The organism is Kitasatospora sp. NPDC048239 (genome assembly GCF_043202015.1).
Lineage (GTDB): Bacteria > Actinomycetota > Actinomycetes > Streptomycetales > Streptomycetaceae > Kitasatospora.
Genome location: NZ_JBICZP010000002.1, coordinates 769,353 through 825,982, shown reverse-complemented (window position 1 = coordinate 825,982; position 56,630 = coordinate 769,353). Strand labels below are relative to the sequence as shown.

The 56,630-nt window shown below is 72.4% G+C and carries 52 protein-coding genes and 1 pseudogene (2 of these 53 cut by a window edge); 7 read left to right on the top strand and 46 right to left on the bottom strand.

Translation table 11 applies throughout. The features are described from left to right. The 3 genes from ACGFZP_RS07705 to ACGFZP_RS07695 form a co-directional block, all read left to right on the top strand. Nucleotides 1-685, top strand: the 3' portion of a protein-coding gene (locus ACGFZP_RS07705; protein ID WP_387950314.1) for an aspartate aminotransferase family protein. 710 nt of this gene lie to the left of the window's left edge; only the last 685 of its 1,395 coding nucleotides appear in the window; its start codon lies off the left edge, out of view; it ends in the stop codon at nt 683-685. A gap of 221 nt (nt 686-906) precedes the next feature. Next, a complete protein-coding gene (locus ACGFZP_RS07700; RefSeq protein ID WP_392929591.1) occupies nt 907-1,683 on the top strand; it encodes an ABC transporter ATP-binding protein in 777 nt (258 codons plus the stop codon). Nucleotides 1,684-1,693: 10 nt separating this feature from the next. Then, entirely contained in the window at nt 1,694-2,845 is a 1,152-nt protein-coding gene (locus tag ACGFZP_RS07695) for a hypothetical protein (protein ID WP_392929589.1), read from the top strand. 141 nt (nt 2,846-2,986) lie between these two features. On the opposite strand, the gene rlmN is transcribed toward ACGFZP_RS07695, so the two are convergent. The 7 genes from rlmN to rpsB form a co-directional block, all read right to left on the bottom strand. Next, nucleotides 2,987-4,087 carry a 23S rRNA (adenine(2503)-C(2))-methyltransferase RlmN gene (rlmN, locus tag ACGFZP_RS07690; protein ID WP_392929587.1) on the bottom strand — a complete coding sequence of 367 codons (1,101 nt, stop codon included), beginning with the start codon at nt 4,085-4,087 and terminating at the stop codon, nt 2,987-2,989. A gap of 125 nt (nt 4,088-4,212) precedes the next feature. Beyond that, nucleotides 4,213-4,491: a hypothetical protein gene (locus ACGFZP_RS07685; RefSeq protein ID WP_392929586.1), complete on the bottom strand. Its 279-nt coding sequence runs from the start codon at nt 4,489-4,491 to the stop codon at nt 4,213-4,215. Between the two features lie 159 nt (nt 4,492-4,650). After that, complete coding sequence (locus ACGFZP_RS07680; protein ID WP_392929693.1) at nt 4,651-5,982, bottom strand: phosphatidate cytidylyltransferase; 1,332 nt, start codon at nt 5,980-5,982, stop codon at nt 4,651-4,653. Nucleotides 5,983-6,149: 167 nt separating this feature from the next. Continuing rightward, entirely contained in the window at nt 6,150-6,707 is a 558-nt protein-coding gene (gene frr, locus ACGFZP_RS07675; protein ID WP_148642762.1) for a ribosome recycling factor, read from the bottom strand. A gap of 98 nt (nt 6,708-6,805) precedes the next feature. Then, a complete protein-coding gene (pyrH, locus tag ACGFZP_RS07670) occupies nt 6,806-7,570 on the bottom strand; it encodes a UMP kinase (protein WP_392929584.1) in 765 nt (254 codons plus the stop codon). A gap of 263 nt (nt 7,571-7,833) precedes the next feature. Next, entirely contained in the window at nt 7,834-8,673 is an 840-nt protein-coding gene (gene tsf, locus ACGFZP_RS07665) for a translation elongation factor Ts (protein ID WP_392929582.1), read from the bottom strand. A gap of 129 nt (nt 8,674-8,802) precedes the next feature. Continuing rightward, nucleotides 8,803-9,714, bottom strand: coding sequence for a 30S ribosomal protein S2 (gene rpsB, locus ACGFZP_RS07660; RefSeq protein ID WP_392929580.1), 912 nt, complete (start codon nt 9,712-9,714; stop codon nt 8,803-8,805). A gap of 639 nt (nt 9,715-10,353) precedes the next feature. Here rpsB and ACGFZP_RS07655 point away from each other — a divergent pair. Next, a complete protein-coding gene (locus ACGFZP_RS07655) occupies nt 10,354-11,058 on the top strand; it encodes a M23 family metallopeptidase (protein ID WP_392929578.1) in 705 nt (234 codons plus the stop codon). 13 nt (nt 11,059-11,071) lie between these two features. On the opposite strand, the gene ACGFZP_RS07650 is transcribed toward ACGFZP_RS07655, so the two are convergent. The 18 genes and pseudogenes from ACGFZP_RS07650 to proS all read right to left on the bottom strand — a co-directional run bounded on the left by ACGFZP_RS07650 (nt 11,072) and on the right by proS (nt 28,090). Beyond that, complete coding sequence (locus tag ACGFZP_RS07650; RefSeq protein ID WP_392929691.1) at nt 11,072-11,644, bottom strand: TetR/AcrR family transcriptional regulator; 573 nt, start codon at nt 11,642-11,644, stop codon at nt 11,072-11,074. Between the two features lie 140 nt (nt 11,645-11,784). Then, nucleotides 11,785-12,618: pseudogene (whiG, locus tag ACGFZP_RS07645) on the bottom strand (RNA polymerase sigma factor WhiG); the annotation flags it as partial. Nucleotides 12,619-13,350: 732 nt separating this feature from the next. After that, nucleotides 13,351-14,535, bottom strand: coding sequence for a DNA-processing protein DprA (dprA, locus tag ACGFZP_RS07640; protein WP_392929689.1), 1,185 nt, complete (start codon nt 14,533-14,535; stop codon nt 13,351-13,353). An 86-nt stretch (nt 14,536-14,621) separates the two neighbouring features. Beyond that, the gene (locus ACGFZP_RS07635) at nt 14,622-16,334 is read right to left on the bottom strand and encodes a YifB family Mg chelatase-like AAA ATPase (protein WP_392929576.1); all 1,713 of its coding nucleotides are present in this window, start codon (nt 16,332-16,334) and stop codon (nt 14,622-14,624) included. 1 nt (nt 16,335) lies between these two features. Continuing rightward, nucleotides 16,336-16,944, bottom strand: coding sequence for a YraN family protein (locus ACGFZP_RS07630; RefSeq protein WP_392929574.1), 609 nt, complete (start codon nt 16,942-16,944; stop codon nt 16,336-16,338). Nucleotides 16,945-17,112: 168 nt separating this feature from the next. Continuing rightward, a complete protein-coding gene (locus ACGFZP_RS07625) occupies nt 17,113-17,439 on the bottom strand; it encodes a DUF2469 domain-containing protein (RefSeq protein ID WP_148642766.1) in 327 nt (108 codons plus the stop codon). 55 nt (nt 17,440-17,494) lie between these two features. Beyond that, complete coding sequence (locus ACGFZP_RS07620) at nt 17,495-17,968, bottom strand: NUDIX hydrolase (RefSeq protein ID WP_392929572.1); 474 nt, start codon at nt 17,966-17,968, stop codon at nt 17,495-17,497. A 118-nt stretch (nt 17,969-18,086) separates the two neighbouring features. Further along, the gene (lepB, locus tag ACGFZP_RS07615) at nt 18,087-18,842 is read right to left on the bottom strand and encodes a signal peptidase I (protein WP_392929570.1); all 756 of its coding nucleotides are present in this window, start codon (nt 18,840-18,842) and stop codon (nt 18,087-18,089) included. A 145-nt stretch (nt 18,843-18,987) separates the two neighbouring features. Then, a complete protein-coding gene (gene lepB / locus ACGFZP_RS07610) occupies nt 18,988-19,992 on the bottom strand; it encodes a signal peptidase I (protein WP_392929568.1) in 1,005 nt (334 codons plus the stop codon). Nucleotides 19,993-20,241: 249 nt separating this feature from the next. Then, on the bottom strand, nt 20,242-21,012 hold the full coding sequence (gene lepB / locus ACGFZP_RS07605) for a signal peptidase I (protein ID WP_392929567.1): 771 nt from the start codon (nt 21,010-21,012) through the stop codon (nt 20,242-20,244). Between the two features lie 223 nt (nt 21,013-21,235). Then, entirely contained in the window at nt 21,236-22,237 is a 1,002-nt protein-coding gene (gene lepB / locus ACGFZP_RS07600) for a signal peptidase I (RefSeq protein WP_392929564.1), read from the bottom strand. A gap of 77 nt (nt 22,238-22,314) precedes the next feature. Further along, entirely contained in the window at nt 22,315-22,665 is a 351-nt protein-coding gene (gene rplS / locus ACGFZP_RS07595) for a 50S ribosomal protein L19 (RefSeq protein ID WP_030243502.1), read from the bottom strand. A gap of 154 nt (nt 22,666-22,819) precedes the next feature. Beyond that, on the bottom strand, nt 22,820-23,638 hold the full coding sequence (gene trmD, locus ACGFZP_RS07590; protein WP_392929562.1) for a tRNA (guanosine(37)-N1)-methyltransferase TrmD: 819 nt from the start codon (nt 23,636-23,638) through the stop codon (nt 22,820-22,822). 101 nt (nt 23,639-23,739) lie between these two features. After that, entirely contained in the window at nt 23,740-24,360 is a 621-nt protein-coding gene (gene rimM, locus ACGFZP_RS07585) for a ribosome maturation factor RimM (protein WP_392929560.1), read from the bottom strand. A 180-nt stretch (nt 24,361-24,540) separates the two neighbouring features. Further along, nucleotides 24,541-24,780 carry an RNA-binding protein gene (locus ACGFZP_RS07580; RefSeq protein WP_030306741.1) on the bottom strand — a complete coding sequence of 80 codons (240 nt, stop codon included), beginning with the start codon at nt 24,778-24,780 and terminating at the stop codon, nt 24,541-24,543. A gap of 2 nt (nt 24,781-24,782) precedes the next feature. Further along, complete coding sequence (gene rpsP / locus ACGFZP_RS07575; protein WP_392929556.1) at nt 24,783-25,211, bottom strand: 30S ribosomal protein S16; 429 nt, start codon at nt 25,209-25,211, stop codon at nt 24,783-24,785. Between the two features lie 537 nt (nt 25,212-25,748). After that, the gene (locus tag ACGFZP_RS07570) at nt 25,749-26,327 is read right to left on the bottom strand and encodes a hypothetical protein (protein ID WP_387950280.1); all 579 of its coding nucleotides are present in this window, start codon (nt 26,325-26,327) and stop codon (nt 25,749-25,751) included. Between the two features lie 350 nt (nt 26,328-26,677). Continuing rightward, entirely contained in the window at nt 26,678-28,090 is a 1,413-nt protein-coding gene (proS, locus tag ACGFZP_RS07565) for a proline--tRNA ligase (RefSeq protein WP_392929554.1), read from the bottom strand. A 760-nt stretch (nt 28,091-28,850) separates the two neighbouring features. Between proS and ACGFZP_RS07560 the strand changes: the two genes are divergently transcribed. After that, nucleotides 28,851-29,555, top strand: coding sequence for a class I SAM-dependent methyltransferase (locus ACGFZP_RS07560; protein ID WP_392929552.1), 705 nt, complete (start codon nt 28,851-28,853; stop codon nt 29,553-29,555). Nucleotides 29,556-29,739: 184 nt separating this feature from the next. On the opposite strand, the gene ftsH is transcribed toward ACGFZP_RS07560, so the two are convergent. The 7 genes from ftsH to ACGFZP_RS07525 form a co-directional block, all read right to left on the bottom strand. Beyond that, nucleotides 29,740-31,659 (bottom strand): ATP-dependent zinc metalloprotease FtsH, encoded by a 1,920-nt coding sequence (ftsH, locus tag ACGFZP_RS07555; RefSeq protein ID WP_392929550.1) that lies wholly within the window; start codon nt 31,657-31,659, stop codon nt 29,740-29,742. A gap of 73 nt (nt 31,660-31,732) precedes the next feature. After that, nucleotides 31,733-32,275: a GNAT family N-acetyltransferase gene (locus ACGFZP_RS07550; protein WP_392929548.1), complete on the bottom strand. Its 543-nt coding sequence runs from the start codon at nt 32,273-32,275 to the stop codon at nt 31,733-31,735. Between the two features lie 211 nt (nt 32,276-32,486). Then, nucleotides 32,487-34,052 carry a signal recognition particle protein gene (gene ffh, locus ACGFZP_RS07545; protein ID WP_392929688.1) on the bottom strand — a complete coding sequence of 522 codons (1,566 nt, stop codon included), beginning with the start codon at nt 34,050-34,052 and terminating at the stop codon, nt 32,487-32,489. Between the two features lie 109 nt (nt 34,053-34,161). After that, entirely contained in the window at nt 34,162-36,699 is a 2,538-nt protein-coding gene (locus ACGFZP_RS07540) for a [protein-PII] uridylyltransferase (RefSeq protein WP_392929546.1), read from the bottom strand. Between the two features lie 112 nt (nt 36,700-36,811). Then, nucleotides 36,812-37,150 (bottom strand): P-II family nitrogen regulator, encoded by a 339-nt coding sequence (locus ACGFZP_RS07535; protein ID WP_392929544.1) that lies wholly within the window; start codon nt 37,148-37,150, stop codon nt 36,812-36,814. Then, entirely contained in the window at nt 37,150-38,523 is a 1,374-nt protein-coding gene (locus ACGFZP_RS07530; RefSeq protein ID WP_392929542.1) for an ammonium transporter, read from the bottom strand. Before ACGFZP_RS07530 ends, ACGFZP_RS07535 begins: the two co-directional genes overlap by 1 nt. Before the next feature lie 352 nt (nt 38,524-38,875). Continuing rightward, complete coding sequence (locus ACGFZP_RS07525) at nt 38,876-40,330, bottom strand: hypothetical protein (RefSeq protein WP_392929540.1); 1,455 nt, start codon at nt 40,328-40,330, stop codon at nt 38,876-38,878. Between the two features lie 610 nt (nt 40,331-40,940). Between ACGFZP_RS07525 and ACGFZP_RS07520 the strand changes: the two genes are divergently transcribed. Continuing rightward, entirely contained in the window at nt 40,941-41,612 is a 672-nt protein-coding gene (locus tag ACGFZP_RS07520) for a bifunctional DNA primase/polymerase (protein WP_392929537.1), read from the top strand. Nucleotides 41,613-41,749: 137 nt separating this feature from the next. Here the strand turns inward: ACGFZP_RS07520 and ftsY are convergent, their stop codons facing one another. From ftsY to ACGFZP_RS07490, 6 genes are all read right to left on the bottom strand, one after another. After that, on the bottom strand, nt 41,750-42,949 hold the full coding sequence (gene ftsY, locus ACGFZP_RS07515; RefSeq protein WP_392929535.1) for a signal recognition particle-docking protein FtsY: 1,200 nt from the start codon (nt 42,947-42,949) through the stop codon (nt 41,750-41,752). Nucleotides 42,950-43,052: 103 nt separating this feature from the next. Further along, nucleotides 43,053-46,664, bottom strand: coding sequence for a chromosome segregation protein SMC (gene smc / locus ACGFZP_RS07510; RefSeq protein ID WP_392929533.1), 3,612 nt, complete (start codon nt 46,662-46,664; stop codon nt 43,053-43,055). A gap of 206 nt (nt 46,665-46,870) precedes the next feature. Then, nucleotides 46,871-47,074, bottom strand: coding sequence for a hypothetical protein (locus ACGFZP_RS07505; protein WP_392929531.1), 204 nt, complete (start codon nt 47,072-47,074; stop codon nt 46,871-46,873). Between the two features lie 421 nt (nt 47,075-47,495). Continuing rightward, nucleotides 47,496-47,795, bottom strand: coding sequence for an acylphosphatase (locus ACGFZP_RS07500; RefSeq protein ID WP_392929529.1), 300 nt, complete (start codon nt 47,793-47,795; stop codon nt 47,496-47,498). A 64-nt stretch (nt 47,796-47,859) separates the two neighbouring features. After that, a complete protein-coding gene (locus ACGFZP_RS07495) occupies nt 47,860-48,348 on the bottom strand; it encodes a winged helix-turn-helix transcriptional regulator (protein ID WP_392929526.1) in 489 nt (162 codons plus the stop codon). Nucleotides 48,349-48,489: 141 nt separating this feature from the next. Next, nucleotides 48,490-49,872: a hypothetical protein gene (locus ACGFZP_RS07490; protein ID WP_392929524.1), complete on the bottom strand. Its 1,383-nt coding sequence runs from the start codon at nt 49,870-49,872 to the stop codon at nt 48,490-48,492. Nucleotides 49,873-50,186: 314 nt separating this feature from the next. Between ACGFZP_RS07490 and ACGFZP_RS07485 the strand changes: the two genes are divergently transcribed. Next, nucleotides 50,187-51,104 (top strand): hypothetical protein, encoded by a 918-nt coding sequence (locus ACGFZP_RS07485; RefSeq protein ID WP_392929522.1) that lies wholly within the window; start codon nt 50,187-50,189, stop codon nt 51,102-51,104. A gap of 7 nt (nt 51,105-51,111) precedes the next feature. Here the strand turns inward: ACGFZP_RS07485 and mutM are convergent, their stop codons facing one another. The 8 genes from mutM to ACGFZP_RS07445 form a co-directional block, all read right to left on the bottom strand. Next, the gene (mutM, locus tag ACGFZP_RS07480) at nt 51,112-52,005 is read right to left on the bottom strand and encodes a bifunctional DNA-formamidopyrimidine glycosylase/DNA-(apurinic or apyrimidinic site) lyase (protein WP_392929521.1); all 894 of its coding nucleotides are present in this window, start codon (nt 52,003-52,005) and stop codon (nt 51,112-51,114) included. Nucleotides 52,006-52,056: 51 nt separating this feature from the next. Then, nucleotides 52,057-52,833 carry a ribonuclease III gene (rnc, locus tag ACGFZP_RS07475; protein WP_392929519.1) on the bottom strand — a complete coding sequence of 259 codons (777 nt, stop codon included), beginning with the start codon at nt 52,831-52,833 and terminating at the stop codon, nt 52,057-52,059. A 19-nt stretch (nt 52,834-52,852) separates the two neighbouring features. Then, nucleotides 52,853-53,026 carry a 50S ribosomal protein L32 gene (rpmF, locus tag ACGFZP_RS07470; RefSeq protein ID WP_188303282.1) on the bottom strand — a complete coding sequence of 58 codons (174 nt, stop codon included), beginning with the start codon at nt 53,024-53,026 and terminating at the stop codon, nt 52,853-52,855. Nucleotides 53,027-53,028: 2 nt separating this feature from the next. Further along, nucleotides 53,029-53,673 carry a YceD family protein gene (locus tag ACGFZP_RS07465; RefSeq protein ID WP_392929517.1) on the bottom strand — a complete coding sequence of 215 codons (645 nt, stop codon included), beginning with the start codon at nt 53,671-53,673 and terminating at the stop codon, nt 53,029-53,031. A 161-nt stretch (nt 53,674-53,834) separates the two neighbouring features. Further along, the gene (locus ACGFZP_RS07460; protein ID WP_392929515.1) at nt 53,835-55,013 is read right to left on the bottom strand and encodes a cell division initiation protein; all 1,179 of its coding nucleotides are present in this window, start codon (nt 55,011-55,013) and stop codon (nt 53,835-53,837) included. Between the two features lie 185 nt (nt 55,014-55,198). Then, nucleotides 55,199-55,687 (bottom strand): pantetheine-phosphate adenylyltransferase, encoded by a 489-nt coding sequence (gene coaD / locus ACGFZP_RS07455; RefSeq protein ID WP_392929514.1) that lies wholly within the window; start codon nt 55,685-55,687, stop codon nt 55,199-55,201. Nucleotides 55,688-55,736: 49 nt separating this feature from the next. Continuing rightward, on the bottom strand, nt 55,737-56,321 hold the full coding sequence (gene rsmD / locus ACGFZP_RS07450) for a 16S rRNA (guanine(966)-N(2))-methyltransferase RsmD (protein WP_392929512.1): 585 nt from the start codon (nt 56,319-56,321) through the stop codon (nt 55,737-55,739). A gap of 125 nt (nt 56,322-56,446) precedes the next feature. Next, nucleotides 56,447-56,630: the end of a hypothetical protein gene (locus tag ACGFZP_RS07445; RefSeq protein WP_392929511.1), read on the bottom strand. The gene runs 344 nt beyond the window's last position; only the last 184 of its 528 coding nucleotides appear in the window; its start codon lies off the right edge, out of view; its stop codon occupies nt 56,447-56,449.

Here is a 56,630-nt window from a genome sequence, read left to right as displayed (position 1 = left end):
CGGCGGCTGCTTCCCGCCGCCGCCCGGGTACTTCCAGCGCCTGCGCGAGATCTGCGACCGCCACGACGTGCTGCTGGTCTCGGACGAGGTCATCTGCGCCTTCGGCCGCCTGGGCACCATGTTCGGCGCCGACAAGTTCGGCTACCAGCCCGACATGATCACCTGCGCCAAGGGCATGACCTCGGGCTACTCCCCGATCGGCGCCACGATCATCTCGGACCGCCTCGCCGAGCCGTTCTACAAGGGTGACAACACCTTCCTGCACGGCTACACCTTCGGCGGCCACCCGGTCTCCTCCGCGGTGGCGCTGGCCAACCTCGACATCTTCGAGCGCGAGGGCCTGAACCAGCACGTGCTGGACAACGAGGCGAACTTCCTCGGCACCCTGGACAAGCTCCGCGACCTGCCGATCGTCGGCGACGTCCGCGGCAACGGGTACTTCTACGGCATCGAGCTCGTGAAGGACAAGGTCACCAAGGAGTCGTTCAACGACGACGAGGTCGAGCGCGTGCTCTACGGCTTCCTGTCGAAGGCGCTCTTCGACAACGGCCTGTACTGCCGCGCCGACGACCGTGGCGACCCGGTCATCCAGCTGGCCCCGCCGCTGATCTCCGACCAGTCGACCTTCGACGAGATCGAGCAGATCCTGCGGACCAGCCTCACCGACGCGTGGGCGAAGATCTGACCACCTGATCCTTCTTCCCCACCCTCCGCCTAAGGGCGGTCCCGCCTCCCGCGGGACCGCCCTTAGGCGTTTTTCCGCTGATCTCCCCGATCCTGGCGATCAAACACGCCTGATTACGGGTGATTTGCCCTTGATGGACCAGTGCGCCGCAACCGCGCCTCGTCCCGATCGTTCTAATCTGACGACTGTCATATCCCTGCGGCCACCCAGGATGGAACCTCATGTCAGCGGCCCCGCCTGACAACGACGTGCTGTGGGCCCGGGGGATCGTCAAGTCCCATCACGGCACCCCCGCCCTGCGCGGCATCTCGCTCGGCGTCCGGGAGGGCGAGGTACTGGCCGTCACCGGCCCGCGCGGCTCCGGCAAGAGCACCCTGCTCGGCTGCCTCTCCGCCCACCTCCCGGTCGACGAGGGGGAGGTCTGGTTCAACAGCGCCCCGGTGCACACCCTGGGCCGCTCGGGCCGCGAGCGACTGCGCCGCGACCGCTTCGGCTTCGTCGGCTCCGAACCGCACCTGGTGCCCGAGCTGACCGCCCGGGAGAACGTCGCCCTCCCCCTGCTGCTGGCCGGCGCCGGCAGCAAGGCCGCGTACACCGCCGCCGACGAGTGGCTGGACCGCCTCGACGTCGGCGAGATCGCCAAGCAGCGGCCCGAGCGGCTCGTCCAGAGCCAGCGGCAGCGGATCGCCGTCGCCCGCGCGCTCGCCCCGCTGCCGCCGGTCGTCTTCGCCGACGACCCCACCGCGCCGCTGCACCGCGAGGCCGCCGACCAGGTCCTGCGGATACTGACCAGCGCGGCGCGCTCGCACCAGCTCACCCTCGTCCTCGCGACCCACGACCCCGAGCTCGTCCGGTTCGCCGACCGCTCCGTCGCCCTCCTCGACGGACGGCTCACCGCCCCCGCCGCCCCCGTCCCACGCGGCCTCCCCGGCGGCGCCGGGGCCGCCGGCACGCCGGGAGCGGTCGGAGCGTCCGCCGTGTCGGCCCGGCGCCGCTGAAAGAGTCGACGTGTTCTATCTCCGTCTGGCCCGGGGCTACCGGGCACTCGACCTCGGCCGCTGGCTGCTCACCGCCCTCGCCGGGGCGGTGGTCGCGGGTTTCCTGCTGCGCGCGCTCGGCCGGGCGATGAGCGACCCGATCGGCCCCGGCGACGCCCTGGTCCGGCTGCTCTGGTGCCTGCCGCCGCTGGCCGCCGTCGCCTGGTTCGCCGCCGTCGCCGCCCGCGCCGTCCCCGCCCAGCGGCCCGAACGGATCACCGGTCTGACCGCCGCCGGGGCCGGGGCCGCCCGGATCCGCGCCCTGATCGCCGGGGAGATCGCGCTCGCCTGCACCCTCGGCAGCGCGCTGACCCTGCTGGTCTTCCTGGTGCTGCGCAACGACATCGCCGGGCCCGAGCTCGCCCCCGACCTCGGTATGGGCGTCCCGCTGCCCGCCGCCGCACCCGTCACGCTGCTCGCCCTGGTGCCCCTGACCGCCGGATTCGCCGCGGCTAGCGCGGTACCGCTCGCCGAGGCCCTGCCCGGCGGCCGCCGCCCGGTACCGACCGGCTTCAGCCCGCTGCGCATCGCGCTGCCGGTCGGCCTGGCCGTCACCGGCCTCGCCCTGGAACTGATCGCGCTGCGGCCCGGCTCCGCCGCCGACGGCCGACCGATCCGCCTTCCGGCCGGCCTCGGCAGTACCAGCACCGCCGCGCTCGGCGGCTGGGCCGCGTGCGCGCTCGGCCTCGTGCTGCTCACCGGGCCGCTGCTGTCCTGGACCGGGCGGCTGCTCGCGCTCGGCCGCCCGACCCCGCTGCGGCTGCTGGCCGGGCGCGGGCTGACCGCACAGGCCCGCCGGCTCGGACCGCCGCTGGCCGTCCTCACCCTGGCCCTCGCGATGGTGCTCACGACCATCCGCTACTGGATCGGCACCCCCGGCAGCGCCGACGCGCTGCCCGCGATCGAGGCCTGCCTGGTGCTGGGCTGCACGGCGGCGGCCGTGGTGGCGCGGCTGGCCGAGGTCCGCACCGCCCGTCGGGATGTCACCGACGCGCTGCTGCGGCTCGGCGCCGCGCCCCGGCTGCTGTTCGGCGCCGTCGCGCTGCGGACCCTGGCCGCCGGCACCGTTCTGCTGGTCACCGGCGGGCTGACCGCCGTTCTGGCGGCCGCCGGGCTGGCCTGAGCCCGGACCTTCGGTCCGACCCAGGCTCCAGCCCGGCTCCAGCCCGGCTCCCGGTGGCCGCCCGCGTGCGCGGCCCTGCTTGCTCAGGCCGGCTCTGCCCGGCCCCGCCTGCTCGGCCCCGCCTGCGCTGGGACCGCCTGCTCAGCCCGCCGCTGCCAGCTGACCGCAGGCGCCGTCGATCTCCTGGCCGCGGGTGTCGCGGACGGTGGTCGGCACACCGTGCGACTGCAGCCGGCGGACGAACTCGCGCTCGTCCTCGGGCCGCGAGGCCGTCCACTTGGACCCCGGGGTCGGGTTCAGCGGGATCAGGTTGACGTGCACCCGGTGGTTCTTGATCAGTCGGCCGAGCAGGTCCGCCCGCCACGCCTGGTCGTTGATGTCCTTGATCAGCGCGTACTCGATGGAGATCCGGCGGCCGGACTTCTCCGCGTAGTTCCACGCCGCGTCCAGCACCTCGGCGACCTTCCACCGGGTGTTGACCGGCACCAGCTCGTCGCGCAGCTCGTCGTCCGGGGCGTGCAGCGACAGCGCGAGGCGGCAGCTCAGACCCTCGTCGGCGAGCCGGTTCATGGCCGGGACCAGGCCGACGGTGGACACGGTGATACCGCGCTGGGAGAGGCCGAAGCCGTCCGGCGCCGGGTCGGTGAGGCGGCGGATCGAGGCCAGCACCCGGTTGTAGTTCGCCAGCGGCTCGCCCATGCCCATGAAGACCACGTTGGAGAGCCGCGCCTCGCCGCCCGGGATCTCACCGGCCTTGAGCGCGCGCATCCCGGCGGCGATCTGCTCCACGATCTCGGCCGTGGAGAGGTTGCGGGTCAGACCGGCCTGGCCGGTGGCGCAGAACGGGCAGTTCATACCGCACCCGGCCTGCGAGCTGATGCACATCGTGACCCGGTCCGGGTAGCGCATCAGCACCGACTCGACGAGCGTGCCGTCGAACAGCTTCCACAGCGTCTTGCGGGTGGTGTCGTCGTCGCACGAGACGTGCCGCACCACCGACATCAGGTCGGGCAGCAGGCTCTCGGTGAGCTTCTCCCGGCTGGCGGCGGGGATGTCCGACCAGCTCGCCGGGTCGTTCGACATCCGGCCGAAGTAGTGGTTGGAGAGCTGCTTCGCGCGGAACGGCTGCTCGCCCAGCTCGGCGACGGCCTCCTTGCGCTCGGCGGGGCTCAGGTCGGCGAGGTGTCGCGGGGGCTTGGAGCCGCGCGGCGCGACAAAGGTGAGTTCTCCGGGCTTAGGCATGGTCTGACCAGTGTCGCAGACCGACGGAGCGAACCCGTCTCCCGTGGCCCGGGGGCGACCGTCACCCCTGGGTATCGGCTGTCATCGTCTGCCGTCCTCGGACGGCCCGTCGGCGGCCCCGTCGCTCACCCGGCTCCGCGGCTCTCCGGCGGCTCCCCGTCGCCCCCCGCGGCGGCGATGAGCCGGTTCCGTGCCTGCTCAAGGCGACCGGCGTAGTCCGGCATGAAGAGCTCGGGCAGCTCCTTCTCCAGCGGACCGGAGATCGAGTGCACGGCGGACCACACCGCCTCGTCCGGCACGATGGCGGCCAACTGGTCGGACCTGATCATCACTTCAAACAGCCAGTCGGACAGTACGAACGCCTGATCGCGGGTGAGGCTGATGGTCACCGGGTCCTCGTTCACCTCGGCACCGTACCGCGCGGAGGCGACGTGATTTCGGCACGGAGCGGAACACCGTCGACCACCTGGCCAACAGACTGGAGGCCGACGAGGCGTCGCCACCCGGTTCGACAGGACCCCGGGAAGCCGCCTCGCCGGCCTCCACGGCCCGCTGGTGAACCTTTAGCTGCCCACGAAGGCGGCCAGCAGCAGCCAGACCACCGGAGCGGTCGGCAGGAGCGAGTCCAGCCGGTCCATGATGCCGCCGTGGCCGGGCAGCAGGGTGCCCATGTCCTTGATGCCCAGGTCGCGCTTGATCATCGACTCCCCCAGGTCGCCCAGGGTCGCGGTGACCGCCGCGCAGCCGCCCAGGATCAGGCCCTGCCACCAGCTGCCGTCGTCGATGATCAGCTCCATCAGCAGCGCGCCCGCCAGCATCGACAGGCCGATGCCGCCGGCCAGGCCCTCGCGGGTCTTGCCCGGGCTGATCGTCGGGGCCAGCTTGTTCTTGCCGAACTTGTAACCCACCGCGTAGGCGCCGGTGTCGCTGCAGACCGTGACGATCAGGAAGAGCACGATGCGCTGGGGGCCGTCGTCGGCCGCCAGCATCATCGCCACGAAGGTGGCCAGGAAGGGGACGTAGAAGGCGGTGAAGATGCCCGCCGTTATGTCCCGCAGGTAGTTCTCCGGCGGCTGGGCCATCCGCCAGACCATCACCGCCAACCCGGTCAGCGCCAGGGAGGCCGCCGCCCACTGGACCCCCGCCCAGTAGCCGGTGGAGATCATCGCGATACTGCCCGCGACCAGCGGGATCAGCGGTGCGTTGATCTCCTTGCGCTCGGTCAGCCGGCTGGACAGCTCCCAGACGCCGACCACCACGGCCGCCATCACCACGACCAGGAACAGCGCCTTCACCACGAACAGGGAGGCGATGATCACCGCGCCGAGGCCGACGCCCACGCCTATCGCGGCTTGGAGGTTACGGCCACCGCGCTGCTTGCGCGGCTGCGGTTCGGGCTCGGCCACGGGTGTCTCCTGCCCTGGGTGGGACGACGGCACAAGGTGGGGCTGCCCGGCCGCCGGGTGGCTCGGCGGCGGCCCGGGGTAGGCCGGGGCACCGGGGAGCCCCGGTGCCTGCGGGTACGGCCGGCCGACCGGAGCCTGCGCCGGGCCGGCGTTCTCGGTGACCGCACGGAGCACGACCGTCTCGGCCGCACCCGGCACCGCCGTCTCGGGCTGCTCGTCCCGGAACAGCGGGCCGCTCAGCCGGCCGGCCTCCCGGCCCGACTGCTCCTCGGCCGGACCGGGGCCCGGCTGCGCTGTCCGCCCCGGGGACCGCCTCGGGGTCGGCTCCGGCCCGGGGCCGGTCGTCGGTACGGGAGGCATGACCTGAGTCTCCTCCGCGTCACCGCCCCAGTACACCGGAGGCTGCTGCGAGTGACCCGTTCGGTGTCCCTGGTCACCCGCAGCGGCCGGTCCGGCCGGGTACGGCGGGAACTGCTGGGTGTGCTGCATGCCGTTCGCGTCCGGCTGCGGCTGGTGGGCCTGCTGCGGGTGCGGCTGCTGCAGCGGTTGCCCCGGCCGGTACGGCCGGTGGTGCGGGTGCTGCTGATCGTGCTGGTTCTGCTGGTGCTGCGGGTCGGATGGGCCCCAGTAGCCAGGGGCGTCAGGGGCGTCGTTCATCAGACTTCGAGCAGCTCGGCTTCCTTGTGCTTCAGCAGCTCGTCGACGCCGGCCACGTACTTGGCCGTGGTGTCGTCGAGCTCCTTCTCCGCGCGGCGGCCCTCGTCCTCGCCGATCTCGCCGTCCTTGACCAGCTTGTCGATGGCGTCCTTGGCCTTGCGGCGGACCGAGCGGATGGAGACCTTGGCGTCCTCGCCCTTGCCGCGGGCGACCTTGATGTACTCGCGGCGACGCTCCTCGGTGAGCTCGGGGAGCACCACCCGGATGATGGAACCGTCGTTGCTCGGGTTGACGCCCAGGTCGGAGTCGCGGATCGCCTGCTCGATGGCCTTCAGAGCGGTCTTGTCGAACGGCGCGACGACCGCCATCCGAGGCTCCGGCACGGAGAAGGACGCCAGCTGGTTGATCGGCGTCACGGCGCCGTAGTACTCGGCCACGATCTTGGCGAACATCGCCGGGTGCGCACGGCCGGTCCGGATGGCGGCGAAGTCGTTCTTGGCGACCTCGACAGCCTTCTCCATCTTCTCCTCGGCCTCGAGGAGGGTCTCTTCGATCACTGTGTACTCCCTGTCCGGTTCATCTGCGGTTGTCCCGACCGGTGTCGGCGTCAAACCCGGTCGCGGTGTCGACGCCGTCCGGTACGGCTGATTGCTGCTCAGGCCCGGACAGAATCCTGGCTGATGAGTGTGCCGATCTTCTCACTCTTCACCGCACGCGCGATATTGCCCTCCGCCAGCAGCTCGAAGACCAGCATCGGGAGGTTGTTGTCCTTGCACAGCGTGATCGCGGTGAGGTCGGCGACCTTCAGATCACGGGTGATGACCTCGGAGTACTCCAGCGCGTCGAACTTGACCGCGTCCGGGTTGGTCCGGGGGTCGGAGTCGTAGACGCCGTCCACGCCGTTCTTGCCCATCAGCAGCACGTCGGCGTGGATCTCCAGCGCGCGCTGGACGGCGGTGGTGTCGGTGGAGAAGTACGGCATGCCCATACCGGCGCCGAAGATCACCACTCGGCCCTTCTCCAGGTGCCGGACGGCGCGCAGCGGCAGGTACGGCTCGGCGACCTGGCCCATCGTGATGGCGGTCTGGACCCGGGTCTCGATGCCCTCCTTGACCAGGAAGTCCTGGAGCGCGAGGCAGTTCATCACGGTGCCCAGCATGCCCATGTAGTCGGAACGGGCCCGGTCCATACCGCGGACCTGGAGCTCCGCACCACGGAAGAAGTTCCCCCCGCCGATCACCACCGCGACCTCGGTACCGGCGCGGACGACGGTGGCGATCTCACGTGCGATCGCGTGCACGACGTCCGGGTCGACGCCGAGCCCGCCGCCGCCGGCGAAGGCCTCACCGGACAGCTTCAGCATCACCCGGCGGCGCGTTCCGGCCTGGGGGTCCTGCGCGGTCTCCTGCGTCTCCTGCATGGACTTCTCCTTCTGCACCTACTGGTTCACAGGCGCGGGTGTGCGGATCCCCGGCCTGCGCGTACACGCGAGGAGGCCACTGCCGCGGGAACCGGTACGGTGTCCTGCACGGCAATGGCCTCCTCGTCGTTCATGGTGCCGACGCGGCCCGCCCATAGACGGATGACGCTGGGTGGAGCCCGCTCGGCGCGTCCCTCCCGCCCTGGTCAGCGGACGGGGGCGGTTCCCAGCCTATGCGGGCCGGGAGCCCGGTGGAACGTGGGTCAGGCGCCGACGCGGAAGCGGGCGAAGCGCTTGAGGGCGACGCCGTTCTCCTCGAGGACCTTGGCGACGGTCTTCTTGTTGTCCTTGGCGAAGGCCTGCTCCAGAACGGAGTTCTCCTTCACGTAACCGGTGACGCGGCCCTCGACGATCTTCGGCAGGGCGGCCTCCGGCTTGCCCTCCTCGCGAGCGGTGGCCTCGGCGACGCGACGCTCGTTCTCGAGGTCGGCGGCCGGGATCTCCTCGCGGGAGAGGTACTTCGGGGCGAAGGCGGCGATGTGCTGCGCGACGTCCTTGGCGACCTCGGCGTTCTCCTTGTCCAGCTCGACCAGGACGCCGACGGCCGGCGGCAGGTCGGGGCTGGTCTTGTGCAGGTAGACGGCAACGAAGCCGTCACCCGAGAACTGGGCGAAGCGACGGAAGACGATCTTCTCGCCCAGGGTCGCGTTGGCCTCGTCCACGAACTGCTGGACGGTCTTGCCGGCCTCGATCTCGGAAGCCAGGGCGGCCTCCAGGTCGGCCGGGGCGGTCTTCGCCACGTGGGCGGCGATCGCGTCGGCAACCTGGACGAAGTTGTCACCCTTAGCGACGAAGTCGGTCTCGCAGTTCAGCTCGACCAGAACGCCGGACTTCTTGTCCTCGGCGATCAGCGCGGCAACGGCGCCGTTGGAGGCGTCGCGGCCCTCGCGCTTGGCAACGCCCTTCTGGCCCTTGATGCGCAGGAGCTCGACGGCCTTCTGGACGTCGCCCTCGGCCTCGTCAAGGGCCTTCTTGCAGTCCATCATGCCGGCGCCGGTGAGCTCACGGAGCTTCTTGACGTCCGCGGCGGTGAAGTTCGCCATGGTGTGAATCTCTTCTCGCGTCTCGCGTGTCTGCGTGGGGTTGCGCCGGGACCGCTGGTTCGGTCCCGGCACGGGAGAGAGGGGCACCTACCGGTGTCGTACCGGCGGGTGCCCCTCACCCTTGGTACGTCAGGCCTGCTCGGCCGGAGCGTCGGCGGCCGGGGCCTCGACCTCGGCGGCGGGAGCCTCAACCTCGGCGGCCGGAGCCTCGACCTCGGCGGCGGGAGCCTCAGCCTCGGCGGCCGCGGGGGCCTCCTCGGCCTTCTTCTCGCCCTCGATGAGGTCCTTCTCCCAGTCGGCCAGCGGCTGGTCGGCGCCCGGCTCGGCCTTCGCGTCGCCCTTGGCGACACCCGCGCGGGACTTCAGGCCCTCGGCGACGGCGTCGGCGATCACACGGGTCAGCAGGGTGACGGAGCGGATCGCGTCGTCGTTGCCCGGGATCTTGTAGTCGACCTCGTCGGGGTCACAGTTGGTGTCGAGGATGGCGACGACCGGGATGTTGAGCTTCCGGGCCTCGCCGACCGCGATGTGCTCCTTCTTGGTGTCCACGATCCAGACGGCGCTGGGAACGCGCTGCATGTCGCGGATACCGCCGAGGGTCTTCTCCAGCTTGTCGTGCTCGCGCTGGAGGACCAGGAGCTCCTTCTTGGTGAGACCGGAGCCGGCCACATCCGCGAAGTCCAGCTCGCCGAGCTCCTTGAGGCGCTGCAGACGCTTGTAGACGGTCGAGAAGTTGGTCAGCATGCCGCCGAGCCAGCGCTGGTTCACGTAGGGCATGCCCACGCGGGTGGCCTGCTCGGCGATGGCCTCCTGGGCCTGCTTCTTCGTGCCGACGAAGAGGACGCTGCCGCCGTGGGCAACGGTCTCCTTGATGAACTCGAAGGCGCGGTCGATGTAGTTCAGCGACTGCAGGAGGTCGATGATGTAGATGCCGTTGCGCTCGGTGATGATGAAGCGCTTCATCTTCGGGTTCCAGCGACGGGTCTGGTGACCGAAGTGGACGCCGCTCTCCAGCAGCTCCCGCATCGTGACGACGGCCATAGCCGTACTCCTAAGGTGTTGCGCCCGGCTCTCGTGCAGCAGTCGTCGTGGGTCGCGCGGTGGCGCTCCCCGCTCGGGCGGCTGCGTTCGGCCGGGTCAGGCTCGGTTTTGTCCGTGGCAGCCAGGTGACAGCCACGCCTGACGCCCCGAACGTGCCGAGCCGCTTCGGCCTTCGCGGTCCGGGGACCGGTCGGGCTCGGCGGACCGAGCGGCACTCGCACCTGGCGGGGGTAGCGGCTGAGCCGCGTCCGACCGCCGGTGGCGGGGCGTGCGAAGTCGACCCGGCGGACCGGGTCGCGTGTGAAGTGTACGGGAAGCTCCGAGCGACGGGCGACTTCACAGCGGGGCGCAAGCAGCGCCGGGGCGGTGCCGGGGGCGGCTCCGGGGTGGGGCTGGAGTGGCCCCGGCTGTGCACTGGGGGCGGTGCGGTGTTGAGCCGGGCCCATGTCGAGCCCATGTCGAGCCCATGCCGGGCCTATGGCGGGTCTGTGCCGAAGGTGTGCGGAGCCCGGTCAGGGCGGGCGTCCTTGCGTTGCAGTGCACCCGTTCGGGGGACGCCGTTTGTCCACAGGGGCCGGTTGTCCACAGGAACCCGAGCGGGGGTGGTCGGGGCGGGGCGACGCGGGGACCCTCGTAGCCATGACGGTTCGCCCCTGCCCTGCGCTCTTCCCTGCTGCCGCCGCTCTCGGCGGCTCCCAACGGTTCGCTCTTCCGCCTCCGCTGCCACCACCACGCGGCCCGGAGCCGCGGCGTCGGGCGCTGCTGCTCGCCCTGCTCGTGGTGGCCCTCCTGCTCGCCGGCCTGCCGGCACCCGCGGGGCACGCGGCCGGGGTGGCTGCCGGGGTGGCTGCCAGGGCCGCGGCTTCGTCCGGGGCCGCCTGGGCCGCCGCCGGGGCGTCCGGGGATGCGCCCGGAGCAGGGCGGGCGTGGCCGGTGGGCGGGCCCGGCGGGGTGCGCGGACGGTTCGAGGCCCCGCCGAAACCCTGGGCCGCCGGGCACCGGGGAGTCGACCTGGCCGCGCCGTCCGGCACGGACGTACGGTCGGCGGCCCCGGGAGTGGTCACCTACGCGGGGCTTGTGGCGGGCCGCCCGGTGGTCACCGTCACCCATCAGGGCTCCGGCACCCCTCCGCTGCGCACGACCTACCTGCCTGTCGCGGGCTCCGTCCCCGTGGGTACCGCGGTGTCGGCCGGCCAGGTGGTCGGACAGCTCGCGCCCGGCACCGGCCACTGCGCCGACGACTGCCTGCACTGGGGGCTGTTGCGCGGCGAGCGGTACCTCGACCCGCTGGCGCTGCTCGGCGCCGGTGCGGCGCGGTTGCTGCCGCTGGGTGGCAGCGGGTGAGGGCTCCCGCCGATCAGCCCCGGCCGAGACCGTGCAGGGCGATGGCCACGGCGGCGTCCGCGATCGCTTCGGGGCTCTCGGCCCTTCCACCGCCGACTCGCTGCTCGGTCTGTCTGACGGCCGCCTCCACGATCCCCTGGAGCAGCGCCGCCGCCAGCCGGGGCTGGGAGTGCCCGAGGTCCTCAAGCGCCCGGATCACCAGGCCGACCAGCTTGCCGTGGGCTGCCCGGATGCGCTCCCGCGCGGCCTCATCGAGCTCGAGCGCCGAGATCGCCGCCACCGCCCGGTGTCGCGGGTCCCCGGCAAGCGCCAGCTGGCCCCGCACATACGCCTCGACCTGCCCGGCGGCGGTGTCGCAGCTCCCCATACCGGCCTCGATCTCGGCCGCCCAGAGCGGGAAGTCGACCTCGCACAGCACCTCCACCACGGCGGCGCGGGAGCGGAAGTACTCATAGACCGAGGAACGCGCCAGCCCGGTGCGCGCTGCAAGCGCGGGGAAGGTCAGGGCCTCCATGCCTCCTTCGGTGAGGAGGCTGCGGGCAGCGTCAAGAAGAGCTGCCCGCTGCAGCTGGCGATGCTCGGCCAATGTGGCCGCTCGGATCTTCGGCACCCTCCCACTGTACGGAGCCCTACACCCCGCCGGTACGGCGCCGCGCATGCCGGCGGTGGCACGCGGGGGCGCGGTGCCGTGCATATGCACGGCACGGCGCCGCCCGGCGGCACGCCTCACCTGATGTCGGAGAGCTTGGCCCGCAACTGCAGCACCGACTTGGTGTGGATCTGGCTGACCCTGCTCTCTGTCACCCCGAGCACCTGGCCGATCTCCGCGAGGGTCAGGCCCTCGTAGTAGTAGAGCGTCACGACGGTCTTCTCGCGTTCGGGGAGGGTGTTCACCGCCTGGGCCAGCAGCCTGCGCAACTCCCGGTCCTCGGCCACCTCCACCGGGTTCTCGGCGCCGTGGTCCTCCAGGGTGTCCACCAGGCTCGGTCGGTCCCCGCCCTCCCCGACCGGGTGGAGCAGCTCGTCGAGCGCCACCACGTTGGCGAGCGACAGCTGACTGAAGATCGCGTGCAGGTCCTCGATCGCGATGCCCATCTCGGCCGCGACCTCCGGCTCGTGAGGGGTCCGCCGCAGCCGGGCCTCCAGCGTCGCGTACGTGCGCTCGACCGCCTTCGCCTTCTGCCGCACCGAGCGCGGGATCCAGTCGAGCGCTCTCAGCTCGTCGATGATCGCCCCGCGGATCCGGCTGATCGCGTACGTCTCGAACTTGATGGCCCGGTTGATGTCGAACTTCTCGATCGCGTCGATCAGTCCGAAGACCCCGGAGGAGACGAAGTCGGCCTGCTCGACGTTGGACGGCAGGCCGACCCCGACCCGGCCGGCCACGTACTTGACCAGTGGCGAGTAGTGGAGGATCAGCTGCTCCCGCAGCCGCTGATCCGCTGTCTCCTTGTAGGAGCGCCAGAGCGCTTCGAGCGCCGTGCGGTCGCTCCCGCCGGTCTCCCGGCGCGGTGCGGGCGCCCCCGTCGAAGGGGGCGGCGCAGCCGGCTTGGCCGTACCGGTCGGCTCTGCGGCAACGGCCTCGGGGGCAACCGCTGTGGCGGGACCCTCCGCGGCAGTACCCGTTTCAGCGGTCGACCGGGCGGGAGCCTCCGACGTCCCGGAGCCGGCGGAAGCGTCGGCCTCCCCGGGTGCGCCAGGTCGGTCGGCCCGCGCCCCGATGCGCAGCCCTTCGCGGTCCCGGCTGCTGCGCGCCACCACCTGGTCCGCCCTCACCTCCTCGCCCGCGTCCGCCTCGACGGCCGGTGAAGCGCTGCGCGGGCCGCCGGTCTCGACGCCCACCTCGACGCCGGCCTCCGTACTCTCCGCAGCGCTTGCTGCACTGCTCGCCTCGGCGTCGGCCGGCTGGCCGGGCACCGAAGGGGGTCGACCGCCCTGCCGTGCCAGGGCCCCCATCGCACCCGCCGCTTTGGGCGGGAACTCGGTCACGGGGCGCCGCTCGGTCCTCGGCCCTCCCGAGGACCGGGCGCCACCGGTCACTCTGTGTCCGGGAATGTGTGTGGGCATGCGTTGGTCTGCGCCGTTCTGCCGAGTCATGTGCTGATAGGGAAGGCATGGCGAGCGTAGCGTGACCGACTCACTGCAATGCGCTACCGCCACTCGGTCGTCCCCCGATCCGGTGGCGTTGTCGTCACCGGATCCCGGCACCGGTGGTGGACGAACCACGACCCTCCCCCTCGGCCACATCTCTCCCCTGTCGCTCCTCAGCAAGCCCGGCTCCGCCTCATCGCGTCACCTCCCCCGCGCCAGTCGCCAATGCGCCCCGTACCGTTCGACGAAGCCGAGCGAGCCCAACTCGTAGAGCCGCTGGAGCACTTCGTCCGGCGGGAGTCCCGACTGCCGCGCCAAGCGCTCCACGGGCGCACCCTCCGCCGTGGCGGGAACGGCCTCCAGCACCCGGGCTACAGCCGGCTCCAGCAGATCCCTGGGCAGCACCGGCCCGAGGCGCTGCGGTGCCAGGTCGTCGCCGATCGCGCCGATCAGCTCGGCCACCTCCGCCGCATCGGTGACCAGCGTGGCGCCTCCGCTGCGGATCATGGCGTGCACCCCGGCGGAGAACGCCGACGTCACCGGCCCCGCGACGCCCATGGCGTGCCGGTTGAGGTCGCGCGCGCGCCGGGCCGTGCTCAGCGCGCCACTGCGGATCGCCGCCTCGACCACCACGGTGCCCCGGGTGAGCGCCGCGATGACCCGGTTGCGCAGCACGAACCGGAAGCGGTTGGGGTGTTCCCCTGGCGGCAGTTCGCTCAGCAGCAGCCCCTGCGCCGCGATCCGCCGGATGAGGTCGGTGTTCCCGCGCGGGTAGGCGACGTCGACTCCGCAGGCGAGGACCCCGACGGTCATGCCGCCGACGGCCAGCGCTCCGCGGTGGGCGGCCGCGTCGATCCCGTAGGCCGCGCCGGAAACCACCACCCACCCGCGTTCGGCAAGCTGTGCCGAGATGTCCCCCGCCACGTGCGCGCCGTACGCGGTGCAGGCACGGGCACCGACCACGGCCACCGAGCGGAGAGCGAGCAGACGCAGCGATCCCGCCCCTACCACCCACAGGCCGATCGGCCGCCCGTCACCCAGATCATCGAGCTGGCTCGGCCATTCCATGTCCCCCGGAATGATGAAGCGTCCACCGACCGCTCGTACCCGTTCCAGGTCCGCGCCGGGGTCGAGCCCGGCGAGTCTGGCGCGGTAGCTCGCGAGCCGGGCCGCGTCCAGGGCCGGATGGTCGGGCACCACGCCCTCCCGGATCGCCTGGAACACCTCGGCGGCGTCGAGCCGGGACAGCCACCGGCCGACGACCGCGTCACCGGGTTCGCCGAGCCTGGTCAGGGCCGCTCGGGCGTAGCGCTCCGGATCGGCGGCGGGGCCGGCTGCGGCGCCGACCGCCGCACCCGCATCGCGCCCGACGCCCGGCTCGGCCATCGGGGCCGCCAAGGCATCCCCCGACGACGCCTTCGGGTGCTTGATCGTCTGGTTCACGCTCTTTCTCCTCACTTCTTGACTGCTGGTCACTCTTTGCGGCCTGTGCCGGCGGGGCTGGTCCGCACGGACTTGCCGGACGCCGGCTCGTCCAGGGGCGGGCTGCCGTCCTGCGGATCGCTCGCGGCTCGGCCGTACGGATGCTTCGTCAACGGCAGGCCCTGTTCGACTCCGGTGCGCAGGACGAGTGCGGTCAGCACATCCCGCTGATCCGGGCGGTCCCGGCCCGCGAGGTCGGCGACCGTCCAGGCGACCCGGAGCACCCGGTCCAGGCCGCGGGCGGTCAGCAGCCCCCGCTCCAACTGGCGTGCGGCGTCGTCCAGTGCGCCGGAGGCCAGCTGCCAGCGGGTGCGCAGCTCATGGCCGGGCACCTCGGCGTTGGTCCGCCACGGGGTGTGGGCCAGTCGGGCCGCCGCCCGCTCGCGGGCCGCCAGCACCCGGGCCGCGACGGTCTCGGTGGTCTCGGCCGTACTGTCGCGTTCCATCAGCTCGACCCTGGTCACCGGGGCGACCTGGACCTGGAGGTCGACGCGGTCCAACAGCGGTCCGGACAGCCGCCCCTGGTAGCGGCTGACCATCACGGGCGTGCACTCACACCCCTCTCCGCGCCGCGAGTACCGCCCGCACGGGCACGGGTTCGCCGCCAGGCAGAGCAGGAACCTGGCGGGGAGTCGGAGCGAGCCGGCCGAGCGGGCGATCACCACCTCCCCGGACTCCAGCGGCTGGCGCAGCGCGTCGAGCACCCGGACGGGAAACTCGGGCGCCTCGTCCAGGAACAGCACGCCCCGATGGGCCAACGAGACCGCACCCGGCCTTGGCAGCCCACTGCCACCGCCGACGATCGCCGGCATGGTCGTGGAGTGGTGCGGGGCGCAGTAGGGCGCGCAGTCGATCAACGGCCGACCGGCGGGCAGCAGGCCCGCCACCGAGTGCACGGCTGTGACCTCCAGGGCCTCCTTCTGGGTGAGTGGCGGCAGCAGCGCCGGCAACCGCTCCGCCAGCATTGTCTTTCCGGCTCCCGGCGGCCCCTTGAGGTAGAGGTGGTGACCTCCTGCGGCGGCGATCTCCAGGGCTCGCCTGGCTTCGTACTGACCCGCCACATCGGCCATGTCGAGGCGTGCCTCCTTGTCGTCCGGCAGTCCGCGGACGCCCGCACTCGGCAGCATCAGCCCGGCCATCAGCGGATCGGGCCGGCCGCCGATGCGGTCGGGCGGCTCCTCCGGCTCCGGGGCCCCGCTCAGGACGGCGATGAGCTGGCGCAGGCTACGGACGCCGATGACGCTGACCCCGGGGACCAGCGAGGCCTCGGCGGCGGTCTGCTCGGCGACCACCACCTGCTGGTAGCCGGCGTCCGCGGCGGCGAGCACGGAAGGCAGTACTCCGCGTACCGGGCGCACCCGGCCGTCCAGCCCCAGCTCTCCGATGATCAGCAGTTCGGCGATGGCGGACGGGTCCAGCCGCTCGGCGGCGGCGAGGACGGCGCAGGCCACCGCGAGGTCGAAGCCGCTGCCGCTCTTGGGGACCGAGGCGGGGCTCAGTCCGACGGTGAGCTTCCGCTGCGGCCATGCCTCGCCGCTGTTCACGACGGCGGCGCGGACCCGGTCCCGGGCCTCGCTGAGGGCCTTGTCGGGCAGGCCGACCAGGGTGAACGCGGCGACTCCGGGCTCCAGGTCGGCCTGGACCTCGACGATCACGCCGTCGACGCCGACCAGTGCCACGGAACACGTGCGGGCGAAGGCCATCTCAGACCACCCCGCGCAGGTGGTCCACGGAGGCGGCGCCCCGGAGCCGGTTGATGACGGCCACCAGGTCGATGCGGACGCCGCCGGGCGGCAGGGGCGGCCACCTCGGGTCCTCCGGCGCGGACTGGTAGTCGGCGCCGGCCAGCCGGGCGAAATGCCCTGGCCAGCGCTCGACCATCCAGCGCTCGGCCAGTCGCTGCAGCCGGGCGGCCTTGGCCCGGTCGATGGCCTCGCTCGGCTGCTGGAATCCCCGCTCGGAGCGGGTCTTCACCTCGCAGACCGCCAGCGTGTCGCCGTCGAGGGCGACGATGTCCAGCTCGCCCTCGACACAGCGCCAGTTGCGGTCCAGGATGCGGAGCCCGTCCTCGGCGAGGCGGCGGGCGGCCACCCGCTCCCCGTAGCGGCCGAGGCCGTTGTTCGTACTGCGCCCCGGCCGGGCCTGCCCCTGGGGGCCGGGCTTCGGGTCGGCCGGAGCCGACGGGCCCGACGGGGCGGCGGGCGGGGGCCCGTCCAGCGCCCGGGCCGTCTTGCGTCGGGGCGGCCGCCCCACCTTTGCGTCCTGCTGATCCCCTGATGCCTGCTTGCGCGTCGAGCGCTTCGTGTCCTGCACGGTCATCACCTCCGCCGTGGAGGTTGCCGTGCAGGTCTACACGAGGCCAGAGACTAGTTATTTCCTGTGGATAACCAGGACCTGTGGATAACTTTCGTCACCCGGGAGAGTGGGAATCCCGGAATCGTCGAAATTCCTCTGGACACCACAGGACCGGTCGGTCCAACGTCAGTTCCCGAAGCCCGAGTCGTCCGAGGGCAGCTCCAGATCGCTCTTCGCGAGCTCCTCGATGTTCACGTCCTTGAAGGTCAGCACCCGGACCTTACGGACGAACCGGGCCGGCCGGTACATGTCCCAGACCCACGCATCCGCCATCGACACCTCGAAGAAGACCTCGCCCTGGACCGAGTGCACCTGCAACTCGTAGTCGTTGGTGAGGTAGAAACGCCGCTCGGTTTCGATCACGTACTTGAACAGGCCGACGACGTCCCGGTACTCCCGGTAGAGCTTGAGCTCCATCTCGGTCTCGTACTTCTCGAGATCTTCGGCACTCATCCAGGCGTCCCCTCAACTTGTCACGTCCACCCATTGTGGACCACCACACCCACCCTCAGAGCCGTACTGGAACGACTGGCGGCCCCTCGGCCAACAGTTGCCCCACGAACTCCGCCAGCCCGACCGGGTAGACCGTCTCGGCGGTTTCCCGCAGCTCCTCGATCGTCCACCAGCGCGCCGCGAGCAGCTGGGCGTGTTCATCGGCGCCCATTCCCGAGTGGTCGAGCACCGTGTCCGAGGTCCGGGCCAGGTGGAACCACTGCTCCTGCTCGTAACGCTGCTCCTGAAAGGAGAAAGAAGCCGTGCCGTACGCCACCAAGGGCCCCAGCTCCACGCCCCGCAGTCCGGTCTCCTCGACCAGTTCCCGCGCGGCCGCCTCGCGCACGCCCTCCCCCGATTCCAAACCGCCCCCGGGTGTGAACCACCAGGTGACGTCCGGTACCGCAGGGTCGGAGCCGCGGAAGAGCAGGAGCCGGTCCTGCCCGTCCAACAGCAGGATGCGCGCTGCCCTGCGACGCTTTGCCGTCATGGCGCTTCCCCCTGCTCTCTCCCTACGCCCCGGTGGCTCTTCCGATCCTGCCATCCGGCGGCGGCGTCCGGGGTGGTGTTCGGCAGAGCGGCCGGGCAACGGCCCCGGGCGGTTGCGGTCAGGCCGCGCGGCGGCGCCCGATCCGGCCCGCCAGCCCCGCCACGCCGCCCACCGCGGATGTCACGACGATCAGCGCCGCGCCTACAACGGTGGCGTAGAAGGTCGGCTCCAGCGGGCCCGGTTCGCCGGCCTTCGGCCCGTCGAGCGCGTCGAAGGCCTGGGTGCGGGCAAGCAGCCCGCCCCGGCCGAACGGCATCAGGGTGGCCTCCACCCGGGCCTGCACCTCGCCGGCGGGGATGGTCCCGCCGTCGATCTCCAGGTGGGTACGGGAGTCGAGCGAGCCCAGCCGGTTGTCACCGAGCAGGAAGAGCCGGCCGGCCGGCACCTCGACGCTGAAGGGGCTGCCCGTCGCGCCCTGTGCGGCCAGGTACGGCTCGTCCACCGGCTTGCCATTGACGGTCAGGCGGCGGTCGTCATCGGTGGTGGCCACCGTGTCGCCACCCACCGCCACCACCCGCTTGACCATCAGCTCGCCGCCCCAGGCCTGGTCCCGGAAGACCACCACGTCGCCCCGGCCGACGGCCCCGCCGTCGATCCTTCGGGCCACGACGGTGTCCCCGACCCGGAGCGTAGGAGCCATCGAGGCCGTGGGGATGCGGTAGGGCCGGTAGTCCACGGCAAGGAGCGCGAAGCCGCCGACCATGAGGACCAGACCGAGCCCGATCGCCACTCCCTGAAGCACGGCGGCCGGCCGACGTCGGGACCGGGCGACGGGAGGCGGCCCGTCGACCGTCTGCTCCACGACACTGCTCATCGAAACCGCCCAACCCCGACCGACCCGGAAACACACACGGCGCGCCGGGGCCACAGGCGAAAAACCCGGCGGGCCGTGGCACGTCCGAGCAGATTACTCGTCGGTACCACGGCCCGCGCAAGACCCGGGGCCAACCCGGTGGAGGTCAGGACCGCTTTCGCCGGTTCGCCCGATCCCGCAGCCTGCGCACCAGAGGCAGCATCCCGACCGCGCCGACGGCACCGGCCACAGGCGGTACGAGCGGCGCGGCCGCCGACAGCCCCTTCTGGTCGAAGGTGCTCGGCACCGGCAGCGTCGCCCAGTGGTCGATCGGCCAGGCCACCACGAATGCGCGGCCGATCACCTCGTCCACCGGAACACTGCCGCCGCCCGGCTGGTCCATGTGGAAGCGGGAGTCCAGCGAGTCCGCACGGTGGTCGCCCATGACCCAGATCGAGTTGTTCGGCACCTTCACCGGACCGAACGGCTTGGTACCGCAGGGGGTGTTGCCGGGGAAGATGTACGGCTCGTCGAGTGCGATCCCGTTGACCTTGACCGGCCCCTCCCCCTCGCACTCGACGGTGTCCCCGCCGATCGCGATGACCCGCTTGATCAGGTCCTTCTCGTTGGCGGAGGGCATCAGGCCGACAAAGCTGAGGACGTCCTGAACGCCGCGGACAAAGGAGTTGTCGCTCTGCTGGACGGGCTCGTCGTTCAGCCAGCCGCCCGGGTCGTGGAACACCACGACCTCGCCACGCTCGGGCTCCGCGCCGAACCACGGCGTCAGCTTGTCGACCAGGACACGGTCGCCCACCTGCAGCGTGTTCTGCATCGACTCCGACGGAATGGAGAACGCCTGGACGAAGAACGTCTTGATCACAAGTGCCAGGACCAGCGCGATGCCGACCAGGATCGGCAGTTCCTTCCAGAAGGAACGCTGCTTCTGCTCCTTGGCGGGAGGTTCCTCAGCCGACTCGTCCACCGAACCCGCCTCGTCCCGGAAGGCATCCGAGGCATCGCCTGCGCTGTCGCCCGGTTCGTCGGCGGACTGGGCCGCCGCGTCCTCGGCGGACGCCGAAGCCACTGCGGACTCGGCCGACCGGGCCGCCCGGCTGCCGGAGCCCTCGGGCTCTCCGGCGCCTGAGCGGGCGCCGATCACCAAATCCCCCACAACGTCTCCTCCCAGCTGTGCGGACGCCTGCGCGCCCGCGCTCACAGTGCCGCACAGCGGGCACCACGTTCCAGCACCACCGACCGTAAGCCCGCCTCAGAGTTGCCCGTCATGGGCAGGTCTGACACCAGCACAGCCTGCGGAGCGGCCGCCATCTCGTACCGGCCGCTCCAGCACTTCTCTATCACTCCCGGGCATCCGGCCGGCGATCCCACACGCCCGGCCACGCCGCTCTCCGGTCGGCCCGCCCTACTCCGAGGACCGGCCCAGCCGGCGGACGACAAACGGAAGGATGCCCAACACACCCATAACGAGCGGAGGTTCCTTCGGAACCGGCCCAACGGCCACCGCGTTCGGCCCGGTTTCAGGGTCCGTCCGAGCCCGCGCCAGCGAGGAGAGTGAACCTGGCACATCAAGTTGATGGAACCGGTCCAACGGCCAGGCGATCACAAACGCCCGACCCACCACACCGCTCAACGGGATGGTGCCCTGCCCCGGATTGCCCATGTGGAAGCGGGAGTCCGCGGAAACGTCGCGGTGGTCGCCCATGACCCAGAGCCGCCCCTGCGGCACCTTCACCTTGAAGGGCTGCCTGGACGGCGGGTTGCCCGCCGCGAGGTAGGGCTCGTCCACCGCCGTGCCGTTGACGCTGATCCGCCCCTGGTCGTCACAGCATTCGACGGTGTCCCCACCGACACCGATCACCCGCTTGATCAGATCCTGCTCGCTGTCCGAGGGCAGCAGCCCGACGAAGGTGAGGACCTGCTTGGCTCCCCGAAGTACCGGACCGTCCGTCTCCGACTTGTGCTCGGCCTCCAGCCAGCCGCCCGGATCCTTGAACACCACCACGTCGCCGCGTTCCGGCTCGCTGCCGAACCAGGGGGTGAACTTGTCCACCAACACCCGGTCCCCGATCTGGATGGTCTGTTCCATCGAACCGGAGGGGATCACGAAGACCTGCACCATGAAGGTCTTCATCACCAGTGCGACCAGCAGTGCCACCACGACGATCAGCGGCACCTCGCGCAGGAGGGAGCGCTTGCGACGCCGGGCCGCCTTGCGGGCGGTGCGACGGCGTTCCGCCCGCCCCCGGGTTGCCGGCGACGCAGGGGTGGCAGGCCCCACCGCGCCGGCTGATCCCACCGAATCGGCAGGTCCTGCCGGGTCAGCGGCTTTGGCCCGGTCGGCGGAGGCCGCCGGATCACCGGAGGCCTCCGCGGCAGGACGGTCGGCCAGACGGCCTCTACCTCTGGTCCCCATGGCCACCGGTCCCCCCTGTCGCGGCGAAGGCCGCCGGACGGTCCAGGCTGCTCCAGTGGCCGATCGGGTAGACCACCCACTCCGCCCGCCCGATCACCTTGCTCTCGGGCACGAAACCGCCGCCGGGCTCGCCCAGGTGGTCGCGCGAATCGCGGGAAGCGCTGCGATGGTCCCCCATCATCCAGAGCCGGCCGGCCGGCACCACCACATCGAAGGCCACGTTCGAGGGTTCGTCTCCGGGGGCCAGGTAGGCCGACTCGTCGACCGGTACACCGTTGACGGTGATCCGCCCGCCGGGGCCGGTGCTGGTCACCCGGTCCCCGCCGACCCCGATGACGCGTTTGACGTAGACCGAGTTCCCGGCCGGGGCCAGTCCGAGGTCCCGCCCGAACGAGCGCAGTCCGTCCCAGAAGTCGTCCGGTTCATCCGACTCGCGGAGAAAGGAGCCCGTCCCGTCGAAGACGACCACGTCCCCGCGCTGGGGGTGCCCACCGAACGCGTAGGCCAGCTTGTTCGCGATCAGGCGGTCGCCGGGGTGCAGCGTGTTCTCCATCGACCCGGAGGGCACCGCGAACGGGCGCGCCACAAAGGCGTTCACCAGGAGCAGGGTCACCAGGCAGATGCCGACCAGCAGAAGCAGGTCTCGCGAGCGCGAGCGGGCCGGGGCCTCGACATCCTCCTCGGATACGTCGGGCTCCTCGCCGGCCTCCCCGTTGAGCGGCTCATCGGGCGCCTCATCGAGCTCGGACGTCACCGACCCGGCCGACTCACCGGGCTCCGCCGACTCCCCCACCTCGGCCGACTTCCCGGCCTCAGCCGACTTCCCGGCCTCGACGGCGGGCCTCTCCGAGGATTCCGCGCGCCCGGCGGCCTCCGACCCGCCGTCGGCGGCGGTCGCGGAAACGACCGCGGACCGCGACGGCGAGTCCGCACCGGTGGGTGCGGGACTGCCGTTGCGGTCCGCGATTGGTTCGTGCGTGCTCATCGGGGGGTGAGCTTACCGTGCGGCAGCCTGGCCCCGTCGAGCGTCCCGATCCCCTGGCAGAGCCAGAGGCCGGTGGATCAGCGGTCGCGCTTCTCCTTGATCTTCGCGGCCTTGCCGCGCAGGTCACGCAGGTAGTACAGCTTGGCGCGGCGAACCGCACCGCGGGTCACGACCTCGATCTTCTCGACGACCGGGGTGTGCACCGGGAAGGTGCGCTCCACGCCGACGTTGAAGCTGACCTTGCGGACGGTGAAGGTCTCACCGACGCCGGCGCCGTGGCGGCGGATGACGACGCCCTGGAAGACCTGGACACGGGAGCGGTTGCCCTCGATGACCCGGACGTGAACCTTCAGGGTGTCACCGGCGCGGAAGGCCGGGATGTCGGTACGCAGCGAAGCCGCGTCGACAGCAGCGAGCTTGTTGCTCATGTTGCTCTCCATCGCAGGCGCCACGGGCCGCCCACGGAAGTTCGTCACAATGGGGTGAGCTGCGGGCCGCATCGGTTGGCGATGATCCCCCCGTGGCGGGGGCACCGGACCACGTAACCCCTACGAGAGGGGCTCAGCGACAGACAGCAGCGGCCTATTCTTCCACATCACCGGCCACGGACCGAAATCGGCCGAGCTCCTCGTCCCAGGCCAGCCCGAGAATGCTGAGGGCCTCGCGCTCCTTCTTGTCGAAGGAGCCGTACTGCCAGCGCTCCACCAGGTCGGGGCGGTTCGCCAGGGTGCGGGCGAAGGCCTGCTCGCGCCGCCAGCGGGCGATCCGGCCGTGGTTGCCGCTGAGCAGCACGTCCGGCACAGTCCGTTCCCGCCACTCGGCGGGCTTGGTGTAGACCGGGCCCTCCAGGAGGTCGGCCATCGCGCCGGGGGCGAAGGAGTCGTCCCGGTGGGACTCGGCGTTGCCGAGCACACCGGGAAGCAGCCGGGCGATCGCCTCGACCATCACCAGCACGGCGACCTCGCCACCGGCCAGGACGTAGTCGCCGATCGACGCCTCGACCACCGGCATCCGGGTGGCGGCCTCCTCGATCACCCGCCGGTCGATGCCCTCGTAGCGCGCGGGGGTGAAGGCCAGCCACGAGCGGCTGGCGAGTTCCTGCGCGAGCTCCTGGGTGAAGGGCCTGCCGCTGGGGGTGGGCACCACCAGCGTGGGCACCTCGCCCTCGGGGCCCTGAGCCAGCACCGCGTCCAGGGCCTCGCCCCACGGCTCGGGCTTCATCACCATGCCGGGGCCGCCGCCGTACGGGCTGTCGTCCACCGTCCGGTGCACGTCGTGCGTCCAACCGCGCAGGTCGTGGACGTGCACGTCGAGCTGGCCGCGGGCGCGGGCCTTGCCGACCAGCGAGATGTTCAGCGGCTCGAGGTACTCGGGAAAGATCGTGACAACGTCTATCCGCATCCCACTCGACACCTCAGCAGTCTCGGCCGCCGAGGCCGCCGAGACGGTCGGAGCCGCCGAAACCACCGGAACCGCCGGACCCACCGAAGTCGCGTCCTCGGTCACCGCGACCCCTCCGAGTCCGCATCCACGTCCGAGCCCGCATCCGCGTCCTCAGCCGCGTCGGGGCCCTCCTCGGAGCCCTCCTCCGCGTCCCGGACGACGTCGGCCTGCTCCGGGTCGATCAGCCCGGGCGGCGGGTCGAGCACCGCACGCTGGTTCTCCAGGTCGATGGCCGGCACGATCCGGCTGACGAACGGCACCAGCACCTCCGTCCCGTCGGGCTTCTTCACCGTGAGCAGGTCCTGGTAGGGGAGGTGGACGATCTCCGTCAGCTCACCGACCGGGGTGCCGTCGAGCAGCACCACGTCCAGGCCGATCAGCTGGTGGTCGTAGTACTCCTCCGGGTCCTCCGGGCTCTCCTCCGGGTCGACCTCGGCGATCAGGATGGTGCCGCGCAGCGCCTCGGCACCGTTGCGGTCCTTGACGCCGGCGAAGCGCAGCAGCAGTCGGCCGCTGTGCACCTTGCCGGACTCGACGGTCAGCGGCCCGGCCGACGCGGGGTCGGTGAGCAGGACGGCACCGGGCCCGAGCCGGAGCTCCGGCTCGTCGGTGCGGACCTCGACGCTGACGTCCCCCTTGATGCCGTGGGCGCGGCCGATCTTGCCGACGACGAGCTGCACGGTGATCGTTCTCCTGGGTGAGTGCTGGTGCTAGGGAGGGCAGGTAAAGACGGGGCGGGCTGCGGCGGAACGCAGGGCGGGAAGGCCCGAGTGGTCCGGCAGCCGGGAAAGACAGAAGGCCGGCCGGGACGACATGCGTCCCGGCCGGCCTCAAGCCTGACGGCTGAACGAGCAGCTGCGTCAGCGAATGCTGTCCACGTCGACCAGGTCGACCCGGACGTTGCGACCGCCGAGGGCGCCGACCACGGTGCGCAGTGCGCGCGCCGTGCGGCCGCCCCGGCCGATCACCTTGCCGAGGTCATCGGGGTGCACGCGCACCTCGATGGTGTTGCCCCGACGCAGGTTGCGCGAGCGCACCTGCACCTCGTCGGGGTGCTCGACGATGCCCTTCACCAAGTGGTCGAGGGCGTCCTCGATCACGCTCAGGCCTCGACGGCGGCGTCGGCGTCAGCCTCGGCCTTGTCCGACTTCTTGGCCTTCGGGGTGATGGCAACACCGGTGGTGGCGTCCTCGAAGCCGGCGACGGCCTTCGCGAACAGGTGCGAGAAGTCCTCGACCTTGGGCTCGGCGACGAGCAGCGGGGCCGGAGCCGGCAGGCCCTTGTACTTCTGCCAGTCGCCGGTCAGCTTGAGGATCGCGAGAACCGGCTCGGTCGGCTGGGCGCCGACGGACAGCCAGTACTGGGCGCGGTCGCTGTCGACCTCGATCTTCGAGGGGTTGTAGGTCGGCTGGTAGATGCCGATCTCCTCGATCGCGCGACCGTCACGCTTGGTGCGGGAGTCCGCGACGACGATGCGGTAGTGCGGGGAGCGAATCTTGCCGAGACGCTTGAGCTTGATCTTGACTGCCACGGGAGTGGAATCTCCTGGTGTTGACGTGGGTGAACAGCGTCGCCATCGCGTGGGGTTGCGGGGCAAGCCGTTCAAGGGACACGCCAGCCGTAGGAGAGAGGGGTCCTGTCTCGGCTGCCGAGTACTCAGCTGTCCATTCTGCCATACCGGCGCGAAGCACCCTCACACGGCCATCACAGTCACCGGGCCGCGAACCCCGGACACCACACCTCGGACACCACACCTCGGACACCGGACACCGGACGCCAGGCCCCGGGCCCCGGGCCCCAGGCCCCAGGCCGCGAGCCTCGGACCCCGCACAGGCAGGCACCCGCCCAGCCCGGCCGGACAGCAGACACGCCGAACAGCAGAGCCGCCAAACAACAGATCGGCCTCAGAGCAGGTCCGACCGGGAGCCCCCGCTCCCGGTCAGCCCAACCACTGGAACACCGATGGATTGCCGATCACCCCGGACGGACCACTGCCCGCACAGCCGCCAACCGGATCCCGGCCCACCCGGGCGTCAACGCGACAGCCGCGAGAGGACCGCGAGGGAACCTACGCGATCTTGAACGGCTGCTGGCACGCGCCACAGACGATGGACGCCTGCGCGAGCACCGACGGCACCACCCGGACGTTGCGCCCGCAGCCGCAGACCGCCTTGACCCTGACGCCACCCCCGGAGGAGCCGTGTCGGGCGGCAGGACCGCGGAAGGCCCGTGTCGTGCCGTCGCCGGCCACCGCCTCCTGGTGGGCGCCGAGCGCCCTATCCAGGCGTTCGATGGTCTCCGCGTACCGCTCCTGCGTCTCCTTGAGCATGGTCACCTGGGAGAAGCCGCTGCTTGCGTGCGGTTCGACCGGGTGCGCCAGGCCCAGCTCCGAGGCAAGGAGCAGGAAGCGCCGGTTGTGGTAGCGGCCGGCCCGCGAGGTGTCCCGGATATCCCGGGCCGCGGCCAGACCGTGGGCGGCCTCGTGGAGAAGCCGCTCGAAACCGAGCCGCGTCCCGCAGGCCGAGGAGGACTCGCCGATCAACGCCTCGGGAGAGGCGAGGTCGGGGAGATCCTGATGGAAGGCCTGGATGTCGCTCCAGGCGGCGGCCAGTTCGGCCGCGAGAACGAGGGGCTGTGTCGTGCTCACGCTAGACCAACGATGGAGTGAGAGCCGATGTTCCGCGTGTTCCCGTTCCCCGGGAATTCCCAGGCAACTCTCAGGAATGTACGACTGCGCGCGAATTGCGCGCTCCGGATCTGACGCAAGACCAACCCCCTGCAGGTTTGGGCCCGTCGCAGCTCGGCGGGCCACGCAAATTCCGTCCGGGCGCGGGCTGTCGCCCCCAGGACGTACGGCCCGTGATCCTGTCGAGTTGACAGGGCCACGGGCCGTACACCGTACCGCTATTCCGTTAATACCGGCAGTTGACCGGCCAGTAGGCATGTCAACTGATGAGAGACCGTTGGACAGGCTTCACCGGTAACCGGAAATACTGCTCAGTAAGCTCGCGCGACGATCGCGATATTGCCTTCCTGATCGTCCGTCTGCGGCACCGAACCATCGGCGGCAATGATGCAGCGCACCGAGACGCTCTGCTCCGCCAGCTTGGCCTCGCCCTCCGGACCGAGGTCGGCCCAGGAAATGCGGCCCCAGCCGGTGGCGGCGGCCTCGGCGGCCTCCTCGATCGTCTTCACGTCCACCGTGCGGGCCTCGCGGCGCTCGCGGGACTGGCGCAGCAGCAGCGCCTGGTCCTCCTCCAGGATGCCCGGGAGCAGCTCCGCCAGGCCGTCGATCGCGACCGGCTCCTTGCCACCGGGGATCCGGCGGGCCAGCATCGCGGTGCCGTTCTCCAGGTCGCGCGGGCCGACCTCGATGCGCAGCGGCACACCCTTGAGCTCCCAGTCGACCGCACGGCGGCCGAACGGGGTGTCGGTGCGGTCGTCGACGACGACCCGGATGCCCGCGGCCTCCAGTCGGGCGCCGATCTCGCGGACCTTGGCGATCACCGCGTCGTCGCCCTTGATGGCGAGGACCACGGCCTGGACGGCGGCCAGGCGCGGGGGGACCCGCAGACCGTTGTCGTCGCCGTGGGACATGATCAGGCCGCCGACCATACGGGTCGAGACGCCCCAGGAGGTCTGCCAGACGTACTCGCGCTCGGCGCCCTGCAGCTGGTAGGTGGTGTTGAACGCCTTGGCGAAGTTCTGGCCCAGCTCGTGGCTGGTGCCCATCTGCAGCGCCTTGCCGTCGCCCATCATGCCCTCGAGGGTGAGGGTGTTGATGGCCCCGGCGAAGCGCTCCTTGGCGGTCTTGCGACCGAGCACCACGTCGATGCCGAGCACGTTGGTCATGAAGTCGCCGTAGACATCCGTGTGGATCATCGAGGCGTACTCACGGGCGTCCTCGTACGTGGCGTGGGCCGTGTGGCCCTCCTGCCAGAGGAACTCGGTGGTGCGCAGGAAGACGCGCGGGCGCAGCTCCCAGCGGACCACGTTGGCCCACTGGTTGATCAGCAGGGGCAGGTCGCGGTGGCTCTGCACCCACTTGGAGAAGTACTCGTTGATGATGGTCTCGGAGGTGGGCCGGACGACGACCGGCTCCTCCAGCTGCTTGCCGCCGCCGTGGGTGACGACCGCGAGCTCGGGGGCGAAGCCCTCGACGTGCTCCGCCTCCCTGGTCAGGTAGGACTGCGGGATGAACATCGGGAAGTAGGCGTTCTGGGCGCCGGCCTTCTTGATCCGGGCGTCCATCTCCTGCTGCATCCGCTCCCACAGGCCGTAGCCATACGGTCGGATGACCATGGTGCCGCGCACCGGACCGTTGTCGGCCAGCTCGGCCTTGTTGATGAGGTCCTGGTACCAGCGCGGGAAGTCGTCCGCCTGGGGGGTGAGAACGGGTGCCTTTGCCATGGGGCGAATGGTACGGGGATCAGGGCCCTGACTTCGAATCCGATACCTCGGCTCCCTCCCGGCCCTTGGCGCGATCCCGCCCGATCCATCCCGATCCTTCGCAGGATCCCTCGCTCGATCCGTCCCGATCCCTCATGCGATCCCGCCCAATCACTCGTGCGATCCCACCCGATTCCTCCCAATCACTCGCGATCCCACCCAATCCCTTGCGATCCGCTCGATCCCTCGCGATCCGACCGGTGGGATCGCAATCCGGCGGGATACATCGGGACCGAACGGGATCCGTCGGCCCGCGGAACGCCAGGGGGCGCACGACCGCGACACGCGCGCACCACCCTGCACCCCTCTGGACGCCGCGCCCGAGCCGCTGTTCGCTGGAGTGGGGCGGGACTTTGGGGGAGCCGTAGCAGGACACCGAAGGACCGGATGGGAGGCCGCGATGGCTTCAGCTCGGGTGACCGGCACAACCGCACGACCAGCAGGTGCTCGACCAGCAGGCGCACGCCCGCACGACCCGCACGACCCGCACGCCGCGACGCGTCCGGCGGCACACACGACGGCACACACGACGGCACACACGACGGCACTCACCGCAGCGCACACGGCAACGCACCTGTCGGCACACCCGGAGCCGTGCCCGGGAGCGCACTCGGCGACACCGTCCGCGGCCTGCGGCATCACCGGACCGACCGCCGGACCGACCGCCGGGCAGGCCGCCGGACCGACGCGGGCGCGGGACTGGGCGGAGATCCAGGAACGGATGCTGGTGCCCCTCTACGAGTCGGTCTACGACCGGCTGGAGGTGGGCCCGGCGACCAGCGTGCTCGGTCTGGGCTGCCGCTCCGGGCTGGCCCTGCTGCTGGCCTCCGGACGGGGTGCACAGGTGGCCGGCCTGGAGCCGGAGGCGGAGCTGCGCGAGCTGGCGCGGGGCCGCAGCCTGCAGGTCGGCGCAGGCCCCCGGTCGGCGGCCGCGGTCCCCCGCTCGGCCCATTCGCTCGTCACCGTTTTCGAGCAGTTGCCGGGATCGTCGGATCCCCGCCGGGTGGTGGCCGAAGCCGCCCGGCTGACGCTCCCCGGCGGACACGTGGTGCTGGCCGCCTGGGGGCCGCCGGAGCGCTGCGAGAGCGCCTCCGTCCTGGACGTCGCCCGCCGGATGGCCGGCCGCACCACCGCGCGCGACCCGTTCGAGCTGAGTACGCCGGGCGCCCTGGAGGACCTGCTCACCGGAGCCGCCCTGCGCCCGGCCGGCAGCGGCCGGGTGAGCTGCCCGTTCGCGTACCCGGACCTGGACAGCGCGGTGCGCGGGCTGCTCTCCACCGGTCTGTACGAGGCGGCGGCGGAGTTCTCGGGCCTGCCACTGGTGGCGAAGGAGCTGGAGGAGGCACTGCACCCGTACCTGCGGCCGGACGGCACCGTCCGGATGGAGAACCTCTTCCGCTACCTGATCGCCGAGCGGCCCCGCTGACCACCCGGGACCGATCACCTGCGGCCTGACCACACAGCAGGGGGCGTGCGCCACCCGGCACACGCCCCCAGCACCCCCGACGGCCCCGATCCCGGCCCCGGCGTCCACCCGACCCCAGGAGCCCCCACCCGACCCCAGGAACCCCCAGGGCCCCCAGGACCCCCAGAAACCCCACCCGAACGGCTCAGGCCTGGTCGTGCACCTTCCGCGGCACCCCGGCGGCCCGGTAGGCCCCCTCCTCGTCCAGCGTCTCGGCCTCCAGCAGCGCCGCCGCCAGCGCGTCCAACCGCTCCCGCTGCTCCGTCAGCAGCCGCACCGCTTCGTCGTAGCACTCGGAGACGATCCGCCGGGCCTCCTCGTCCACCGCGTCCAGCGTGGTCGGCGCGGCGGACAGCCCGTACGCGCCCTGCGGGTCGGCGGGTACGGCGGTGAGCCGGCCGACCCGTTCGCTCATCCCCCAGCGGCCGGCCATCCCCCGGGCGATGTTGGTGACCTGTTCCAGGTCGCTCTCCGCGCCGGTGGTGACGACCCCGTAGACCACCTGCTCGGCGGCCATCCCGCCGAGCGCACCGATGATCCGACCGCGCAGGTAGGACTCGGTGTAGGAGTACCGGTCGGTCTCGGGCGTGGAGAGGGTGACGCCGAGCGCCCGGCCGCGCGGCACGATGGTGATCTTGCGGACCGGGTCGGCGCCCGGCTGGAGCATGCCGAGCAGGGCGTGGCCACTCTCGTGGTACGCGGTGCGCTCCCGTTCGCCCTGCGGCATCACCAGCGGTCGGACGGCGCCGAGCTGGACCTTCTCCAGCGCGTCGGAGAGGTCCCGCTCCCCCACCGCGTCCTGCTCGCGCTTGACGGCCAGCAGGGCGGCCTCGTTGACCAGGTTGGCCAGCTCGGCTCCGGTCATCCCGGGGGTGACCTTGGCCAGCCGGCCGAGGTCGGCGTCGCCGCCCAGGGGCACGGACCGGGCGTGGATCCGCAGGATCGCCGCCCGGCCGTCCCGGTCCGGCGGGCTGACGGTGATCCGGCGGTCGAACCGGCCGGGGCGCAGCAGGGCCGGGTCGAGGACGTCCACCCGGTTGGTCGCGGCGATCACGATGACGCCCTCGGAGCCGGTGAACCCGTCCATCTCGGTGAGGATCTGGTTGAGCGTCTGCTCGCGCTCGTCGTGACCGCCCATGCCACCGCCGCCGCCGCGCTGGCGGCCGATGGTGTCGATCTCGTCGATGAAGACGATCGCGGGGGCGACCTTGCGGGCCTCGGCGAAGAGGTCCCGCACCCGGCTGGCGCCGACGCCGACGATCATCTCGATGAACTCGGAGGCGGAGGCGGAGAAGAACGGCACGTCGGCCTCGCCGGCCACGGCCCGGGCGAGCAGGGTCTTGCCGGTGCCGGGCGGGCCGCTGAGCAGGACGCCGCGCGGCATCTTGGCGCCGAGCCTGCGGTACCGCTCCGGGTTCTTCAGGAAGTCGACGACCTCGGTGAGTTCGGCCTCGACCTCGTCGATGCCGGCCACGTCGGCGAAGGTGGTGCGCTTGCCGGGCTCGGCGGTGATCGGCTTGGGCGGGGCCTTGCGGCCGAGCGCGCCGGCCCCCATGCCGCCGGCCATCCGCCGGGCGAGCAGTACCCAGACCAGGATCAGCAGCAGCATCGGGGCGAGCGAGATCAGCAGGTTGGCGAGGAAGCTGCGCTGCTGGACCACCGGTTCGGCGGTGACCTCGACGCCCTGCTGCTGCAGGGTGGTCCAGAGGTTGTCCCCGGCGAAGACCGGGCGCTGGGTGTCGAACTCGGTGTACGTGCCCTTGGCGCCGTCCGGCTTGGGCTCGGCGCTCTTGAGGGTGCCCTCGATCGCGTCGCCCTTGGAGTAGATCTTGGTGATGTTGCCCTTGTTCAGCTGGTTGTTGAACTCGGTGTAGGAGATCGTGGTGGCGCCGCCGTTGCCGAGGAAGGACAGCAGCAGGTCGGAGATCAGGAACACCACGAGCGCGGTGAGGATGAGGCCCATCCAGCCGCCGGGCATCTTTCGGCGCGGAGGCGGCGGGGGCGGGGCGCCCTCGGACCGCCAGGGCTGGTCGGGGGTCTGGCGCGGCGGCACGGGATCGGTCACCCATCGGACAATACGGACACCCGCTCAGGTGATCCATCTGCAACGCCGCGCCCGAGGCCCCCCTGGCCGGGCCCTACTCCCCCAGGCCGGGCCACTCCTCCGCGGTCAGCGCGAACCGCTCGTGGTCCCGCCAGGCGCCCTTCAGGAACAGCATCCGCGGCGTGAAGCCCTCGTGCCGGAAGCCCAGCCGCCGCGCCAGCGCGATCGAGCGCTCGTTGTCCGGCTGCACGTTGATCTCCAGCCGGTGCAGTCCGAGCCCGCCCGCCGCGGCCGGGGCGAAGCAGTGCTCCAGCACCAGCCGCATGCCCTCGGCCATCCGGCCCGTCCCGGCGAACGGCAGATACGCGTCGTAGCCGAGCGCGCCGTTGCAGAACCGGCCCATCACGATGTTGGCGACGTTCACCTTGCCGACGAGCCCGCCGCTGCCCTGATCGACGACCAGAAAGGTCCGCAGGCCCGGCCCCTGGCGCTCCAGGAGCTCGGGCAGCCCGTTCGGCTCGACCGGGTTCCACCGCCCGATGTGCTCGGCGGACCGTCGGACCGCCTCGGCGTACGCCACCTCGTCCTCGGCCCTCGGGGCCCTGATCGTCACTCTCACCGCACCATCATCGGACATCCGAACGGCCCGCCGCCCGGTGCGTACCGGGCGGCGGGCCGTTCGGAGCCGTGACGGGCCCGAAGCCGGTCCGGGGTCGGCGGTGACCGACGACAGGCGGGCCGGCGCCCGGTACGCACCGGGCGGCGGGCGGGCCGACGACGGGCGGACCGGGAACAGCCGGGCCGACAGGACCGGCAGCCGTCCCCGACCGCAGGACCTGCGACAGGACCTACAGCAGGTCCTTGAACTCCTTGGGCAGCTGGAAGTCGGCCGGGCCCTTGCCCGCTCCGAGACCGAACGCGCCACCGGGGGCCTGCTGGTCGGCCGCGCCCGGGCCGAGGGCGCGGCGCTCGGCGGCCGCGGCCTCCTCCTGCGCGCGCTTCAGCGGGTTGCCGGACTTCTTGCGACCCTTGGCCGCCGGGGCCTTCTTGGCGGACTTCTTCCCGCCGCCGCCCATGCCCGGGATGCCCGGCATACCGGGGATGCCCTTGCCGGAGGCCATCGCGGACATCATCTTGCGGGCCTCGAAGAACCGCTCGACCAGGTTGTTGACCTCGCCGACGCCGACACCCGAGCCCTTGGCGATACGCAGGCGGCGCGAGCCGTTGATGATCTTCGGGTCGGTCCGCTCGGCCGGGGTCATCGACTTGATGATGGCGCCGACGCGGTCGACGTCCCTGTCGTCGATGTTGTTGATCTGCTCGCGGATCTGGCCCATGCCGGGCAGCATGCCCAGCAGCTTGGAGATCGAGCCCATCTTGCGGACCTGCTCCAGCTGGTCCAGGAAGTCGTCGAGCGTGAAGTCCTTGCCGCCGCCCTGCAGCTTGGAGGCGATCTTCTCGGCCTCGGCCTGCGAGAAGGTCTGCTCGGCCTTCTCGATCAGGGAGAGCACGTCGCCCATGCCGAGGATGCGCGAGGCCATCCGGTCCGGGTGGAAGGCGTCGAAGTCGTCGACCTTCTCGCCGTTGGAGGCGAACATGATCTGGCGGCCGGTGACGTGCGCGACCGACAGCGCGGCACCACCGCGGGCGTCGCCGTCGAGCTTGGACAGCACCACACCGGTGAAGTCGACGCCGTCGAGGAAGGCCTGCGCGGTGGTGACCGCGTCCTGGCCGATCATCGCGTCGACGACGAACAGGACCTCGTCCGGGTTGACCGCGGCCCGGATGTCGGCGGCCTGCTGCATCAGCTCGGCGTCGATGCCGAGGCGACCGGCGGTGTCGACGATGACGACGTCGTACTGCTTCTGCTTGGCGTACTCGATCGAGTCGCGGGCGACCTGCACCGGGTCGCCGACACCGTTGCCCGGCTGCGGGCCGTAGAAGGAGACGCCGGCGCGGTCGGCGACGACCTGGAGCTGGTTGACGGCGTTCGGGCGCTGGAGGTCGCAGGCGACCAGCAGCGGGGTGTGCTTCTGCGTCTTCAGCCAGTGGCCGAGCTTGCCCGCCAGGGTGGTCTTACCGGCACCCTGGAGGCCGGCCAGCATGATCACCGTCGGGCCGTTCTTGGCGAACTTCACCCGGCGGGTCTCGCCACCGAGGATGGCGATGAGCTCCTCGTTGACGATCTTGATGATCTGCTGCGCCGGGTTCAGCGCACCGGAGACCTCGGAGCCGAGCGCCCGCTCCTTGATCTGCTTGATGAAGGCCCGCACGACCGGCAGCGCGACGTCCGCCTCCAGCAGCGCGATGCGGATCTCGCGGGTGGTGGCGTCGATGTCCGCCTCGCTGAGGCGGCCCTTGCCCCGGAGGTTCTTGAACGTCGCTGCGAGGCGATCGGAAAGGGTGTCGAACACGTCGTCGCGGGTCCCTTGCGGCATCGGTATGAGTACGGTCGTCGCCCCCAAGGGTATCCGGCCGCCCTGGCAACGGTCTCCACCCCCGGGTGGACCGTCCTGGAAGCGCTCAGCCGAGCGCGGCCCGCACGGCCGCCGCGACCTCCCCCGCGCGCTGCGCCGCCAGCGGCCGACCGGCCTCGTCGGTCAGGTAGAAGGAGTCGACGGCGTCCGCTCCGAGGGTGCTGACGTGCGCGGTCCGTACCCGCACGCCGGCGCCGTCCAGCGCCCGGCCGATCCGGTGCAGCAGGCCGGGGGCGTCATGGGCGCGGACCTCCAGCACCGTGGCGCTCGCCGAGACGACGGCCGGCGCGACCGCGACCACCGGCGGCGGCGTGGGGATGCCTCGCCGCCGGGGGGCCGCCGCGTCCCGCTCGGCGAGCCGGCGCGAGACGTCCAGCGTGCCGTCCAGCGCCCGGCGCAGGTCGGCCCGCAGCCGGGCCGCCTCCGGCAGCTCGCCGAACTCGGCGGCCACCGTCCAGGACAGCAGCAGCACCGCGCCCGCGCCGATCGGGTCCAGCTCCCGCAGACCCGCCTTCCGGACGGTCAGCCGGTGCAGCGCGAGCACCCCGGCCACCGTGCCGAGCAGGCCGGGCCGGTCCGGCACCGCCAGCGTGAGCTCGACGCCCATCGGCTCGGGGTGCTGCACGGCCTCGCCGGGCACCACCGAGCCGTACGGAACACCGCCGTCCGGGCCGCTCTGGGCCAGCAGCGAGAGCGCCGGCCCACCCGTCCGGGCGGCCTCCACCGCCAGCCGCTCCTGCTCGGCCGTCGGCTCGGCGTCCGCCGTGTGCGGACCCGCCGGGCCGGACCCCTGGGCCGGCCGGCCGCCCGCCAGCTGGGCGGCCACCCGCGCCGCCAGCCCGTCCACCAGCGAGGCCCGCCAGCTGCTCCAGGCCGCCGGACCGGTCGCGGTGGCGTCGGCCTCGGTCAGCGCGTGCAGCAGCTCCAGCTGGGGCAGGTCGGCGACCACCTTGGTGATCGCCTCCACGGTGGCCGGATCGTCCGGGTCCCGCCGGGTCGCGGTGTCGACCAGGGTCAGGTGGTGGCGCACCAGCACCGCCAGGGTCTCGGTGTCCTCCCGGTCGAAGCCCATCCGCACGGCCACGTCCCGGACGATCACCTCGCCCGCCTCGCTGTGGTCCCCCGGCCAGCCCTTGCCGAGGTCGTGCAGCAGGGCGGCGACCAGCAGCAGGTCGGGCCGGGACACCCGGCGGGTCATCGCGGCGGCGCGCACCGCCGTCTCCACCAGATGGCGGTCCACCGTCCAGCGGTGCACCGCGTTGCGCTGCGGTCGGCAGCGCACCCGCTCCCAGTCCGGCAGCAGCCGGGTGATCAGGCCCTCCGCCTCCAGCGCCTCCCAGACCGGGATGCAGGCCTCGCCCGCGCCCAGCAGGGTGACCAGCTGCTCGCGCGCCTCGTCCGGCCAGGGCACCGGCAGGGGCCGGCACTCGGCGGCCAGCCGGCGCACCGTCGCGTACGAGATGGTGAGGCCGTTCTGGGCGGCGGCGGCCGCGGCGCGCAGCGGCAGCACCGGGTCGGCGGCCGGGCGGGCGCCCTGGGCGAGCACCGCCTCGCCGTCCTGCTCGACCACGCCCTCGGCGAGCGGGCGGCGGTCCACCGTGCCCCGGGCCACCGCGCCCGAGCCGCGGCCGGCCCCGGTGAACGGGAAGGACAGCCGTGAGGAGCGCCGGCCCCGGGCGGAGCGGGCCGCGAGCACCCGGTCCACCGCCCGCCAGGTGACATCGCTCGCGTAGGCGATGGTGCGGGCGGCCTCGTACACCTGGCGCAGCAGGGTGTCGGCGTCGAGCACCCCGAGCCGTTCGGCCACCTGGTCCTGGTCCTGGAGGCTGAGCCGTTCGGTGGCGCGGCCGGTGGCCAGGTGCAGGGCGTCGCGGACGTCGGCCAGCCGGAGTGCGGCGGCCTCCAGGCCGTCGCGCGGGGCGTCGGCCAGCCAGGTGGCGGCGATGGCGTTGAGCGCGACGACGTCCCGCAGGCCGCCCCTGGCCTCCTTGAGGTCGGGCTCCAGCAGGAAGGACAGCTCGCCGTGGCGCTCGGCCCGCTCGCGTCCGAGTTCGCGCAGCTCGGGCAGCCGCCGGGGGGCGCCGGCGCGCCAGTCGGCGAGGACGGCGGAGCGCAGGGCGGCGGTGAGCGCCGGGTCGCCGGCGATGTGGCGGGCGTCCAGCAGGCCGAGCTGCGCCTTGAGGTCGGCGGCGGCGACGTCGCGGGCCTGGGCCAGGGTGCGTACCGAGTGGTCGAGGGCGGCGCCGGTGTCCCAGACCGGGTACCAGATGCGCTCGGGCAGGGCCGGGTCGAGCGGGCCGTCGTGCAGCAGCAGCACGTCGAGGTCGCTGCGCGGGGAGAGCTCACCGCGGCCGTAGCCGCCGACCGCGACCAGGGCGACCCCGGCCGGGTGGCCGGCCTCGGCCAGCAGACCGGCCAGCCACTCGTCGGTGAGCCGGGACAGGGCGGCCCGGCGGGCGCTGCCCCCGGGGCCGGGCGCGGCCAGCAGCGCGGCCCTGGCGGCGGTGTGGTCGAGGAGGCCGTGGTCGGGGGACCCCTGCCGCTCACCGGCGGGCGGGGAGGGCGGGTCGGCTTCGGTGGTCATTGGTTCTCCCCGTCCGTCGTCCGGTTGAGCAGGAGCCGCTGATACGCCGTCGGCGGACCGGCGACCGTGGACCGGTCGCAGGCCCGCCTGCGGTGTTCGAGTGGAGCCGATGTTAGAGGGCGTCGGGGCCGCGTTCGCCGGTCCGGACCCGGACGGCGGTGTCGACCGGGATGCTCCAGACCTTGCCGTCGCCGATCTTGCCGGTCCGGGCGGCCTTCACGAGGACGTCGATCAGCTGCTCGGCGTCCTCGTCCTCCACCAGGACCTCGATTCTGACCTTGGGCACCAGGTCCACGGTGTACTCCGCGCCCCGGTAGACCTCGGTGTGTCCGCGCTGGCGGCCGTAGCCGCTGGCCTCGGTCACGGTCAGTCCGTGCACGCCGAAGGCCTGCAGGGCGGCCTTCACGTCGTCCAGGCGGTGCGGCTTGATGACCGCGGTGATGAGCTTCATCAGGCGTCGACCTCGGTCTTCTCGGTGCGTGATCCGGTACCGGCCGCGGTACCGGCCGTCGGGGCGGCGGGGGCGGCGACCACGGCCACGGCCGGGGCCGGGGTGGTCCTGGCCAGGCTGGCGCCCACCGCGCTGAAGTCGTACGCGGACTCGGCGTGCTCGGTCTGGTCGATGCCGGCGACCTCGACCTCCTCGGCGACCCGGAACCCGACGGTCTTGTCGATCGCCTTGGCGAGCAGCCAGGAGAGCACGAAGGAGTACGCGGCGACCACGGCCACGCCCATCGCCTGCTTGCCCAGCTGCTCCAGGCCGCCGCCGTAGAACAGGCCCTTGGCGCTCTGGCCGACCGTGCCGGTGGCGAACAGGCCGACCAGCAGCGAGCCGACCGCCCCGCCGACCGCGTGCACGCCGACCACGTCGAGCGAGTCGTCGAAGCCGAAGCGGTACTTGAGGCTGATCGCGGCGGCGCAGACGGCGCCCGCGATCAGGCCGATCGCGACCGCGCCGAGCGGGCTGACCGAGCCGCAGGCCGGGGTGATGGCGACCAGTCCGGCCACCGCACCGGAGGCGGCGCCCAGCGTGGTGAACGCGCCGTGCCGCAGCTTCTCGTAGATCAGCCAGCCGATCAGCGCGGCCCCGGTGGCCACCTGGGTGTTGACCAGCGCCATCGCGGCGACGCCGTTGGCGGCCAGCGCCGAGCCCGCGTTGAAGCCGAACCAGCCGAACCACAGCAGCCCGGAGCCGAGCATCACCAGCGGCAGGCTGTGCGGGCGCATCGGGTCCTTCCGGAAGCCGACCCGCTTGCCCAGCACCAGGCAGAGGGCCAGGCCCGCGACACCGGCGTTGATGTGCACGGCCGTGCCGCCGGCGAAGTCGATCACGCCGTTGCGGTCGCCGAGCCAGCCGCCCTCGCCGCCGTCGAAGAAGAAGACCCAGTGCGCGACCGGGAAGTAGACCACGGTCACCCAGAGCGCGATGAACAGGCCCCAGGCGGTGAACTTGGCGCGGTCCGCGATGGCGCCGCTGATCAGCGCCGGGGTGATGATCGCGAACATCAGCTGGAAGGCGGAGAACGCGGTGACCGGGATCGTCCCGGTCAGGTCGTTCAGGCCGACGCCGTGCATGCCGATGAAGTCCAGGTTGCCGATCAGGCCGGCCCCCGCGTCGGGGCCGAAGCTGAGCGAGTACCCGTAGAGGACCCAGAGGACGCTGACGATGCCCAGCGAGATGAAGCTCATCGCCAGCATGTTGAGCACGCTCTTGACCCTGACCATGCCCCCGTAGAAGAAGGCCAGGCCCGGGGTCATCAACATGACCAGGGCCGCACTGATGAGCACGAAGGCGGTATCGCCCGCGCTGAAGCCGTCCGGCATCGGCGTCTCCTCATGAATGGAAGCCGCTCCACACCCGGGATACCTGTCCCGTGCCACCCGGGGTGTCGGCGATGAGAGGAGAGTGCCGAAGGCGGGTTTCGGCCGATGCGGCCCGTTGTTTCACGGCCGTGACGACGGCGACGCAGGGGTTACGCCTACGTGAACCACGGCCGCGCCGCCGTGCGCGATCGGCTACCGTGCCGCCGCGCGTGACGAGGAGTACCGGAAACGCCACCGACCGTGGCGGCGGCGGCCGTCACGGTCGGCGGAGCCCGGGGGCGGCCCCGGAAAAATGGCCCGGAAGGGTCTGGGCGGGCCCGCGCAGGCCCGCGCCAAGGCCTCGGAGCCGGTCTCAGACCACCGAGACGTACTCCGGGATGTCCTGGACGACGCGCTCCTTCAGCCGGCTGACCGCGTCCACGCCGTGGTAGCGGGCCGAGGCCGCCTCGGTGGTCTTGCGCACCCGCGAGTTCAGCCGCTCCGAGCGGACCTTGGTGGCGATGTCCACCGCCTGCTCGGCCATCACCGCGGCCTGCTCCGGCTCCTTCTGCAGCAGGTACACGCTGGCCATGCCGATCAGGTTGAAGGCGTAGGACCGGACGTGGTCGCCGTCCTGGCGGAAGAGGTCGACCGCCCGTTCCATCACCGGCGCGGACATCGAGGCGTACAGCTCGGCCTGGTCGGAGTGGTAGGCGAGGTCCCGGAAGGAGTGGGCGTTCTCGGCGTTCAGCTCGGCCGGCGAGAAGAACTTCAGCCAGTCCGGGTCGCCGTCGCCCTCCCGGATGTCGGTGAAGGTGTCCTCTGCCAGCCGGACGGCCCGGGCGCAGCGGTTCACCTCGCCGATGGTGGCGTACGCGCGCGCCTCCATCGCGTACAGCAGAGACTGCTGGCGCGGAGTGGCGGTGTCGCGGCTGCCGTACTGGGCGAGGTGGATCAGCTCCAGGGCGTCCTCGCCCCGGTTGAGGTGGATCATCTGGCGGCTCATGTCGGTGAGGATCAGCGCGCCGAACGGGCGGTCGCCGGCCTCCTTGGCGGCGTGCAGCGCCAGCACGTAGTACTTCTGCGCGCTGGGGTGCATGCCGACGTCGTACGACATCCAGCCGGCCAGGTGGGCCAGCTCGGCGGTGAGCCGGAACAGCCGCTTGGTGGTCTGCTCGGGGTACGTCTCCTGGAGCAGGTCGGTGACCTCGTGCAGTTGGCCGACGACCGCCTTGCGGCGCAGCCCGCCGCCGTTCTGGGCGTCCCACTGGCGGAACATGACGGTGGTCTGCTCCAGCAGCTCCAGCTCGGGCTCGGAGAGCCGGCCGGTGAACGGCTCGCCGCCGTTGGCCGCGGTGAGGATCGGGGTGGGCGTGCCGTTCGGGCCGGGGGCCAGCCAGCGCTGCATCGGCTCGATCAGTGCGGCGCCGGCGGTCAGGGCGAGCGAGGTGCCCAGGAAGCCCCGCCGGTTGAGCATCAGGTCGCTGCGGGAGTAGTCGCTGATCAGCTGGACGGTCTGGGGGGCGCTCCACGGCAGGTCGACGCCGCCGCCCACGGTGGAGACCGGGATGGCGGCGCGCAGGCCGAGGTCCTCGATGGAGACCACCGAGCCGAAGCGCTCGGAGAACAGCTCCGACATGATCTTGGGGATCGGCTCGCGGGGCTGCTCGCCGTCGAGCCAGCGGCGCACCCGCGAGGTGTCGGTGGACACGTGGTGGGCGCCGATCTGGCGGGCCCTGCGGTTGACCTGGCGGGCCAGCTCGCCCTTGGACCAGCCACTGCGGGCGAACCACGTGCTCAGCTTCTCGTTGGGTTGCTTCTCTGCCATGGGAACGTCCCCATCCCGCCCGGCCCCGGTCCGGGGCCCCGATCGTGACCGCCCGACGGTTGCGGGCTTCTTGCCAGACGTGCCGTACCTGAGAGGTGCTGCCGCACTGCTGTCGTACTGGTGTGCCATCCTTGCGGACGGTGCGTCAGATCTCCCAACTCCCGCCCCCAGCGGGCCTGGAGTGAACTCCCCGACGCGGTCTGCGTGCTGAAGGTAATGCCCCCTGAGCCGTCCGGGGGAGCGGCCCTGGCGAAACGCCACCTTTCGCCACCCCCAGGAGTGAACCGAAGCAGGACGGCACACGCTTCACTAGGTAGTCCCGACGGTCCGGCATATGCGGGCCGCCAAGTCCGAAACGGCGCCTCGGCAACAACGGCAACACGCAGCAGTCACAGGCGAGTTTGCAGCCCGCCCTGGTCGACGGCCGCCCCGCGCACACGACGATCCGGCATCGGCCCCGTCCGCCACAAGGCGGCGCCCGAGGCGCACCACCACAACAGGCGCACGCCACGCGCTGCGCGCCGCCACCGCACAACGCACGACACAACAGACAATCAACACACAGTCACCATCCCGTAACCACCGGCAACGAGAACCTGTTGGGGGAGGCATGGACAACCTGTTCGGCGAACTTCGACTGGGGCACCTGCGGTTGGCGCCGCTGGGCGCGCGACGCCGCAGCCGGGTCACCGCGTCCCAGGCGGCCGCGGAGTACACCGGCCGCTGGGGCTGGGCGGTCACCGCCGGCACCGCGAGCGGCGCCACCGCCCCGGCCCGCTGTCACTGCGGCACCCCGCGCTGCGCCGCCCCGGGTCTGCACTCCGCGACCGGCGGCGAGAGCGTGGGAGCGGCCGGCGAGGACGCACCCGTGCTGTTCCCGACCGGCCGCGCCTTCGACGTCCTGGACGTCCCGGAACAGGCCGGCCTGCAGGCCCTGGTCCGGCTGGAGCGCATGGGCACCCAGGTGGGCCCGGTGCTCGCCGCACCCACCGGCCGGCTGCAGTTCCTGGTGGCCGCCGGCACCGCCCGCCGACTGCCCGACCTGCTGTACCGGATGGGCTGGGACGACGCCGCCCTCGACCTCGCCTGCCACGGCGAGGGCAGCTACGTGGCCGCGCCGCCCACCGTGCTCGGCGGCCTCGGCCCGGTGCGCTGGCTGCGCCGTCCGAACCGCGACAACGCCGGCTGCCCGCCCGAGGCCCGGCTGCTGCTCGGCACCCTCGCCTACGCCTGCCACCGCAGCCGCGAGCGCACCGCCGAACCGGCCTGGCTGGCCTCGTAGCGGACACGGCGAAGGGCCCGCCCCTCACGGAGCGGACCCTTCCTGAACCGGAACCGGGACCAGGGCCGGACCGGGCCCGAAGCCAGCCCTGAAACCAGGGCCGGCCCCGAAGCCGAACCGGCGCCGGGGCCTGCGACTCAGTCGCCGATCAGCGCGTCGACGAAGGCACCCGGCTCGAACGGCGCCAGGTCGTCGGCGCCCTCCCCGAGACCGATCAGCTTCACCGGGACGCCCAGGTCCCGCTGGACCGCGACCACGATGCCGCCCTTGGCGGTGCCGTCCAGCTTGGTCAGCACGATGCCGGTGATGTCGACCACCTCGGCGAAGACCCGGGCCTGGATCAGCCCGTTCTGCCCGGTGGTGGCGTCCAGGACCAGCAGCACCTCGTCCACCGGGCCGTGCTTCTCGACCACCCGCTTGACCTTGCCCAGCTCGTCCATCAGGCCGGTCTTGGTGTGCAGCCGGCCGGCGGTGTCCACCAGCACGGTGTCGGCACCCTCGGCGATGCCCTCCTTGACCGCGTCGAAGGCGATCGAGGCCGGGTCGCCGCCCTCGGGCCCGCGCACGGTGCGCGCACCGACCCGCTCGCCCCAGGTCTGCAGCTGGTCGGCGGCGGCGGCCCGGAAGGTGTCGGCGGCGCCGAGCACCACCTTGCGGCCGTCGGCGACCAGGACCCGGGCCAGCTTGCCGGTGGTGGTGGTCTTGCCGACGCCGTTCACGCCGACCACCAGGACCACGGCCGGGCCCTCCGCGTGCTTGGTGGAGTGCACCGTGCGGTCGGCGTCCTTGCCGACCAGCTCGACCAGCTCCTCGCGCAGCAGGGCGCGCAGTTCCTCCGGGGTGCGGGTGCCGAGCACCTTGACCCGGGTGCGCAGCCGCTCGACCAGCTCCTGGGTGGGGGCCACGCCGACGTCCGCGGTCAGCAGGGTCTCCTCGACCTCCTCCCAGGTGTCCTCGTCCAGGCGCTCGCGCGAGAGCAGCGTGAGCAGGCCCTTGCCGAGCGAGTTCTGCGAGCGGGAGAGCCGGGAGCGCAGCCGGACCAGCCGGCCGGCGGTGGGCTCGGGGACTTCGAGGGCCGGGGCCTCCTCGACCTCGACCGTCTCGGGGACGGCCTCGGCCTCGGGGAGTTCGACCTCCTCGACGGTGCGTCGGGGCTCCTCGGTCGGCGGCGCGGACTCCTCGCCGACCTGGGGCTCTTGCGGGGTCGGGGGCGCCGTGACGACCGGCGCCTGCGACTTCGGGGGCAGCTGCTGGCGTCGTCTGCCGGAAACGACGAGGCCGGCGATCGCGCCGACGGCGACCACGGCGATGACTACGGCAAGAATCACGTATTCCATAACGTGAACCAGTATCCGTGACGGCGGGCGCGACGGACCGCAGGCGGACTGGCCGTCTCCGACGGATCTCGGCGCGAATCCGGCCGGACCGGCAGGAGACGGACTACCCCGGTGCGGCGGCGCGCGGCCCCGCCCGCTGCGCGTCCCCGCTCCGGCGGCCGGGCGGCGCCCCGGTGCGCAGGCGCTGGCTGATCACCTGGGAGATGCCGTCGCCCTTCATGGTCACCCCGTACAGGGCGTCGGCGGACTCCATGGTGAGCTTCTGGTGGGTGATCACGATCAGCTGCGAACTCTCCCGCAGCTCCTCCATGATCCCGACCAGTCGGCGCAGGTTGGTCTCGTCCAGCGCCGCCTCCACCTCGTCCATCACGTAGAACGGGCTGGGCCGGGCCTTGAAGATCGACACCAGCAGCGCCACCGCGGTGAGCGAGCGCTCGCCGCCGGAGAGCAGCGAGAGCCGCTTCACCTTCTTGCCCGGCGGGCGGGCCTCCACCTCGACCCCGGTGGTCAGCATGTCGTCCGGGTCGGTCAGCACCAGCCGGCCCTCCCCGCCCGGGAAGAGCCGCGCGAACACGCCCTCGAACTGGGCGGCGGTGTCGCGGTACGCCGCGGTGAACAGCTGCTCGACCCGCTGGTCCACGTCCTTGACGATGTCCAGCAGGTCGCGCCGGCCACGCCTGAGGTCGTCCAGCTGCTCGCCGAGGAACCCGTGCCGCTCCTCCAGGGCCTCGAACTCCTCCAGCGCCAGCGGGTTCACCTTGCCGAGCTGCTGGTACGCCCGTTCGGCCGCCTTGAGCCGCCGCTCCTGCTCGCCCCGGTCGTAGGGCCGGGGCTCGCCGGGCTCCTGCCCCTCCTCCGACGGCGAGGGCGGGACGGGCCGGTCGGGGCCGTAGGAGGCGAGCAGTTCGCCGCCCTCGATGCCGAACTCCTCCAGCGCGCGGGCCTCCAGCTGCTCGATCCGCAGCCGCTTCTCGGCCCGCAGCACCTCGTCCCGGTGGCCGGCGTCGACCAGCTTGTCCAGCTCGGCCTTCAGCTCCCGGCCGCGCTCCCGGCCCTCCCTGAGCTCGGTCTCACGCTCCGCGCGCGCCTCCTCGACGGCCGCCCGCCCGGCGTCCGCCCGAGCCAGCGACACCTCCAGACAGGCCAGCAGCTGCCGGGCGCCGGCCGCGACGGCGTTCGCCACCCCGGCGTCGTGGACGGCGCGCCGGCGGCGCTCGGCGGCCCGGGCCCGCGCCTCGCGCTCGGTGCGGGCGGCCCGGTCCAACTGGTCCGCCCGGCCCGCGAGACCGCGCACCCGCTCCTCGTGGGTGCGCACCGCGAGCCTGGCCTCCATCTCCGTCTGCCGGGCACGGGTGGCGCCCTCGGCCAGTCGCCGCTGCTCGGCGGCGTCCGGCTCGTCCTCCCCCGCATCCGCCGACTCCTCGGCCGCGGCGAGCCGTTCGGCCAGCTCCCCGGCGGCGGCGAGGAGCTGGACCAGGCCGTCCTCGGCGCGGGTGGCGGCGGCCGACAGCCGCTCGGCCTCGCCGGCGGCGGCCCGCGCCTGGCCGCCGAGCCGGCCGAGCGCGCCCGCCACCTGGGCCCGTTCCTTCTCGGCCTGCCGTCGGCGGGCGGCCAGTTGCTCCAGTCCGGCGGCCGACTCCCGGCGCTGTTCGGTGAGTTCGGCCAGCCGTTCGGCCGACTCCGCGCAGCGTTCGGTCAGTTCATCCAGTGCGCGGGCCGTCTCGTCCACCGCCGCCTGGGTCTCCAACAGGCTCGGCGCCGCACCGGACCCGCCCTGCGCGAAGCCGCTCCCGAGCCGGTCGCCCTCCGCCGTGACGGCGCTCAACCCGGGGTGTTCGGTGAGGAGTCGCAGCGCGTCGTCCAGCGAGTCGACCAGCACGGCGCCGGCCAGCAGGGCGCGGACGGCGGGCAGCAACCCGGCCGGTCCGTCCACCAGTTCGGCGGCCCAGCGGGCCCCGGCGGGCAACTCCCCGACGGGTCGTCCCACTTCACCGGCGTCCGCGATCAGCAGCGCGGCCCGTCCGGCGTCCTCCTTGTGCAGCAGCCGCAGCGCCTCGGCCGCGGTGGCGGGCGAGTCGACGGCGACGGCGTCCGCCGCCGCGCCGAGCGCCGCCGCGACGGCCGTCTCGCACCCCGGCTCGATCCGCAGCAGTGCGGCGGCCGGGCCCAGCAGGCCGGCCAGCCGGTCGCCGGCGGCGAGCAGCGCACCGCTGCCGTCCTTGCGGCGCAGGCCGAGTGCCAGCGCCTCGTGCCGCGCGGTCAGCCCAGCCCGCTCGCGCTCCGCCGCACCGGCCGCCTCCCGGGCGGCGGCCAGCCCGCGCTCGACGGCGGCGAGTCCCTCCCGGGCGGCCTCGTACCCGGCGTCCGCCTGTTCGTCGTCCGCCGCCAGCGCGTCGACCTGCCCCTGGAGCTCCTCGAACTCCTGCTGGGCGGCCCCGGCACGCAGCAGCGCCTCGTCCCTGGCCTCGGCGAGCCGGCCGATCTCGGCCTCGGCGGCGCCGGCCTTGGACCGGGCGGCGGCCGCCTGGCCCTGAAGCCGGGCCAGGCCCTCGCGGCGGTCGGCGATGGCCCGGGCGGCGTCCTTCAGCCGGCGCTCCTCGGCGGCCAGCCCGCGTTCCAGCTCCGCCCTGGTCTCCACCGCCTCGGCCAGCGCGTACCGGGCCTCCTCCAGCGCCTCGGCCAGCGCGCCCTCCTCCTCCCGGATCCGGGCGGCCTCCTGCTCCAGCTCCTCCGGATCGCGGCCGCGGCGCTCCTCGGCCTGCCCGCCGGCGGAGGCGTGCCGGGCCCTCGCCTCGGCCAGGCCGATGGTGCCGCGGGTGCGCTCGGCGAGTGCGGAGAGCCGGTACCAGGTCTGCCGGGCGGCCTCCAGGCCCGGGCCGAGCTGCTGGACCTGCGCCTCCAGGACGGCTTCGCGCTGCAGCGCGCGGGCGAGCTCCTGCTCGACGGTGGAGCGCCGCAGCCGCAGCGCCAGCTCGTCGGCGATCTCCTCCTCGACCGCCTTGCGCAGCGTGAGCAGGTCGTCGGCGAGCAGCCGGAGCCGGGCGTCGCGCAGGTCGGCCTGGATGCCGGCGGCCCGCCGGGCGATCTTCGCCTGCCGGCCGAGCGGCCCGAGTTGGCGCCGCAGTTCGGCCACCAGGTCCTGGACCCGGTTGAGGTTGACCTGCATCGCGTCCAGCTTCCGCAGCGCCTTTTCCTTGCGCTTGCGGTGCTTGAGGACGCCGGCGGCCTCCTCGATGAAGGCCCGGCGGCCCATCGGGTCGGCGTGCAGGACGGAGTCGAGCCGGCCCTGGCCGACGATGACGTGCATCTCGCGGCCGATGCCGGAGTCGGAGAGCAGTTCCTGGATGTCGAGCAGCCGGCAGGTGTCGCCGTTCAGCGCGTACTCGCTGCCACCGTTGCGGAACATGGTCCGGGTGATGGTGACCTCGGCGTACTCGATGGGCAGCGCGCCGTCGGAGTTGTCGATGGTGAGGCTGACCTCGGCGCGGCCGAGCGGGGCGCGCCCGCTGGTCCCGGCGAAGATGACGTCCTCCATCTTGCCGCCGCGCAGGGACTTGGCACCCTGCTCCCCCATCACCCAGGAGAGCGCGTCGACGACGTTGGACTTGCCGGAGCCGTTGGGGCCGACCACGCAGGTGATGCCCGGTTCGAAGCGCAGCGTGGTGGCGGAGGCGAAGGACTTGAACCCGCGCAGCGTCAGACTCTTCAGGTGCACGCGCCGGTCTCCTCATTGCTCGCCAGAGCCCCCAGCGGCGACTGTATCCGGCGGTGGGCGGCCGAACCGCCCCCGGACACGACGACCGTGCGGACACGACGACCCCGGACACGACGAAGGGACGCCACTCAGGGCGTCCCTTGCAAACTGCGTCCCTTGCGGGGCTCTTTGCGCAACGGCGTCGATCTGTGAGGACCGGGCGGGACTCAGGTGAGAGCCGGCTCCCGCTGGTCCAGGTCGATGCTGTTGAGCAGCGAGTGCTCGTCAGCGACAGCGATGAGAGCGTCGTTCTCAGCCTGCATCCGAATGAGCTCGGACTCCAGGTCCTGGACGCGCTGCTGAAGCCGTCGCATCTCGGAGAGCATTCGCGGGTCGGGGCCGCCGACATACCCGAGAAGCGCCTTTGCCATGATGAATGGTCCTCCACGCTGAGTGACCGAACCGGAACGGTACAGGTCTAGGGGGAAGGGGGACGCACGCGCGGCGCGTCACCGGTAGTGCTGGCTGGGCACTACGGCACATCCGCCGTGAGCTGGGCTCACGAGGGCATGCACCTGCCGGGTAAACGCGGTCGTGTGCGCGGGTTTCCAGCGTCTCACCAAAGACGGAAAGGGTCAACACGATCACCGCACGCTACCGCGCCCCTGTCACCTGCATGGCGGTGTCGTCACGCCAAGTGGTCTCGGGCCGGTCCACCAGGTGCTCGTGGATCATCGTTCGATGCGGAGTCAACCACGAGTCTGCCCGGATGGCAACCGTATGACACCGGCAGTTGCCGATCTTTTCGCGTGGGCCCCGCGTCCCTCGCACGGCCCACGGCGGCCACCGGGATCAGCGGATCGCGAAGCTCTCGTAACCGTCGCCGACGGCCGTCCAGATCTCGGTCACGCCGGTGACGGCTCCGGGGGTGTCCGGGCCGCGCAGCAGTGCGAGCAGCTGCTCGCAGTCGGCGGCCAGACCCTCGGCGACCACCTGGACCCGGCCGTCGCCGAGGTTGCTCGCATAGCCGCTCAGGCCGATCTCCAGCGCCCGTGCCCTGGTCCACCAGCGGAACCCGACCTGCTGGACCTTTCCCCGCACCCAGGCGGTCACCCGGACCGGCTCGTCCCCGTGCGCGTCACGACCATGCATGCCCCGACCCTATCCGGCACAGCCCTGACCTGCCCCGTTGGACCCCGTTGGACGCTGGCGGCGACTAGGCCCCGACGGGGCCCTCCCTGGTCCAGCCGGGGCTGTGGATCTCGATCTGCAGGTCGGCGCCGTGCCCCTCCCTGCCGCACCCGCGGCAGACCCACGCCGGGTCGTACGGGTGGGCCTCGCAGCCGTCGGGGTCGTGCCGCAGTCCGACCGGAGGCTCGGGCAGCACCCAGCGGTCGCCCCAGGAGAGCAGCGCCTGGGTGAGCGGTGCGAGGTCCCGGCCGGCCTCGGTCAGGTGGTACTCGTAGCGCGGCGGGCGCTCGCTGTAGGCACGCCGTTCGACCACCCCGGCCTCCTCCAGCGCACGCAGCCGGGCGGTCAGCCGGTCGCGCGGGGCGCCGGTGTTGCGGGCGATCCGGTCGAAGCGGTGGTTGCCGTAGAAGAGCTCGCGGACGGCGAGCAGCGCCCACTTCTCGCCGACCACCTGGAGGGCGGCGGCGATCGAGCAGGGGCGGCCGGGGAGGGCGGAGGGGGTGCCGGGAGTCACACCGCCAGCCTGCCACACAGGGTTTCGTTTTCAAACCGGCCCGGTCGACGCCCGCCCGGGTGGCCCGCCGGACAACCGTAGCGGCCCCCGCCGACCAGGGCGGGGGCCGCTGCACACACGGGTCGTCGCGGGGGCGGCCGGTCAGAAGCCGCCGCCGAAGTCCCCGCCGCCACCGCCACCGCCGAAGTCGCCCCCGCCGCCGAAGCCACCGCCACCGCCGTCGAATCCGCCGCCGAAGTCCGAGGAGTCGAAGTCGCCGCCGGAGAAGTCGCCGCCGTCGTAGCCGGAGCCGTCCATCGACCCGGCCGCGTAGGCCGGGCTGCTCATCATCGAGCCCAACATGGTGCCGACCAGCAGACCGGGCAGCAGCCCGCCGCCGCCGAAGCCGCCGAAGTAGCCGCCGGCCCACGGGCCGTACACCGGTCCCGCGTTCCAGTACGGCTGCGGTCCGTGCTCGGTCGGCACGGTCCGGATGTCCGGGTCCTGGCCGGCGGCCAGTCGGGCCGCGTCCGCCTGGCAGACCGGGACGGTGCGCGTCGCACCGCCGGCCGGCGCCCAGTCGGCGTCCTGCACGGACGGACCGTGCCGCGGGTCGAAGAAGCACGGCGGACGGCGCTCCGGCAGCGGGCGCTGCTCCCGCCGGGCCGCCAGGGTGGCCAGCGCGAACCGGCCGTCCTCCAGTGCCTCGGTGACCGGCTTGACGTCCGCCGGGCCCTTGGCCTCGTCCATGGTGCGCTTGGCCTGCTCGTAGGAGTCCAGGGCGTGCGCGTAGTCGGTGCGCTGGACGTCGTCGGCGTCGGCCGCGCCCGGGTTGAAGTCGAGCCGGTCGAGCTCCTCGCCGAAGGCGGTGATGTCCTCGTCCACCACCCGGCGCAGCTGCGCCAGCTCGGCGCGGCGCTGCTCCTCCTTGCGCCGCCGGGCCCGGCGGAACAGCAGGAACACACCGGTGCCTGCCAGCGCCAGCAGGGCCAGCGGGATCACCACGGCGGCGACCGACATACCGCTGCCGCCGCCCACGCCGTGGCCCTTGACCTGCGGCGCGGCGGTGTCGACGAAGTCGTTCAGGGTGGCGTCGATGTCTCCCGGGTGCGACCGGAAGGAGGCGCCCGCGATCCGCTCCGCACTTCCGCTGGGCAGCGCGGACTTGTCCGATCGGGCCTGGAACTGGTCGCCGCGCCAGATGCCGTAGGTGCCGGTGATGCCGACCTTGGTGCGCAGGTCGGGGAAGACCGAGGTGGCGCCGTACGGATCGGCGGCCGGGACGACCGCGATGAAGATCGGCTTGTCGGTCTTGCGGATCTTCTCGGTCAGGGCGTCGGCCTGGCTCTGGCTGAACCGGCCTTCCATCGCCGGGTCGACGTAGACCCGGCCCTGCTTGAGGGCCGCGGTGGCGTCGTCCAGCCCGCCGGCCGCCGAGGCCGCCGGAGCCAGCACGAGCAGCAGCCCGAGCAGCGCCGCCACCAGCGCCGCCGCCAGGGTTGGCGGGCCGGCGCTCCGGGACGGTCGTCGAGCAAGGGTTCTCATGCCATCGACGCTACCCCCAGCGCTCCCCGGACGGGGCATACCCTTCGTCTACGGGTCGGCCGGCGCACCCCCACCGTCCGCCGGGGTCCGGCCCCTCCTCCGGGATGATGTCGCCCCCCGCCGTCCCCCATCCGTCCCTAAGCCGCGCGGAGCCGGGAACCGCAGACCCCGCCCGGACGTACGTCCCGGCAGGTCCGCGGCCGTTCGCCCGGCGCTCCCGGGCGCCCCGACCGTACCGCGCGACCAGGCATAGTGGTGCCGGACCACCCGGACCATGACCTTCTCTTGACCGTTTCTCTCGATCGGAGCACTCGGTGTTCATCGGCCTCGTCACCGCCGTGGCGGCCTCCGCCTGCTACGGCACCGGATCGGTCCTGCAGGCCGTCGGATCACGCCGCTCCGCCCGCGAGGAGGCCGCCCGCGGCACCTCGACCGGAACCACCGAGCACGGCGGCCCCAGCCTCTCCTCGACCGCGAAGGCCGCCGTCACCTGGGAGTTCATCCTCGGTACGGTGCTCGACCTGATCGGGTTCGGGCTCGGCGCGCTGGCCGCCCGGCTGCTGCCGCTGTTCCTCTCGCAAACCATCATCAGCGCCAACCTGGTGATCACCGCGGTGCTCTCGATCAAGCTGCTCGGCATCCGGCTCAAGCAGCTGGAGTGGGCGTCGATCGGCGTGCTCTGTTCGGCGCTGGTCCTGCTGGCCGTCTCCGCCGGGCCGGAGGGCGGCCACCACGCGGCGATGTCCTTCCACTGGTGGCTGCTGGCCATCACCACCGTGCTGCTGGTCGGCGGCGGCCTGCTGGTGCGGCGGATGGGCGCGAAGGGCGCCATCGTCGCCGGTCTGCTCTCCGGCCTCGGCTTCGGCGCGCTCGGCGTCGGCGTGCGCATCCTCAACGGCGTCGACCCGTTCGAGCTCGGCAAGCTGCTCTCCGACCCGGCCCTGTACGCCATCCTGGTCGGCGGCCTCGGCGGGATGTACGTGCACACCATCGCCCTGCAGATCGGCTCGGTGAACGGCGCCACCGCCGCCCTGGTGGTCGGCGAGACGGTGCTGCCCGGCGCGGTCGGCGTGCTCTGGCTCGGCGACTCCTCCAAGGCCGGCCTGGGCTGGCTCGGCGTCCTCGGCTTCCTGCTCGCCGTGGTCTCCGCCGTCGGCGTCGCCTACTTCGGCCAGGACACCCACGGCTCGGCCGAGGCCCCCTCGGCCGAGCCCGAACTCACCAAGCGGTAGCGGCTGTTCAGCCCCCGTTGCGCAGCCGCGGGGCGCGCTGGCAGCGGGGGCAGAAGTAGCTGGAGCGGTTCATCCAGGCCGCCCGGCGGATCGCCGTGCCGCAGCGGCGGCAGGGCTCGTGCTCGCGGCCGTAGGCGTCGAGGTCCCGGGAGAAGTAGCCGCTCTCGCCGTTCACATTGACGTAGAGGCTGTCGAAGCTGGTGCCGCCGACGGCGAGCGCGGAGGTCATCACGTCCCGGGCGGCGGCCAGCAGGACGGCGGCCTGGGGGCGGGTGACGGAGGCGGTCGGCCGGTCGTAGTGCAGCCTGGAGCGCCACAGCGCCTCGTCGGCGTAGATGTTGCCGACCCCGCTGATCAGCGTCTGGTCGAGCAGCGCCCGCTTGACCGTGGTGCGCCTGGCCCGCAGCGCGGCCACGAAGACGGCGTCGTCGAAGCGCGGGTCCAGCGGGTCGCGGGCGATGTGTGCGATGGAGACCGGGGTGCCCTCCGGGTCGTCGTCCTCGGCCTCCTCGACCGCCAGGCCGCCGAAGGTCCGCTGGTCGACGAAGCGCAGCTCGCGCCCGCCGTCGGTGAACCGCAGCCGGACCCGCAGGTGCTTCTCGTCGGGCACCGCCGGGTCCTGGACGAGCAGTTGGCCGCTCATCCCGAGGTGGCCGATCAGTGAGAAGCCGCTCCCGGCCGCCGGCCCGGCGGTACCGGAGAGCGGCACCCAGAGGTACTTGCCGCGCCGCTGCGCGGTACCGAGCGTGGAGCCGGTCAGCCGGGCGGCGAAGTCGGCCGCACCGGCGGTCTGGCGGCGCACCGCGCGCGGGTGCAGCACCTGGACGTCGGCGACCGTCCGCCCGGCGACCCAGTTCGCCAGACCGCGGCGGACGACCTCTACCTCGGGAAGTTCGGGCACCTCTACAGCCTCCAGCACGCGGGAACGGGCAGGAGGAAGGGTACTGCGTGCTCAGGCCTTGGCGCCGGGCACCCGGTCGGCGTACTTCTCCTTGATCGCACGCCAGGCGCTCTCGGCGGCCTTCTGCTCGGCTTCCTTCTTCGAGCGGCCGACGCCGCTGCCGAAGTCCTCGCCGGCCACCCGGGCCGCCGCGGTGAAGGTCTTCTCGTGGTCCGGACCGGACTCCTCGACCACGTACTCCGGCACACCGATGCCCACCGAGGCGGTGAGCTCCTGAAGGCTGGTCTTCCAGTCCAGGCCGGCGCCCAGCTGAGAGGACTCCTCGATCAGCGGGTCGAACAACCGGTGGACGAACTCGGTGGCCGCGTCCAGACCCTGGTCCAGGTAGACGGCGCCGATCACGGCCTCGACGGTGTCGGCGAGGATCGACGACTTGTCGCGGCCGCCGGTACCCTCCTCGCCCTTGCCGAGGCGGATGAACGTGCCGAGCTCCAGGCCCCGGCCGACGTCGGCCAGCGCGCGCGAGTTGACCACCGCGGCGCGCAGCTTGGCGAGCGTGCCCTCGGGAACGTCCGGGTGGACGCGGTAGAGGGTGTCGGTCACCACCAGGCCCAGCACCGAGTCGCCGAGGAACTCCAGGCGCTCGTTGGTGGGAAGCCCGCCGTTCTCGTACGCGAACGAGCGGTGGGTCAGGGCACGTACCAGAAGGGCGCGCTCAAGTGTGTACCCGAGGCGCCCTTCCAGAACGTCGTATTCGGTCGAAGCCGGCCCGCCGGCCTTGCCACCATTGCTGGAGGACGACTTGCGGGAGGGGTTACCGTCCGACATCGATCCGTACACCCGCCGATCAGACCGAGAGGACCTGGCGACGGTTGTACGTGCCGCAGCTCGGGCACGCAATGTGGCCGAGCTTCGGCTCGTGGCAGCTGTCGCACGCCACGAGGGCCGGAACGACGGCCTTCCAGTTGGAACGGCGGTGGCGCGTGTTGCTGCGCGACATCTTCCGCTTCGGAACAGCCACGGCTACTTCTCCTGGTTCTCGGCGGCACCCTCACGGGTGTCGCTGTTCTTGATCCCGTCACCCTCGTCGCCGGGGGCGGCGGAGAGTCCCTGCAGAGCCGCCCACCGGGGGTCGGCGGCGTCGTGGTGGTGCGTCGGGTCGTCGCTCAGGCGCGCTCCGCACTCGGAGCACAGGCCCAGGCAGTCGTCCTGGCACACCGGCTGCAGCGGCAGTGCGAGCACCACCGCGTCACGCAGCACCGGCTGGAGGTCGAAGAAGTCGCCCTCCAGGCGGTAAGTCTCTTCCTCCGAGTCCTCGTCGAGGTCCTCGGTCCCGGAGGTCCGGGCGCGCATGCGCTCGTCGGACTCCGGGTAGTAGTACAGCTCCTGGAAGTCCACCTCGAGGTCGTCCTCGACGGGCTCCAGGCACCGCACGCACTCGCCCTCGACGCCGGCCTCGGCGGTGCCGGTGACCAGCACGCCCTCGACCACGGACTCCAGGCGGAGCTCCAGCCGGATCTCGCTCTTCTCCGGTACGCCGATCACATCGATGATCCCGAGGCCCTCGGGGGCCTCCAGAGTCCGGGACACCTTGCGCAGCGAGCCGGGGCGACGACCGAGCTCGTGCGTGTCGAACACGAGGGGGTCGCGGTGGTCGAGGCGGTTCAAGGTGTCCTGACTTCCTGAGAAAACTGATGCGCGGCGCTGCTCATCGGGTGGATGCGCGGGCAGACCGACAGCCCGACACGGAGAGGCCGGAGTGGTCAGACTACCGGAGTCTCCCGCCAGGCCCAACTTCGGCCGGACGCCGCTCCCCGGCCGGGCCCGGATCAGCGGCCGCCGAGCTCCCGCAGCCTGGTCATGTCGATCATGCTGGTGTCGAAGAAGCTGGTCTCGTCCAGACCGGGCTGCTGCGGGGCCTGCGGCGGCACCGCCGGCGGGGCGGTCGGGGCCTGCGGGTAGCCGTAGGCGTCGTACTGCTGCGCCGTGAAGCCCTGCTGCTGCTGCGGGTAGCCGTAGCCGTCCTGCTGGCCGACCGGGTAGCCCTGCTGCTGCGGCTGTTGCTGCTGACCGTAGCCGTACTGGGCGCCGTACGGGTCGGCCTGGCCCGCCGGGTCGAAGCCGCCGCCGTACACCTCGGCGTACTGCCCGCCCTGCTGCTGCTGCGCGGTGGCGGCGTACTGGTCCGTGCCGGGGGCCTGCCAGCCGGCCGCGGCCGGGGTCTGCTCCGGCCAGGTCTGCTGCTGCGGCACCTCCTCGCGGTACCACGGCACCTCCTCGCCGTCCGGGTCCGCGGCGAAGCCGGCCGCGACCGCCTCGGCGCGGTTCTTGGCCTGCTGGGCCTGGTCCGCGGCGGCCAGGTAGGCGCCCAGCTCGTCGATCGGGGCCTTGCCGAGCAGCTTGTCGCGGCCCTTGCCGACGGCCTCCAGCGTCTTGCCGAGGACGGTCTCCAGGGTGGCGAGCTTCACATCGACGTACTCGTCGACCTCGGGGCTCGGGCTGATCCGCTGCGGCTGGAACTCCTCGCCGTCGCTCTCGCCGCCGAAGTCGGTCTCGAAGACGCCGGCGTCGCCGCGCAGCTTGATGCGCCCGCGGCCGACCGAGCCCAGCGTCTTGGTCAGCACCACCTCGAAGTTGGCGAGCTTGCTGTCCACGTAGTCGTCGGCCTCGGCCAGCTTGGCCTCCACCTCGGCCCGCGCCTCCGCGAGGATCCGGTCCGCCTCGGCCTGGGCCCGGCGCACCACCTCGGTGTCGGAGATCAGCGAACCGCGCTCGGCGTGCGCGCCGTGGATGATGCGCTCGGCCTCGGCCTGGGCGTCGGCCACCACCTGCTCGTGGTCGGCCATCACCGACTGCGCCTGGGCCAGCTCGGCGGGCAGCGCCGCCCTCAGGTCCTGGAGCAGTCCGACCAGCTCGGCTCGGTTCACCACGCAGGAGGCCGACATGGGCATCGAGCGGGCGTTCTCGACGGCCGCGACGATCTGGTCGACCTTGTTCTGCACGTCCACGGGGCTTCGTCTTTCCGTGTGCCGCCGACGGTCCGGCGGAGGCAGGCCCGGCGCGATGGACCTCACCGCAGGGCAGGAATACAGACTGTACGGCCCCTGCGCGGCGAGGTCACAACGCTCGGACCGACCCGGCCGCCCCGCCCCGGGACAAGCCGTGACGAACCGGCAGAAACGGACTCGGCGGCCTACTGCGCCCTGCGCTCCGCGATCCGCTTGACCAGCCGGTCGTGCACCACCTCCGGCAGCAGGTGCGAGACGTCGCCCCCGTACGAGGCGACCTCCTTGACCAGCGTGGACGACAGGAAGCTGTACGTCGGCGAGGTCGGCAGGAAGAGCGTCTCGACGCCGGTCAGCCCGTGGTTCATCTGGGCCATCTGCAACTCGTAGTCGAAGTCGCTGACGGCCCGCAGCCCCTTGACGATCGCGGGGATGTCGCGCTCCCGGCAGAAGTCCACCAGCAGGCCGAGGTGCGACTCGACCACGATGTTCCCGTACTGGGCGGTGGTCTCCTCGATCAGCGCGATCCGCTCCTCGATGGTGAACATGCCCTGCTTGTTCCGGTTGACCGCGACCGCGACGTGCACCACGTCGTAGAGCTTCGAGGCCCGCTCGATGATGTCGAGGTGACCGTTGGTGATCGGGTCGAACGATCCGGGACAGACGGCGCGACGCATGGCGTGAATGCTCCCTCGTGGGGTGACGACAGCTGCGGGCCGCGGCCCGCTACGGGTGTTGGCGGGCCTCGGCGGCGGCGCGACCGTACCAGAGCGTGCCCTCGCCGTAGCGACGCGAGCGCAACACGTCGAAGCCCTCGGGCCAGCCGAACTCGCCGCCTCGCGTGCTGCGCTCCACGGTGACGAGTGCGTCGTCCGCGAGCCAGCCCCCGGCCAGGAGTGTGATCAGCATCTCGCGCAGCTCGTCGTCGGTGACGGCGTAGGGCGGGTCGAGAAAGACCAGGTCGTACGGGGTCTCCGGGGCGGGGCCGGCGATCACCTTCTCGGCCCGGGCCGCCTTGAGCTCCGCTCCCGGCAGGCCGAGCGTCCGCACGTTCTCCCGGATCACCCGGGCCGCCTGGCCGTCCGCCTCGACCAGCAGGACGTGCTCGGCGCCGCGCGACAGCGCCTCCAGGCCGACCGCGCCCGATCCGCCGAACAGGTCGAGCATCCGGGCCCCGTGGATCGTGCCGCGCAACGCCTCCAGGGTGGAGAACATCGCCTCGCGGGCCTTGTCGGAGGTCGGGCGGGTGCCCCGGCCGGGCGGTACGGCCAGTCGGCGGCCGCCGGCCGCCCCGGCGATCACGCGGGTCATGGTGGTGGGAGGTCCTTTCGTCGCTGCCCGACCACGCTATACGGCCACCACCCCGCCGGCAGACCGGCGGGGTGGGAAGCCTCTTTCCTCAGGCGCTCGGCTCGCCTCCGGGCCGCTCGCCGGGGTTACTCGCCAGCCGCCTGGGGGGCCGGGGCGGCGGCGCCGAGCAGGGCCGGCGAGGCGTAGCGGGACCAGGACAGGCAGCCGTCGGGCGGGCAGTACTCGGGGCGGCGCGGGTCGTGGCCGAGCTCGCGCAGCTTGGTGCGGACGGAGTCGGGGGTGCGGCCGAAGCGGGCGGCGATCCGGGCG

Coding starts and splice junctions, on each gene's coding strand:
- ACGFZP_RS07520 (WP_392929537.1), top strand. CDS start 40,941: ATGGACAACCTGTTCGGCGAACTTCGACTGGGGCACCTGCGGTTGGCG.
- ACGFZP_RS07655 (WP_392929578.1), top strand. CDS start 10,354: ATGACGGTTCGCCCCTGCCCTGCGCTCTTCCCTGCTGCCGCCGCTCTC.
- rlmN (WP_392929587.1), bottom strand. CDS start 4,087: ATGCCTAAGCCCGGAGAACTCACCTTTGTCGCGCCGCGCGGCTCCAAG.
- ACGFZP_RS07625 (WP_148642766.1), bottom strand. CDS start 17,439: ATGAGTGCCGAAGATCTCGAGAAGTACGAGACCGAGATGGAGCTCAAG.
- rsmD (WP_392929512.1), bottom strand. CDS start 56,321: ATGACCCGCGTGATCGCCGGGGCGGCCGGCGGCCGCCGACTGGCCGTA.
- pyrH (WP_392929584.1), bottom strand. CDS start 7,570: ATGCAGGAGACGCAGGAGACCGCGCAGGACCCCCAGGCCGGAACGCGC.
- ACGFZP_RS07500 (WP_392929529.1), bottom strand. CDS start 47,795: ATGCATGGTCGTGACGCGCACGGGGACGAGCCGGTCCGGGTGACCGCC.
- dprA (WP_392929689.1), bottom strand. CDS start 14,535: ATGGCCGAGCCGGGCGTCGGGCGCGATGCGGGTGCGGCGGTCGGCGCC.
- ACGFZP_RS07560 (WP_392929552.1), top strand. CDS start 28,851: ATGCTGGTGCCCCTCTACGAGTCGGTCTACGACCGGCTGGAGGTGGGC.
- lepB (WP_392929564.1), bottom strand. CDS start 22,237: ATGAGCACGCACGAACCAATCGCGGACCGCAACGGCAGTCCCGCACCC.
- coaD (WP_392929514.1), bottom strand. CDS start 55,687: ATGCGTCGCGCCGTCTGTCCCGGATCGTTCGACCCGATCACCAACGGT.
- ACGFZP_RS07550 (WP_392929548.1), bottom strand. CDS start 32,275: ATGTCCGATGATGGTGCGGTGAGAGTGACGATCAGGGCCCCGAGGGCC.
- ACGFZP_RS07700 (WP_392929591.1), top strand. CDS start 907: ATGTCAGCGGCCCCGCCTGACAACGACGTGCTGTGGGCCCGGGGGATC.
- rnc (WP_392929519.1), bottom strand. CDS start 52,833: ATGTCGGACGGTAACCCCTCCCGCAAGTCGTCCTCCAGCAATGGTGGC.
- ACGFZP_RS07620 (WP_392929572.1), bottom strand. CDS start 17,968: ATGACGGCAAAGCGTCGCAGGGCAGCGCGCATCCTGCTGTTGGACGGG.
- ACGFZP_RS07635 (WP_392929576.1), bottom strand. CDS start 16,334: ATGGCCTTCGCCCGCACGTGTTCCGTGGCACTGGTCGGCGTCGACGGC.
- ACGFZP_RS07525 (WP_392929540.1), bottom strand. CDS start 40,330: ATGGCAGAGAAGCAACCCAACGAGAAGCTGAGCACGTGGTTCGCCCGC.
- lepB (WP_392929570.1), bottom strand. CDS start 18,842: ATGAGCAGTGTCGTGGAGCAGACGGTCGACGGGCCGCCTCCCGTCGCC.
- proS (WP_392929554.1), bottom strand. CDS start 28,090: ATGGCAAAGGCACCCGTTCTCACCCCCCAGGCGGACGACTTCCCGCGC.
- ACGFZP_RS07540 (WP_392929546.1), bottom strand. CDS start 36,699: ATGACCACCGAAGCCGACCCGCCCTCCCCGCCCGCCGGTGAGCGGCAG.
- ACGFZP_RS07680 (WP_392929693.1), bottom strand. CDS start 5,982: ATGCAGCACACCCAGCAGTTCCCGCCGTACCCGGCCGGACCGGCCGCT.
- ACGFZP_RS07535 (WP_392929544.1), bottom strand. CDS start 37,150: ATGAAGCTCATCACCGCGGTCATCAAGCCGCACCGCCTGGACGACGTG.
- tsf (WP_392929582.1), bottom strand. CDS start 8,673: ATGGCGAACTTCACCGCCGCGGACGTCAAGAAGCTCCGTGAGCTCACC.
- rplS (WP_030243502.1), bottom strand. CDS start 22,665: ATGAGCAACAAGCTCGCTGCTGTCGACGCGGCTTCGCTGCGTACCGAC.
- trmD (WP_392929562.1), bottom strand. CDS start 23,638: ATGCGGATAGACGTTGTCACGATCTTTCCCGAGTACCTCGAGCCGCTG.
- ACGFZP_RS07490 (WP_392929524.1), bottom strand. CDS start 49,872: ATGAGAACCCTTGCTCGACGACCGTCCCGGAGCGCCGGCCCGCCAACC.
- ACGFZP_RS07530 (WP_392929542.1), bottom strand. CDS start 38,523: ATGCCGGACGGCTTCAGCGCGGGCGATACCGCCTTCGTGCTCATCAGT.
- ACGFZP_RS07505 (WP_392929531.1), bottom strand. CDS start 47,074: ATGGCAAAGGCGCTTCTCGGGTATGTCGGCGGCCCCGACCCGCGAATG.
- ftsY (WP_392929535.1), bottom strand. CDS start 42,949: ATGGAATACGTGATTCTTGCCGTAGTCATCGCCGTGGTCGCCGTCGGC.
- rpsB (WP_392929580.1), bottom strand. CDS start 9,714: ATGGCCGTCGTCACGATGCGGGAGCTGCTGGAGAGCGGCGTCCACTTC.